This window comes from Streptococcus sp. HMSC073A12 (assembly GCF_001812815.1).
In the GTDB taxonomy this organism is placed as follows: Bacteria; Bacillota; Bacilli; order Lactobacillales; family Streptococcaceae; genus Streptococcus; species Streptococcus vaginalis.
The window spans coordinates 130,672-188,342 of the sequence record NZ_KV810539.1 but is presented as its reverse complement, the minus strand read 5'-3'; the positions used below and the strand labels follow the sequence as shown (position 1 = coordinate 188,342).

The 57,671-nt window shown below is 38.6% G+C and carries 55 protein-coding genes, 1 tRNA gene, 9 pseudogenes and 1 riboswitch (1 of these 66 running past the window's edge); of the genes and pseudogenes, 7 read left to right on the top strand and 58 right to left on the bottom strand.

What is annotated here, in order from left to right:
- The 3 genes in view from HMPREF2876_RS06265 to HMPREF2876_RS06255 are tightly spaced (at most 55 nt apart) and all read right to left on the bottom strand, a layout consistent with a single transcriptional unit that may run on beyond the window.
- Positions 1 to 254, bottom strand: the 5' end (the start) of a protein-coding gene (locus tag HMPREF2876_RS06265; protein WP_070241669.1) for an MmcQ/YjbR family DNA-binding protein. 418 nt of this gene lie to the left of the window's left edge; only the first 254 of its 672 coding nucleotides appear in the window; it begins with the start codon at positions 252 to 254; its stop codon lies beyond the left edge, outside the window.
- Between the two features lie 12 nt (positions 255 to 266).
- Positions 267 to 899 carry a copper homeostasis protein CutC gene (locus HMPREF2876_RS06260; protein WP_024051573.1) on the bottom strand — a complete coding sequence of 211 codons (633 nt, stop codon included), beginning with the start codon at positions 897 to 899 and terminating at the stop codon, positions 267 to 269.
- A gap of 55 nt (positions 900 to 954) precedes the next feature.
- Positions 955 to 1,818 (bottom strand): GNAT family N-acetyltransferase, encoded by an 864-nt coding sequence (locus HMPREF2876_RS06255; protein ID WP_024051574.1) that lies wholly within the window; start codon positions 1,816 to 1,818, stop codon positions 955 to 957.
- Between the two features lie 143 nt (positions 1,819 to 1,961).
- Here HMPREF2876_RS06255 and HMPREF2876_RS06250 point away from each other — a divergent pair, with 143 nt between their 5' ends.
- From HMPREF2876_RS06250 to HMPREF2876_RS10490, 3 genes and pseudogenes are all read left to right on the top strand, one after another.
- The gene (locus tag HMPREF2876_RS06250; protein WP_024051575.1) at positions 1,962 to 2,486 is read left to right on the top strand and encodes an ECF transporter S component; all 525 of its coding nucleotides are present in this window, start codon (positions 1,962 to 1,964) and stop codon (positions 2,484 to 2,486) included.
- Between the two features lie 38 nt (positions 2,487 to 2,524).
- The gene (locus tag HMPREF2876_RS06245; protein ID WP_024051576.1) at positions 2,525 to 3,034 is read left to right on the top strand and encodes a transcription repressor NadR; all 510 of its coding nucleotides are present in this window, start codon (positions 2,525 to 2,527) and stop codon (positions 3,032 to 3,034) included.
- Positions 3,035 to 3,133: 99 nt separating this feature from the next.
- Positions 3,134 to 4,446: pseudogene (locus HMPREF2876_RS10490) on the top strand (IS3 family transposase).
- Between the two features lie 44 nt (positions 4,447 to 4,490).
- Here HMPREF2876_RS10490 and kphA read toward each other — a convergent pair.
- The 5 genes from kphA to ligA form a co-directional block, all read right to left on the bottom strand.
- Positions 4,491 to 4,730: an RNA-binding protein KphA gene (gene kphA, locus HMPREF2876_RS06230; protein WP_003001620.1), complete on the bottom strand. Its 240-nt coding sequence runs from the start codon at positions 4,728 to 4,730 to the stop codon at positions 4,491 to 4,493.
- Positions 4,731 to 4,748: 18 nt separating this feature from the next.
- A complete protein-coding gene (rpsP, locus tag HMPREF2876_RS06225) occupies positions 4,749 to 5,021 on the bottom strand; it encodes a 30S ribosomal protein S16 (protein WP_003024685.1) in 273 nt (90 codons plus the stop codon).
- 118 nt (positions 5,022 to 5,139) lie between these two features.
- Positions 5,140 to 7,440: a type I pullulanase gene (gene pulA, locus HMPREF2876_RS06220; RefSeq protein ID WP_024051580.1), complete on the bottom strand. Its 2,301-nt coding sequence runs from the start codon at positions 7,438 to 7,440 to the stop codon at positions 5,140 to 5,142.
- Between the two features lie 13 nt (positions 7,441 to 7,453).
- Positions 7,454 to 8,413 (bottom strand): diacylglycerol kinase family lipid kinase, encoded by a 960-nt coding sequence (locus HMPREF2876_RS06215; protein WP_024051581.1) that lies wholly within the window; start codon positions 8,411 to 8,413, stop codon positions 7,454 to 7,456.
- Positions 8,414 to 8,421: 8 nt separating this feature from the next.
- Positions 8,422 to 10,380 carry an NAD-dependent DNA ligase LigA gene (gene ligA / locus HMPREF2876_RS06210; RefSeq protein ID WP_024051582.1) on the bottom strand — a complete coding sequence of 653 codons (1,959 nt, stop codon included), beginning with the start codon at positions 10,378 to 10,380 and terminating at the stop codon, positions 8,422 to 8,424.
- Positions 10,381 to 10,577: 197 nt separating this feature from the next.
- Between ligA and HMPREF2876_RS06205 the strand changes: the two genes are divergently transcribed.
- Complete coding sequence (locus tag HMPREF2876_RS06205; RefSeq protein WP_024051583.1) at positions 10,578 to 11,525, top strand: 2-dehydropantoate 2-reductase; 948 nt, start codon at positions 10,578 to 10,580, stop codon at positions 11,523 to 11,525.
- 135 nt (positions 11,526 to 11,660) lie between these two features.
- Here the strand turns inward: HMPREF2876_RS06205 and HMPREF2876_RS06200 are convergent, their stop codons facing one another.
- Positions 11,661 to 12,170, bottom strand: a complete 510-nt coding sequence (locus HMPREF2876_RS06200; RefSeq protein ID WP_024051584.1) for a QueT transporter family protein — start codon at positions 12,168 to 12,170, stop codon at positions 11,661 to 11,663.
- Positions 12,168 to 12,276: riboswitch (PreQ1 riboswitch) on the bottom strand. Its footprint overlaps the gene before it by 3 nt.
- Positions 12,277 to 12,304: 28 nt before the next feature.
- Here HMPREF2876_RS06200 and HMPREF2876_RS06195 point away from each other — a divergent pair.
- Positions 12,305 to 12,748 carry a GtrA family protein gene (locus HMPREF2876_RS06195; protein ID WP_024051585.1) on the top strand — a complete coding sequence of 148 codons (444 nt, stop codon included), beginning with the start codon at positions 12,305 to 12,307 and terminating at the stop codon, positions 12,746 to 12,748.
- A gap of 65 nt (positions 12,749 to 12,813) precedes the next feature.
- Here HMPREF2876_RS06195 and HMPREF2876_RS06190 read toward each other — a convergent pair whose 3' ends face one another.
- The 35 genes and pseudogenes from HMPREF2876_RS06190 to HMPREF2876_RS06015 all read right to left on the bottom strand — a co-directional run bounded on the left by HMPREF2876_RS06190 (position 12,814) and on the right by HMPREF2876_RS06015 (position 45,383).
- Entirely contained in the window at positions 12,814 to 13,521 is a 708-nt protein-coding gene (locus tag HMPREF2876_RS06190) for a B3/B4 domain-containing protein (RefSeq protein ID WP_024051586.1), read from the bottom strand.
- Positions 13,522 to 13,531: 10 nt separating this feature from the next.
- A complete protein-coding gene (locus HMPREF2876_RS06185) occupies positions 13,532 to 13,981 on the bottom strand; it encodes a MarR family winged helix-turn-helix transcriptional regulator (protein ID WP_024051587.1) in 450 nt (149 codons plus the stop codon).
- Positions 13,982 to 14,051: 70 nt separating this feature from the next.
- Positions 14,052 to 14,960, bottom strand: coding sequence for a YihY/virulence factor BrkB family protein (locus HMPREF2876_RS06180; RefSeq protein ID WP_024051588.1), 909 nt, complete (start codon positions 14,958 to 14,960; stop codon positions 14,052 to 14,054).
- Positions 14,961 to 15,010: 50 nt separating this feature from the next.
- The gene (locus HMPREF2876_RS06175; protein ID WP_024051589.1) at positions 15,011 to 15,868 is read right to left on the bottom strand and encodes a methionyl aminopeptidase; all 858 of its coding nucleotides are present in this window, start codon (positions 15,866 to 15,868) and stop codon (positions 15,011 to 15,013) included.
- Between the two features lie 24 nt (positions 15,869 to 15,892).
- On the bottom strand, positions 15,893 to 17,170 hold the full coding sequence (gene spxR / locus HMPREF2876_RS06170) for a CBS-HotDog domain-containing transcription factor SpxR (RefSeq protein ID WP_070241666.1): 1,278 nt from the start codon (positions 17,168 to 17,170) through the stop codon (positions 15,893 to 15,895).
- Positions 17,163 to 17,714 carry a GNAT family N-acetyltransferase gene (locus HMPREF2876_RS06165; RefSeq protein WP_024051591.1) on the bottom strand — a complete coding sequence of 184 codons (552 nt, stop codon included), beginning with the start codon at positions 17,712 to 17,714 and terminating at the stop codon, positions 17,163 to 17,165. The genes spxR and HMPREF2876_RS06165 overlap by 8 nt, the downstream gene beginning before the upstream one ends.
- Before the next feature lie 78 nt (positions 17,715 to 17,792).
- A complete protein-coding gene (locus tag HMPREF2876_RS06160) occupies positions 17,793 to 19,052 on the bottom strand; it encodes a UDP-N-acetylglucosamine 1-carboxyvinyltransferase (RefSeq protein WP_024051592.1) in 1,260 nt (419 codons plus the stop codon).
- A 359-nt stretch (positions 19,053 to 19,411) separates the two neighbouring features.
- The gene (gene metK / locus HMPREF2876_RS06155; RefSeq protein WP_024051593.1) at positions 19,412 to 20,605 is read right to left on the bottom strand and encodes a methionine adenosyltransferase; all 1,194 of its coding nucleotides are present in this window, start codon (positions 20,603 to 20,605) and stop codon (positions 19,412 to 19,414) included.
- 265 nt (positions 20,606 to 20,870) lie between these two features.
- Complete coding sequence (locus HMPREF2876_RS06150; protein ID WP_024051594.1) at positions 20,871 to 22,148, bottom strand: dihydroorotase; 1,278 nt, start codon at positions 22,146 to 22,148, stop codon at positions 20,871 to 20,873.
- Between the two features lie 12 nt (positions 22,149 to 22,160).
- Positions 22,161 to 22,631, bottom strand: a complete 471-nt coding sequence (locus HMPREF2876_RS06145) for an NUDIX hydrolase (RefSeq protein ID WP_024051595.1) — start codon at positions 22,629 to 22,631, stop codon at positions 22,161 to 22,163.
- A gap of 36 nt (positions 22,632 to 22,667) precedes the next feature.
- The gene (locus tag HMPREF2876_RS06140) at positions 22,668 to 23,321 is read right to left on the bottom strand and encodes a uracil-DNA glycosylase (RefSeq protein ID WP_024051596.1); all 654 of its coding nucleotides are present in this window, start codon (positions 23,319 to 23,321) and stop codon (positions 22,668 to 22,670) included.
- A gap of 23 nt (positions 23,322 to 23,344) precedes the next feature.
- Positions 23,345 to 24,331 carry a Gfo/Idh/MocA family protein gene (locus tag HMPREF2876_RS06135; protein ID WP_024051597.1) on the bottom strand — a complete coding sequence of 329 codons (987 nt, stop codon included), beginning with the start codon at positions 24,329 to 24,331 and terminating at the stop codon, positions 23,345 to 23,347.
- Positions 24,332 to 24,960: 629 nt separating this feature from the next.
- Entirely contained in the window at positions 24,961 to 25,521 is a 561-nt protein-coding gene (locus HMPREF2876_RS06130; RefSeq protein WP_224783657.1) for a DUF805 domain-containing protein, read from the bottom strand.
- Between the two features lie 81 nt (positions 25,522 to 25,602).
- On the bottom strand, positions 25,603 to 27,831 hold the full coding sequence (locus HMPREF2876_RS06125; RefSeq protein WP_024051600.1) for a DNA internalization-related competence protein ComEC/Rec2: 2,229 nt from the start codon (positions 27,829 to 27,831) through the stop codon (positions 25,603 to 25,605).
- The gene (locus tag HMPREF2876_RS06120) at positions 27,815 to 28,519 is read right to left on the bottom strand and encodes a helix-hairpin-helix domain-containing protein (protein ID WP_024051601.1); all 705 of its coding nucleotides are present in this window, start codon (positions 28,517 to 28,519) and stop codon (positions 27,815 to 27,817) included. The genes HMPREF2876_RS06125 and HMPREF2876_RS06120 overlap by 17 nt, the downstream gene beginning before the upstream one ends.
- Positions 28,520 to 28,701: 182 nt before the next feature.
- Entirely contained in the window at positions 28,702 to 29,169 is a 468-nt protein-coding gene (gene smpB, locus HMPREF2876_RS06115) for an SsrA-binding protein SmpB (RefSeq protein ID WP_024051602.1), read from the bottom strand.
- Complete coding sequence (gene rnr, locus HMPREF2876_RS06110) at positions 29,132 to 31,471, bottom strand: ribonuclease R (protein WP_024051603.1); 2,340 nt, start codon at positions 31,469 to 31,471, stop codon at positions 29,132 to 29,134. Before rnr ends, smpB begins: the two co-directional genes overlap by 38 nt.
- Before the next feature lie 91 nt (positions 31,472 to 31,562).
- Positions 31,563 to 31,796 (bottom strand): preprotein translocase subunit SecG, encoded by a 234-nt coding sequence (secG, locus tag HMPREF2876_RS06105; protein WP_003024744.1) that lies wholly within the window; start codon positions 31,794 to 31,796, stop codon positions 31,563 to 31,565.
- A 39-nt stretch (positions 31,797 to 31,835) separates the two neighbouring features.
- A complete protein-coding gene (rpmG, locus tag HMPREF2876_RS10220; RefSeq protein ID WP_003024746.1) occupies positions 31,836 to 31,985 on the bottom strand; it encodes a 50S ribosomal protein L33 in 150 nt (49 codons plus the stop codon).
- Positions 31,969 to 33,174, bottom strand: a complete 1,206-nt coding sequence (locus tag HMPREF2876_RS06100) for a multidrug efflux MFS transporter (protein ID WP_180363719.1) — start codon at positions 33,172 to 33,174, stop codon at positions 31,969 to 31,971. Before HMPREF2876_RS06100 ends, rpmG begins: the two co-directional genes overlap by 17 nt.
- Before the next feature lie 260 nt (positions 33,175 to 33,434).
- Positions 33,435 to 34,400 (bottom strand): NAD(P)-dependent alcohol dehydrogenase, encoded by a 966-nt coding sequence (locus HMPREF2876_RS06095; RefSeq protein ID WP_024051605.1) that lies wholly within the window; start codon positions 34,398 to 34,400, stop codon positions 33,435 to 33,437.
- Positions 34,378 to 34,989: a dephospho-CoA kinase gene (gene coaE / locus HMPREF2876_RS06090; RefSeq protein ID WP_024051606.1), complete on the bottom strand. Its 612-nt coding sequence runs from the start codon at positions 34,987 to 34,989 to the stop codon at positions 34,378 to 34,380. The genes HMPREF2876_RS06095 and coaE overlap by 23 nt, the downstream gene beginning before the upstream one ends.
- A gap of 3 nt (positions 34,990 to 34,992) precedes the next feature.
- A complete protein-coding gene (gene mutM / locus HMPREF2876_RS06085; RefSeq protein ID WP_070241661.1) occupies positions 34,993 to 35,817 on the bottom strand; it encodes a DNA-formamidopyrimidine glycosylase in 825 nt (274 codons plus the stop codon).
- Between the two features lie 7 nt (positions 35,818 to 35,824).
- Positions 35,825 to 36,268, bottom strand: a complete 444-nt coding sequence (locus tag HMPREF2876_RS06080; RefSeq protein WP_042753932.1) for a GNAT family N-acetyltransferase — start codon at positions 36,266 to 36,268, stop codon at positions 35,825 to 35,827.
- Between the two features lie 8 nt (positions 36,269 to 36,276).
- A pseudogene (locus HMPREF2876_RS06075) lies at positions 36,277 to 36,801 on the bottom strand (hypothetical protein).
- A gap of 53 nt (positions 36,802 to 36,854) precedes the next feature.
- Positions 36,855 to 37,325: an NUDIX hydrolase gene (locus tag HMPREF2876_RS06070; RefSeq protein WP_024051611.1), complete on the bottom strand. Its 471-nt coding sequence runs from the start codon at positions 37,323 to 37,325 to the stop codon at positions 36,855 to 36,857.
- A 2-nt stretch (positions 37,326 to 37,327) separates the two neighbouring features.
- A pseudogene (locus HMPREF2876_RS10925) lies at positions 37,328 to 38,104 on the bottom strand (alpha/beta fold hydrolase).
- Between the two features lie 12 nt (positions 38,105 to 38,116).
- Positions 38,117 to 39,016 carry a GTPase Era gene (gene era / locus HMPREF2876_RS06055; protein WP_070241659.1) on the bottom strand — a complete coding sequence of 300 codons (900 nt, stop codon included), beginning with the start codon at positions 39,014 to 39,016 and terminating at the stop codon, positions 38,117 to 38,119.
- A gap of 67 nt (positions 39,017 to 39,083) precedes the next feature.
- Complete coding sequence (locus HMPREF2876_RS06050; protein WP_024051615.1) at positions 39,084 to 39,488, bottom strand: diacylglycerol kinase family protein; 405 nt, start codon at positions 39,486 to 39,488, stop codon at positions 39,084 to 39,086.
- A complete protein-coding gene (gene ybeY, locus HMPREF2876_RS06045) occupies positions 39,469 to 39,966 on the bottom strand; it encodes an rRNA maturation RNase YbeY (protein WP_003024775.1) in 498 nt (165 codons plus the stop codon). The genes HMPREF2876_RS06050 and ybeY overlap by 20 nt, the downstream gene beginning before the upstream one ends.
- 117 nt (positions 39,967 to 40,083) lie before the next feature.
- Positions 40,084 to 41,820 carry an ABC transporter ATP-binding protein gene (locus HMPREF2876_RS06040; protein WP_024051616.1) on the bottom strand — a complete coding sequence of 579 codons (1,737 nt, stop codon included), beginning with the start codon at positions 41,818 to 41,820 and terminating at the stop codon, positions 40,084 to 40,086.
- Positions 41,817 to 43,546 (bottom strand): annotated as a pseudogene (locus HMPREF2876_RS06035) (ABC transporter ATP-binding protein). The gene HMPREF2876_RS06040 and the pseudogene HMPREF2876_RS06035 overlap by 4 nt, the downstream one beginning before the upstream one ends.
- Positions 43,547 to 43,832: 286 nt before the next feature.
- Positions 43,833 to 44,558 (bottom strand): annotated as a pseudogene (locus HMPREF2876_RS06030) (FAD-binding protein); the annotation flags it as partial.
- Between the two features lie 41 nt (positions 44,559 to 44,599).
- Positions 44,600 to 44,672: transfer RNA gene (locus HMPREF2876_RS06020), tRNA-Thr, on the bottom strand.
- Between the two features lie 141 nt (positions 44,673 to 44,813).
- Complete coding sequence (locus HMPREF2876_RS06015) at positions 44,814 to 45,383, bottom strand: GNAT family N-acetyltransferase (protein WP_024051621.1); 570 nt, start codon at positions 45,381 to 45,383, stop codon at positions 44,814 to 44,816.
- Positions 45,384 to 45,514: 131 nt separating this feature from the next.
- Between HMPREF2876_RS06015 and ald the strand changes: the two are divergent.
- Positions 45,515 to 46,625: pseudogene (ald, locus tag HMPREF2876_RS06010) on the top strand (alanine dehydrogenase).
- A 291-nt stretch (positions 46,626 to 46,916) separates the two neighbouring features.
- Here the strand turns inward: ald and HMPREF2876_RS06005 are convergent.
- The 11 genes and pseudogenes from HMPREF2876_RS06005 to HMPREF2876_RS05960 form a co-directional block, all read right to left on the bottom strand.
- Positions 46,917 to 47,243, bottom strand: coding sequence for a TfoX/Sxy family protein (locus HMPREF2876_RS06005; protein ID WP_024051624.1), 327 nt, complete (start codon positions 47,241 to 47,243; stop codon positions 46,917 to 46,919).
- A gap of 2 nt (positions 47,244 to 47,245) precedes the next feature.
- Positions 47,246 to 47,620, bottom strand: a pseudogene (locus HMPREF2876_RS10215) (GNAT family N-acetyltransferase).
- A gap of 127 nt (positions 47,621 to 47,747) precedes the next feature.
- A complete protein-coding gene (locus tag HMPREF2876_RS06000; RefSeq protein ID WP_024051625.1) occupies positions 47,748 to 48,812 on the bottom strand; it encodes a PhoH family protein in 1,065 nt (354 codons plus the stop codon).
- Between the two features lie 76 nt (positions 48,813 to 48,888).
- Positions 48,889 to 49,104, bottom strand: a complete 216-nt coding sequence (locus tag HMPREF2876_RS05995) for a YozE family protein (protein WP_024051626.1) — start codon at positions 49,102 to 49,104, stop codon at positions 48,889 to 48,891.
- Positions 49,101 to 50,629 (bottom strand): annotated as a pseudogene (locus tag HMPREF2876_RS05990) (hypothetical protein). Before HMPREF2876_RS05990 ends, HMPREF2876_RS05995 begins: the two are co-directional and overlap by 4 nt.
- 161 nt (positions 50,630 to 50,790) lie before the next feature.
- Entirely contained in the window at positions 50,791 to 51,162 is a 372-nt protein-coding gene (locus HMPREF2876_RS05985; RefSeq protein ID WP_224783659.1) for an ASCH domain-containing protein, read from the bottom strand.
- Positions 51,163 to 51,167: 5 nt separating this feature from the next.
- A complete protein-coding gene (pyrE, locus tag HMPREF2876_RS05980) occupies positions 51,168 to 51,797 on the bottom strand; it encodes an orotate phosphoribosyltransferase (protein WP_024051629.1) in 630 nt (209 codons plus the stop codon).
- 10 nt (positions 51,798 to 51,807) lie between these two features.
- Positions 51,808 to 52,134 carry an inorganic pyrophosphatase gene (locus HMPREF2876_RS05975; RefSeq protein WP_024051630.1) on the bottom strand — a complete coding sequence of 109 codons (327 nt, stop codon included), beginning with the start codon at positions 52,132 to 52,134 and terminating at the stop codon, positions 51,808 to 51,810.
- The gene (pyrF, locus tag HMPREF2876_RS05970; protein ID WP_003035645.1) at positions 52,127 to 52,822 is read right to left on the bottom strand and encodes an orotidine-5'-phosphate decarboxylase; all 696 of its coding nucleotides are present in this window, start codon (positions 52,820 to 52,822) and stop codon (positions 52,127 to 52,129) included. Before pyrF ends, HMPREF2876_RS05975 begins: the two co-directional genes overlap by 8 nt.
- Positions 52,823 to 53,136: 314 nt before the next feature.
- Positions 53,137 to 54,075, bottom strand: coding sequence for a dihydroorotate dehydrogenase (locus tag HMPREF2876_RS05965; protein ID WP_024051632.1), 939 nt, complete (start codon positions 54,073 to 54,075; stop codon positions 53,137 to 53,139).
- Between the two features lie 9 nt (positions 54,076 to 54,084).
- Complete coding sequence (locus HMPREF2876_RS05960; protein WP_024051633.1) at positions 54,085 to 54,891, bottom strand: dihydroorotate dehydrogenase electron transfer subunit; 807 nt, start codon at positions 54,889 to 54,891, stop codon at positions 54,085 to 54,087.
- A gap of 194 nt (positions 54,892 to 55,085) precedes the next feature.
- On the opposite strand from HMPREF2876_RS05960, the gene HMPREF2876_RS05955 reads away from it, so the two are divergent.
- On the top strand, positions 55,086 to 55,994 hold the full coding sequence (locus tag HMPREF2876_RS05955; RefSeq protein ID WP_004224921.1) for a LysR family transcriptional regulator: 909 nt from the start codon (positions 55,086 to 55,088) through the stop codon (positions 55,992 to 55,994).
- A gap of 235 nt (positions 55,995 to 56,229) precedes the next feature.
- On the opposite strand, the gene HMPREF2876_RS05950 is transcribed toward HMPREF2876_RS05955, so the two are convergent.
- From HMPREF2876_RS05950 to HMPREF2876_RS10630, 3 genes and pseudogenes are all read right to left on the bottom strand, one after another.
- Positions 56,230 to 56,715, bottom strand: coding sequence for an NAD(P)H-binding protein (locus HMPREF2876_RS05950; RefSeq protein WP_070584475.1), 486 nt, complete (start codon positions 56,713 to 56,715; stop codon positions 56,230 to 56,232).
- A gap of 15 nt (positions 56,716 to 56,730) precedes the next feature.
- Positions 56,731 to 56,937 (bottom strand): annotated as a pseudogene (locus HMPREF2876_RS05945) (cupin domain-containing protein); the annotation flags it as partial.
- Positions 56,938 to 57,320: 383 nt separating this feature from the next.
- The coding region (locus HMPREF2876_RS10630) for a Cna B-type domain-containing protein (protein WP_142351038.1) at positions 57,321 to 57,671 on the bottom strand (351 nt) is incomplete at its 5' end.

Sequence of the window (57,671 nt, the reverse complement as noted above, 5' to 3'; positions counted from 1 at the left end):
ATCTCCTGACAAGCTTCACGGACTTGACCGACAAATTCACCTGTCATAGTCTTCATTTTGACTTGCACGTATTCATCACCAGCCTCTTGGTCAAACACTTGGTAGTCCAGCTTCTCACCCTGAAGTTTTAGCTGTAACAGAAAATCACCATTCATTATTTCCTGAGAATAAACAAACTCTTCTCCTCTTTTTTCAAAACCAAATACCTGTAATTTTTCTGGATTTGCTTGATATTTCTCAAATAAGTCTAACATGATCTTCACTTTCTAAAATACAATTTTGGTACCATGAAGTTGATTGACGCCGAGCTTTGCAACAATTTCATCACGATTATCAACCGTAATACCGCCTCCTGGTAAAATATCAATCCTACCAGCTGCATGATTTATCAATTCATATAACCAAGAAAAATGCTCTTGAATCGGCTCTTCTGCCAGTCCACCGTGAGTTAGAATCCGTTTCACGCTATGTTCCATTAGCCAGTCCATTTCACTAAATTGATGTTCTCTTGGAGTAGCGTCAAAAGCCATGTGAAAGACGACTTCCAGCCCTTGCGAGGCTTTTAATAATTTTGCCATTTTTGGATAATCAATTTTATTAGCAGTTGTCAAAACACCAAAAACAAGTCCGTGTGTCCCAGCGCTGCGCGCCATTTGAATGTCTTCTAGCATGATTTCCAATTCCAAGTCATTGTATACAAAGTCTCCCCCGCGTGGACGAATCATCGTCATAACGGTCACATTGTAAGGTTTTGCTAGCTCAACAGCCGCTTTTATGACACCGTAACTAGGCGTTGTTCCGCCAACTGCTAGATTATCACAAAGTTCAATTCGTCGAGCACCAGCCTGCATGGCTTTTTCCAAATTAGTCACATTTTCTGCACAAAATTCATAAATCATTTTCGACCTCTTCTATGTGAAAGCATTTTCTTGTTTATTATAACATAATTACTATTTATTCTTCAAAATCTTTCGCGACTCGCTGGCACCAATCCAACCATTTTTTCCTATGATCCGACTCAGACAAGATACGATTTTCTAAATCTTTTATCGTAAAAATTCCTTTTTCTTCACAAGTTTGAAGGCAATAGTAATAGAAATCCCAATTCAAATTGTCCTCTTCTGCATAAACTGGAATCTCTTCAAAACCAGCTTGATAGGCTATAAATGCTCTGCTGTGGCCATCAGTTAAAAAGATTTTACCTTTCAATCGCTTAATTGGTAAAGGATTTAAGGCGTTTATGTCCTTTGTATCGAACCATATCTGTACCTGCTCTAATTTCTTCTCAGAAAGATAAAATTGACTTGGTTGAATAGCTGACAAAGGAAGCATCAAATCCAAAGCATAGCGATGCCCATTTCCAGTCTTTTCCAAAGGATAAAACCCTACTGACTCAAACATCTTCTTAGAAGCTTCATTATAATCATAGATTTCTTGAACATACAAGCGCTTATAACCCAACTTACGTCCGCGTTCAATCAATACCTGAACAACTGTCCTCCCGATTCCCTGACCACGATAAGCTGAATTGCCAATAACAATCGGCATATCCTCTTGCCAAAAACTCACATCACAAATCGGCTGCCACCCTGCATTTGTCAAAACTTCAATAAAATACACTTCTCCCTGCTGAGTAAGATAATCATACATTTTCTTGATTCGTTGAAGTGTGTAAGGCGCTCTACTACCATCAGTCAAACGGATTACCTCAAGGTCTTGATACCAAGAAAAAGCGAGGTGAGCTTGTCCATCATACTTTCGCAAACGTAAGGAAGAATCAATGGAAATATACTCTGGTTGTTTCTTTACATCTATCATAATATTCTCCTCTTACTGACATTCTAACAGAAATGACACAGATTGTTTAGGAATTCTGTCCTATTCTATCAAAATTTTCTCTTGACATTACCTGAAAAAACAGTATACTATACTTGTGTATATACAGTAAAAAGGAGAAAATTATGAAACCTAAAACAAAAAATCAATTTATAACTCTTACAGCTCTTCTGACCGCACTAGCTATTGTTATTCCCATGGTTATGCCTGCAAAGATTATTATTCCGCCTGCATCCTACACTTTGGCAAGCCATGTTCCCATCTTTTTAGCCATGTTTATCTCGCCGTTAATGGCTTTGATCGTTATTCTAGGATCTACTTTTGGTTTTTTAGTAGCTGGTTATCCCATTGTTATCGTTCTTCGTGCCCTGTCGCACCTATGCTTCGGCTTGGTAGGCGCTCTTTATCTAAAAAAATATCCTAAAACTTTAGATAAACCAATCCAGACTTGGATTCTTAATATTGTCCTTGCTTTTATTCATGCAATTGCTGAAGTCCTTGCTTGCCTCATCTTTTACGCCTCAACTTCTTTTCCAGCAAATATGTTTTATCTGCTTTTCATCCTTGTAGGAGTTGGAACTATCATTCATAGTATCGTTGATTTTATCATTGCACAATTTATCTATAAAGCTCTACAAAAAATCCGCTAAATCTTGAATATTTAACAGATTTATTCTACAATGAATTTATGATAAAACAAAGAAGAACAGATTTATTACAGCTTTTAAAAACTGCGGAAACTCCCTTAAATGGACAAATTTTAGCAGAGAAATTCCATGTTACTCGACAAATCATTGTACAAGACATTGCCGTTTTACGAGCAGATGGCGCTCCTATTATTAGCACAAATCGAGGCTATATTTACAAAACGAATGATACTGCTAAATATTATCACCAGCTTTTTAAAGTTAAGCATACGATTGAAGATATTGAAGCGGAATTACTGGCAATTGTAGATAATGGTGGACGAGTTCAAAATATTATGGTAGAGCATCCCGTTTATGGGGAAATTCAAACCTATCTGAAATTAACTTGCCGCAGAGATGTTCAGCATTTCATTCAACAAATTCACGAGACCAATTTCCGCGGTTTATCTGAATTGACAGACGGTGTCCATTATCATCTAGTAGAAGCTGATTCGCAACAAGATTTAGACTATGTCGAAAAAGCACTAGAAAAATTGGGATTTTTATTATAAAATTCAAACATGATTTCTACATAGATTTCAAAAAAATAGAGCCTGAATGATCTGCACCCCAAAAATTAGACAGAAAAAATCTAACTTTTGGGGTATTTTATTACGAAATTGAGTTATGAAGATAAAGTGCGAATCTATGAACTAAAAAAACAAGGAATCAGCTTAAAGCAACTCTCAAATAAATTTGGAGTACGTATTTCTACACTGACATACATGTTTAGTTTGATTGCTCGTTACGGGATAGAAATAGTCAAGAAAGGAAAGAATCGTTATTATTTTCCAGAATTAAAACAAGAAATGATTGATAAAGTTCTTCTTGAAGGTCGTTCGCAAAGAAGTGTTAGTCTTGATTATGCCCTCCCAAACCAAGGAATGTTTCCAAATTGGCTGGCGCAATACAAGAAAAACGGGTATACTCTTGTTGAGAAAACAAAAGGGAGACCAGCTAAAATGGGACGTAAACGGAAGAAAACTTGGGAAGAAATGACAGAACTAGAGCGACTTCAGGAGGAGAATGAACGGTTACGTACTGAGGTGGCCTACCTAAAAAGTTAGAGGAAAGGGACGAAGCCTTAGAGCGAGAAAGGCAGAGACAGTTAGAGAAATGGTTTCAGGAGGATTTCGATTATATTTACTTCTTGAAACAGCATGTTTAGCTCGCTCAACTTACTATTATCAATTGAAACAGCTGGATCAACCAGATAAGGATAAAGATCTAAAGGATGAAATACAAGCCATTTATAATGAACATACAGGCAACTATGGCTATCGTCGAATCCATTTAGAATTAAGGAATCGCGGATTTGTGATTAATCATAGGCTCGAATTCGTCGCAAACGGAAGTATTCTTCCTACCAAGGAGAGATTGGCAAGAAAGCAGAGTATCTCATTCAACGCCAGTTTGAAGCATCGAGGCCAATGGAAAAGTGCTATACGGATGTGACAGAGTTTTCTATTCCGAATGGCACGCAGAAACTCTATTTATCACCTGTTTTAGATGGTTTCAACAGTGAAATCATCGCTTATAATCTTTCTACTTCACCGAACTTGGAACAAGTGAAGAGCATGTTAAAACAGGCCTTCACAGAGAAACACTATGAGAATACGATTCTCCATAGCAACCAGGGCTGGCAATACCAACACGATTCTTATCATCATTTCCTAGAGAGTAAGGGAATTCAAGCATCTATGTCGCGCAAGGGTAATAGCCCAGACAATGGTATGATGGAATCTTTCTTTGGCATTTTGAAATCCGAAATGTTTTATGGCTATGAGAATCACTTTAGGTCTTTAGAAGACAAGACCTTGAACAAGCTATTGTGAACTACATTGATTATTACAACAACAAACGAATTAAGGTCAAACTAAAAGGACTTAGCCCTGTGCAATACAGAACTAAATCCTTTCAATAATTATTTGTCCAACTTTTGGGGGTCAGTACAGAATGGCTCCATTTTTATTTCTCATCAATAACAATTCTGACTTTTTTATCTTCGGTTGGGACAGAATAAACAATCGTTCTTATCGCAGAGATCGTGCGACCTTTACGACCGATTACACGTCCAACATCACTAGGGTCAAGATCTAAATGATATTCCAAAAATTCTGGTGTATCTTCAATCTTGATAGTTAAAGCATCTGGTTGTGAAATCAAAGGTTTCACTATCGCAATAATAAGATTTTCAATCGTGTCCATAGTCAACCTGCACTTCTATTATTTAGAGTATTTAGAATCGTGGAATTTCTTCATAACGCCAGCTTTTGAAAGAATGTTACGAACAGTATCAGAAGGTTGAGCACCTTTTGACAACCAGTCAAGAATACGATCTTCTTTTAAAGTTACTTGGTTTTCAGCAACAAGTGGATTGTAAGTTCCAACTGTTTCGATAAAACGTCCGTCACGTGGTGAACGTGAGTCTGCTACATTGATACGGTAGAAAGGTTTTTTCTTAGAACCCATACGAGTTAAACGAATTTTAACTGCCATTTTAAAAATTTCTCTTTTCTCTTTTTTATTTTTAGGAATAGCAGAACTATTCCCAACACACTCTATCTTATCACAAGAAAGAAAAGGTGTCAAGAAAAAATCTTGACATCTTTTGATATTACCATTCTACGACTTCAAAGACTGTAGCTGTCAGATCTTCAACAAAAGAATCGCTAACTTGACGACTATTTCCAGCTACAAGTTTCAAATTTCCAATATCTTCAATATTGTATCTCTCACCACTTGCATTAAAAATTACGAGGTAATAATTATCATCTTTTACTTCAAAAATGACAATTCCACTTCCGGAATACGCCGAATGTACAAAGGCATGCTGGTAAATGTCATCATAATGCTGGTAAGAAAATTCTTTTGTTGTCGTTTTTAAATGGATCATCTGTTTGATATAGTTGATACTTTCTTGGTGATCAGCTATCAAATCCCAATTTACCTGATTAACAGTATCAGGAGCATTATAACTATTCATAGCACGTTCATAATCTTCCTGAATAGTTTGACCATTTTCTCCAGTTGCTACTAGCTTGCTACGTAAAAATTCCTGTCCCAACTCCATAAAACTCATGCCTTGCAAGAGGAGATTCATCGCAGTTGCTAATTCAATCCGCTTAGTACGAGTCAATTCATCATCATCTGGGTGCAGTTCAGCTAACAAATCGTGCAAATTGTAATTATCATGCGCTTCTACATAATTAACAACTTGTTTTGGCTCCAGATAGGTTCCTAGTTCACTACTTCCTAGAATTGCCTTGGCAACAATTGATTCTGTCGCTTGACCACTTACAAAGCCAGCTTTCAAACCACCATAAACCTCTGCGCCTTTGATAGCATCACGTTCAGTATCGTTGAAAAATCCGATATTAGGTAATTCAAAGGCATTATCTTTTTTGGCTTTGTCAAGCGGAAGCAATCCTGTCCCCATATCCCAACCTTCACCGTATGTGAGAATTCTCGGGTCAATTTTATCTAACGCTTCCCGAATTTGACGCATCGTTTCAATATCATGAATGCCCATTAAATCAAAACGAAAACCATCAATATTATACTCTTTTACCCAATAAAGGATAGAATCAATCATATATTTACGAAACATTTCATGCTCGCTGGCTGTCTCGCTCCCCACACCTGTTCCATTTTGGAAAGATCCGTCTGGATTCATTCGATAGTAATAATCAGGCACTGCTTGTTGAAACGGTGAATCATGAGTCGAATAAATATGGTTATACACGACATCTATCACTACGGAAATGCCCGCATCATGATAGGCTTGAATCATCGTTTTTAAATCCCGCATTCCTTGAGATGGGTTTGCTGGATCAGTTGAAAAACTTGTTTCTGGAGCATTGTAATTTTGTGGATCATACCCCCAATTGTAGGTCACATTTCCATGCCAATCATACTCTTTATGTCGATCAGAGATGGGCTGCAATTGTACAACATTGATACCTAAAGATTGGATATAATCAAATCCCGTCGCCTGGCCAGATCGATTTTTGGTTCCTTTTTGACAAGCCCCTAAAAAGGTTCCTCGGTGTTTTTTAGACACGCCAGAACTGCTAGACTTCGTCAAATCTCGTACATGCATCTCATAAATAACAGCTTGACAAGGATTCTTTAGACGCCAAATTGCCTGTTGCCCTTGTTTCACTTGGAAATGTTTTGGATTTCGCTCCGCAGGCGATAAAATGACAGAACGCTTTCCATCTTCCGTTACGGCTTCCGCATACGGATCGCGTGTTACTGTTTTGTGATGTTCAAACTCTAGCTGGTACTGATAGGCTTTATTTGCCAAGTCATCTGAAATCACTCGAGACCAAATTCCGATTGTATTTTTAGCATGATCTTTGGAAAAATCTTCTCCTCTTTGTAAGTCGTAGACCTTCCAGATTTTCGCTTTGTTAGTGCTATTCTTGTAGACTACTAGCTGAACTTTTTTTGCAGTCGGTGCCCAGAGTTTGAATTCTGCTTGTTCACCATTATACCGACACCCTAACCAACCTTGATACCCCCAATGCTGATCAAAATGTTTGCTGTCTAATGCCATATCAAAAGCATGAGGATCTTGCTTTGCATGATACGGACTAGTCATAGCAGCCTGCCTAGAATAATAAACTTGACTGTCTCCTTCTATAATCCAAACCTCAGTCACTAAATGAGATGGTAACAACTGAATGGAATAGTCAACCGACTGATGAGACCAATCGGTTGTTTTTACAATGACATGGACATTACTCAAAGCTTGTTCGCTTTTATAGGACAAGGTTCCTTGAATCCCGAAATCATCATACTGGGAAAAAGTACTCTCTTCTCCCCATTTATTCATTTGCCATTTCCACATATTATAGGCTGCATAATTTCCTAATTGATTATGGTAATGGATTAAGACACGATAGTCTAACATCACATTCTCCTGATTATTCTTTATTCTCCAATGACAAAGCACTATCGCTAATCTCATCAATATTTGCAAAAAATTCTAAATGGTTATGAAGAACTTCCAATTCAACAGGAGTATCTCCACCATATTCGCCATCCAGATTTAACATGAATGGGGCTTTTTTGTCTAAAACTTCTAACTTTAACTTACTTGTTTTTAAATATTCTACATTCACATCTGTCACATGTTGACCACCATTGATTGCTTGAATCATCAACGCCAACATATCAAACAACCGAGCAGTTTTCACCAAAATCAAGGTAAAATTACCATCATCTAGCACTGTATCTGGCGCTAATTTTTCAAAACCACCGATTGAATTTGTCAAGGCAACAAAAATCAAAGAGACCTTACCTTCAAACACACCGTGGTCGTGCTCAATGTGTACCTTGCGTAATTTAGATTTTGGCAGCATTTCTGCTCCTTTTGCGACATAGGCAAGGTAGCCTAGACGTGACTTGACTTCACTTGGAACACTATAGGTCAATTCTGTCAAAGTTCCCGCTGCAGCAATGTTAATAAAATATTTTTTCCCATAAGCCTGACCAATATCCATTTTTATAGTTTGATTTTTTTCAATGATACGAGCTGCTGCCACCGGATCCCCCATTGGAATCTTGAGGGCGCGTGCATAATCATTGGTCGTACCAGTTGGAATAAACGCCAACTTTGGACGATTTTTCAACGGTGCTACCCCATTGACCACTTCATTGATTGTCCCATCGCCACCAGCTGCAACAATTAAATCAAATCCCGCTTTGGCTGCTCTCTCTGCTTCATTTTGAGCTGATAAAGGAGCTGGCGTCGTCTGATAAGCACTTGTTTCATAGCCTACATCTTCTAAAACGTCTAAAACTTCTGCGATATTTTTTTTAATAATTTCCTGACCAGAGGTCGGATTATAAATCAATCGTGCTCTTTTTCTAGCTGTTTCCATACAAACCTCTATAAACTCTCAAGCCAAGCTTCATCACGAATGGTTATGCCCAACTCTTGAGCTTTTGTTAATTTACTTCCTGCATCTGCTCCGGCAACGACTAGACTTGTTTTCTTAGATACCGAGCTCGTCACCTTTGCACCTAAACTTTCTAATTTCGCTTTTGCTTCTGAACGATTGAGACGTTCCAATTTTCCTGTTAAAACAACGGTCAATCCAGAAAGCGCTGCATCTGCTGCCACTTTTTCGCCAAGGTAGGTGAAATTTAATCCCGCTTCTTTTAATTCCGACAATAAAATATGAGTTCCTTCTTGTGCGAAATAGCTGGAAAGACTCTCAGAAATCACCATTCCTAGACTATCCAGCGCAGCAATTTCTTCTCTTTTTGCTTTTGCTAATTGCTCCAAATCATGAAAATGCTCCAACAAAATCTGACTGGCTTTACTTCCAACATGGCGAATGCCCAAGCCAAATAATAATTTCTCAGCAGAATTTTCCTTGGAAGCCTGAATAGCAGTATACAACTTATTAGCTGATTTTTCCTTAAAATTTTCCAATTGCAGCAAATCTTCGACAGTCAAGCGATAAATGCCAGCCACATCATTTACCAACTGCTGATCAAATAACTTTTCTACAACAGCAGGACCAAGACCAGTGATATTCATGGCATCGCGACTAGCAAAATGAATCAAGCCTTCTTTGATTTGTGCAGGACAACGTGGATTGATACAGCGCAAAGCAACCTCATCTTCAAAGTGAATCAACTCGCTGTTGCAACTTGGACAATTCTTTGGAATCTCCAATTTCTCTTTTGATTGGCGCTTGCTTTCAACCACTCGCAAAACAGCCGGAATAATGTCGCCCGCCTTATAAACGATAACTGTATCGTCTTTGCGAATATCTTTTTCAGCAATGTAATCTACATTGTGCAAAGTGGCTCGGCTGACCGTTGTCCCTGCTAATTGCACAGGCGTCAAGTTAGCGGTCGGCGTAACAACTCCAGTCCGCCCAACCGTCCAGTCAACTGATAAAAGCTGCGCTTCTTTTTCCTCGGCTGGAAATTTGTAAGCAATCGCCCATTTAGGTGCTTTTACGGTAAAACCAAGCTCTTCTTGTACCGCCAAATCATTTACCTTGATTACAACACCGTCAATATCATACGGTAACTGGTCGCGTTCTTGAGCGATTTGTCCAATAAACCGCCACACTTCATCCATCGAATGTGCCAAAATATGCCACTCATTCACACTGAATCCATTTTTAGATAACTGATTTAAAACAGCTTCTTGGCTCGTCGCACTTGTCGGACTGGCCTCTTGATAGAGAAAGGTTGCAAGATTTCGCTTGGCAACAATCGCCGTATCCAACTGACGCAATGTTCCTGCCGCTGCATTTCTCGGATTAGCAAATTCTGGTTCTCCGTTTTCCTGACGTAGCTGATTCACCGCATCAAAAGAGCTACGTGGCATATAACATTCACCACGGACAGTCATATCAACTTCGCTTGGCAACTTTAAAGGAATATCTTTCACTCTTTTCAGATTTTCTGTGATATTTTCACCAACAGAACCGTCTCCGCGAGTCGCTCCTGCAACTAAAATCCCCTTTTCATACATGAGAGAAACAGAGAGGCCGTCAATTTTTAGTTCACATAGATAGCTAACATCTGGAAAATCTTTCCGAATCCGTGCATCAAATACATCTAACTCTTCACGTGAAAAAGCATCCTGCAAACTATAGAGCGGATACTGGTGTTGGTATTTTTCAAAACCTTCTAAAACCTTACCTCCCACACGATGAGTTGGGCTATCAGGCTGAACGAACTCTGGATACTGCTTTTCTAAATCTAATAATTCATGATACAGCTTATCATATTCACTGTCCGATACGCTTGGATTATCAGTCGTATAATATTCATGAGCATACTGATTGAGCAACTTCACCAGTTCTAACATTCTGTCTTTCATATTTCTATTTTATCATAATTCATGTGTTTCTACAGCATTCTTACCTATATTCTTTACAAAAAATTAGACAAAAATGTAAAATAGCAGAAAAATAATCATCGTCACATCAAATATGATAAATTTCCAAAATTTAATTGATTAAAATACATAAAAGAAGTAAAATATACTATAAATAAAAAGCTAGGAGAATTGTTAGTATGAATATTACAATTGCAGGTGTCGGTGCCATGGGTAGCCGCTTTGCTCTGATGTTGCATCGAGCAGGGCATAAAGTGACTTTAGTAGATGGTTGGAAAGAACATGTCACAGCTATCCAAAAAGATGGCTTACAAGCTAACTTAAACGGCGAAGAAGTTGTTGCCAAGTTGCCCATCTATTTGCAAAGTGAAGTAGATCCAACCTTATCTAATGACTTAATTATTCTGTTTACAAAAGCCATGCAGCTAGAAGCGATGTTAGCAGATATTCAACCTTTGATACATGATAATACTGCTGTTCTCTGTCTATTAAATGGGATTGGTCACGAAGAAGTCATTGAAAAATATGTCCCAAGAAATCAAATTATGATTGGAAATACCATGTGGACTGCTGGTATGGAAGAACCTGAACGTGCAAAATTATTCGGAAACGGCTCAATCGCTTTGAAGAATTTAGTCGCAGATCCAAAAGCCGAACAAGCAGCTTATAAAGTCATTGAAACCTTGAATTCTGCCGGATTAAATGCGCAATACACAGAAAATATCTTATATGCCATTTATAAAAAAGCTTGTGTCAACGGAACGATGAATAGTCTGTGTACCCTTTTGCTTGCTAATATGGCAGACTTTGGAGACACTACTCCTGCACATAATATTGTTGTGAAAATTGTTAGCGAGTTTGCAGAAGTTGCAAAACACGAAAATGTAGACTTGAATGTCACAGAAACCGTGGACTACATTGAAAAGAATTGTTATAATCGCGATACAATTGGCTTACATTATCCGTCAATGTATCAAGATTTGAACGAGTACAATCGTTTGACAGAAATTGATTATATCAACGGAGCTATTGCACGAAAGGGACAACAATATGGTGTAGACACGCCATACTGTGCCCTTATAACCGAACTCGTCCATTGTAAAGAACAATTATTAGGTGCAAAATAAACTTAGCTAGAAAATTCATTGTTTTTACAAAAATCATAAAACGATATGGTCTTATATTTTTTAATTTCTAGATAAACAAAAATATGCCGAAGAATTTTTGGGCATATTTTTTATTGAATCTAATATTAACAAAAATTATTTTCCTAAATCAATCCGCTTATTTAGCTTGTCCATTAAAATTCCACCAATGATGAGTGAAGCAAACTCACCTACTGCTGTCGTAAACCAAGTCAAAAAGAACGGTGCTTTAGCGACAAGATACAATTCAGCTGCAATGGTAACCATAGAAAGTGAAAAGAAAATCGCAAAATAAAAGAAAGCTTTATTGATCAGTCCATTAAACAAGTATTCATGCATGTATTTTCTAAAGAAATACACACCTAAGATCAAAAAGACCAAAGTTGAGCCACCACCGACAAAGACATCGATGATTCCAAAACTAAATAAATTTGCAATCATACACCCCAACGTGACTCCGATGATGTACTTTGGTTTATAAAAAGCCATAAAGTTCATCATTTCAGAAATCCGAAATTGGTAGGCACCATAGCTAATAGCATTCAAGGGCGGTGTCATTGTTAGTGCGACATAAATCGCAGCAACAAGAGCAATCTGAGCCATATCACGAACAGTAATTTTTTCCATGTTTTCTCCTTTAGCGGCTAAACCGCGTGTAATATGCTTGACGAAAGGGAACTAAGCGCCAAGGGCTGTATTGACAAAACGAATACAGCCTTTCAAGTATAGCACATTTTTTGCAAATATGATAGACTAAATCTATGAAAAAATATGTTAAACACTTTTTTGACAACGAAATTTTATCTTATTTATTTTTTGGTGTTGCTACAACTGTTGTTGCAGTTCTTACACGTATGCTTTGTTATGCTTTCACGAGTAATGAATTGCTTTCTACAGCGATAGGTAATATTGCTGGAATTCTTTTTTCTTTTGCGACAAATGACACAATTGTTTTTAAGCAACAAAGAAGGGGCTGGGGCGCTCGTTTTGTCAAATTTGCTCTTGCGCGACTTTCCACTTTTCTGCTGGACATGGGGCTCACATTCATTTTTGTTACAACATTTCCTAGCATTATTGGTCAATTTGTCCACAATGATATCAAAGCGGTTAATACCATTGAAACTTTATTTGCTCAAATCGTTATTATTGTGCTCAATTATGTTTTTAGTAAAGTCTTTGTATTTAAAAATAAATCAACTAATTAAAAAGACAAACCTACCTCAAATGGTGGTTTCTCTGCAATCTAAAAGAGCTTTGAGGCTCTTTTTTCTTAAATATCTACACTTGGATTGTCAATTGTTAGATGAGTGATTTCTCCTTTGACTCCAAAATAATCTTCAACTAAACTTTGCAATTCCTGCATAGCTGCTTGCGCGCGTTTAGCTTGGTCTTCATTGATTGCTTCGATGACTAATACTGCATCCTTTGTGCCTTCAGTCAGCATTGTCCGTTGCGCTTCCCTCCAGTTAAAACAACGACAAACAGCTCCTTCATCATCATAATAAATAATTTCCTCTGGAAGAGCTGGTGCGTCTGTCTCTGCACCAAGTGGAAAGAAAGGTTCGCCTCCTTGCGCTTTTCCAAGATGCAAGCCTCCTTGAATCTTAGCAATATCTTCACCACCACAAGGAACAGCATAGGAAAGTGATACACTATTATAAATATCCACCAATGGATTGATTGGATTGAACTCACGACCTTGACTTACCCTTTTTAAAAGAGCTTCAATAGAAGAACGCGCACCTTTTTTAGTTTTAAACTTACTGAAAGCACCGCGCCATTCTTGAATCACGTCATTTTGCGTAAAGGTTTCATCTACGATAAAATCTTCTGCTCGCTTGCTTCCCTTGTCCAACAAAGATTTAAAATAAGGGTCTTTGCTTTCGTCAACGCTATTATCCAAGCCTTTAACAACCATAATGCTAATTTGTGCTTGAGGGAATAATTCCCAAAATTCGTTTTCAACTGTGACTTTCATTTTACACCTCTCAATAATTTCTTTTTTGACCTTTTTTAACCAATTCCCAATCATCAGTAATATTCTGTCGCACCTTTACTAACATGTCTTCTAACAATTGAGCGTCTTCTTTGGGAAATCCTGTCAAAGCCTGCTGCTCAGAATAAGTGTGCTCTGATAAGATAAACGGATAAAGTTTTTTTCCTGTATCTGTCGCAAAAAGCTCTTTATTTTTTAAATTTCCAGCTACACTTCTTCTTTCAATCAAACCTTTACTCTCTAATTTTTTGACGGAGCGAGCAACAGTTGAACGATCAACTTTCAGCAAATCTGAAAGCTCTTCTTGAATAATACCGGGATTTTCTACGATACGAACCAAATAAAGATACTGCCCTTTGGCCAAATCAACATGGCGAAATTCAATATTCGCCATTGAATCCAACGCTCGGGCGATGATACCAATCTCTCGCAAAATCGTCATATTGCCTCCTTGAGCAATATTATACCACATTTTATTGCAAATGCAATAAAATAACTGCAAAAAAGAAGTTTCATTTAAACTTCTCTTTATTTTTTATAAGTCTCGTTGTCAGTTGTTTGTGCCTCGTTTCAAATTCTTTTTCGTGACAACCTTGATAACTTGCATTTAAGATTGCCCCAATAATCATAATTTGGGCAATGAGGGTAAACCAAATCATGACGAAGACAACAAAAATGGAACTAAAAAATCGGACATCCATTAAGTGATTTACATAAGTGTCCAAATAAACGGAAAATAAATTTAACAATACCCCAATCGTAAAAACTACAAAAATCGTTCCTGGCAGAACATAGCGGATTTTCCTGATTTTTACATTGGGTAAAAAGTAATAAAGCATCAGTAAAGAAAGAAACAGCAAGGTGTAAATAGTCGGCTGGGTCATTCTTTGCAAACTGGCATATAGTTGATCATCAAACTCCCAAAAGCTATGAAGCAAGCGAAGCGACATTCTCCCAAACATTGTCAGTAAAAGAGACAAGGCAAAGAGAAATTGCAACCCCAAGCTAATGACTAAACTAAATAATCTATGTGATATCAGACCTCTATCTTTTGCAACACCATAAGCTTTATTAAATGCTTTTTGCAAAAATGACATTGATTGTGAAAATGCCCATAGAGCCGAAAGGATAGAAAAACTCAATAAGCCAGAAGAAGGCTGAGTTATCAAATTTCGGGTAACCTTTGCAACGACTTCATACAGCGATTCAGGCAGAACATCTTCCATTGCTTCCAAAAATTCTGCTATCGGAATTTGAAAATAAGGCAATATATTCACAACAATCAATAACAACGGAAAAATCGAAATCAGCAAATAATATGCCACCGCAATGCTTGTTAAATCAATCTCTGATGCTTGATAAAATTTAAAAAAGGATTGTAAAAACGGATTCTGTCCAATCTTAGAAACAAACTTTTTCATCTCGTCTCCTACTAGAATACTGAGCAAAAAGCCCCTTTCTATTCTTATTTTTAATAAGTTCCTTCTTCTCCTTGGCTAGTTAAGATAACAGGTCCATTTTTGGTAATCACAAATTGATGTTCGTATTGACAAGAAAGTCCACCGTCCAGCGTTTTATGAGCCCACCCCGTCTCAAAATCTGTGTCAATCTCCCAAGTACCTGTTGAAATCATCGGCTCAATTGTCAAGACCATGCCTTCACGAAGACGTAATCCGCGTCCAGCACGTCCGTAATGAGGCACCATTGGCTCTTCGTGCATAGTTGGTCCAACACCATGTCCTACTAAGTCACGAACAACACCATAACCATGACTTTCCGCATATTCTTGAATCGCTGCACCAATGTCACCAATCCTATTGCCAACTTGAGCAGCTTCAATTCCACGATAAAGGCATTCTTTTGTAACCTCCATCAATTGTTGTACTTCTTCACTCACTTGACCAACTGCATAAGCCCAGCAAGAATCCGCCACACCTCCACGGAAATTTTCCGTATAGTATTTCATTTGTTCCACATTATTGAAATCGAGTTTAGAAACATCTAACTCAGCTTTATCAACCAAGCCAACAACCATATCGACTTTAATTAAGTCGCCCTCAACCAATTTTTGGTGGCGTGGAAAAGCATGTGCCACTTCGTCATTCAATGAGCAGCAAGTGGCATAAGGGTAGTCCATGATGCTCCCTTCTACACCAATTTGAAGCGGAAGAGCATTATCTTCCTTACAACGTCTGCGGACGTATTCTTCAATTTCCCACATGTCAATACCTGGCTTAATCAAATCCCTTAAACCAATATGAATACTGGCGAGAAATGCACCGCTTTTTTCCATTAAATCAATTTCACGTTGTGATTTTAAAGTTATCATTCTTTCTCCTTAATATCTGAGGTATTAATTTATTTTTACTGTAATTGTTACTTTTGCAACCAGTTGAAGTTTGAGGTAAATATCGTAATCCAAAATAGCAGAGTGCCTTGTTTGTCGGACAATTCTTGGTCGAAGTGTCAAACTTTCATCAATCTGAACAGCTTGCAAGAAATAAATTGTCATTTGCTCAATGACAATATTCTTCTTGCCAGAGGTCACATACTGATGCGTTGCTGTCGTTAAAATTTCTGTCAAAATACCATTAGATAAGACACCGTTATTTTCTAACATAAAGGGTTCTACAACAAAAGTAAATTCATCATTAATGTGACGCAGTTTTTGAGAGACTTGATCGCTGAAAGTGGGCAGGCTGGAGACTTGGTCGCGACTCATTTTTTCCATGACATCACGACGCGTAATGACTCCAAGAAGAGTTTGATTGCTCCGAATGACTGGTACCATTTCAAAGTCTTCTGTAATCATACGCTGGCTAACATTGGCAATACTGGTGTTTAAAGTGACGGCATAGATATTTTTTGTCATGACTTTATCTAAAATCGTGTGAGGAGACTTGTCACCAGTATCACGCATGGTCACCACGCCAACTACCATATGGTGCTGATTAACGACAGGAAAACGACTGTTGCGATTTTTCCGGACCAAATCCATAAAATCACGAACGGTATCAGTATCTTTCAAGAATCCATATTCATGACTCCCCCGATACACTTGCTCCACTGTTAAAATATCTGTTTTAATCTGCATATTAGACAATGCACGATTGATGATTGTCGCAACTGTAAAGGTATCATGTTGTGATCTTAGAACAGGAATGCTTAAGCGATTCGCTAATTTTAAAACATCAGGACTCACTTCTAAGCCACCTGTCACTAAAACAGCATTTTCATGCTTCAAAGCCAATAACTGAATACGGGTGCGGTCTCCAATAATCAAGAGACCTCCTTCCGTTAAGTAACGCAAAAGATTCTTCTCGGTCATTGCCCCGATTGAGAATTTACTGAATTCCTTTTCAAGTCCGTCTTGACCAGCTAAGACTTCTGATCTCGTAATTTCAGCAATTTCTTTAAATGTTAAGTGCTCCAGCTCTACTTTGGGAGATTTTACGCGAATCGTGCCGCTACGAGGACGTGTTTCTACCAATCCACGATTTTCAGCTTCTTTAATCGCACGATAAGCAGTCCCCTCGCTTACTCCTAAATAATTGGAAATACTGCGTACACTAACACGCTTTCCTACTGGTAATTCTTCCAAATAAGCGATAATTTCTTGATGTTTACTCATGAAAGTCTCCTTTTTCATAGCAAAACTCTAAATAATCCCGCATTTTACGTGTATAACGGTCGCTCCCCTTGAACTGCCGCCTACAAGAAAATCCTGTCTTCTCGGCAACTATTTGGCTGGCTTTGTTTTCCAGATGAGTTATAATATAAAGTCGCTTCAAATCAAACTGTGTAAATGCCAAATAAACAATATTTTTGACGCACTCAGTCATCAGACCATGTCCCCAATAATCATGCCGAAGAAAATAACCAAGCTCTGCTTCGCCCTTGATTTCGTCTATCTTTTCAAATTTGATAGATCCGATCATTTTCTCAGAAGCTTTATCACAAATCGCCCAAATTCCAAGAGGATGTTTCATAAAATAATTAGCCAATACATGTTGGCTTTCTTGTAAATTAGCCTGCACAGGAAAAATGAAGCGTAGATTTTCAGGATTGGAGGCAATTTTATAAAAATCTTCACTATCCATAAAGGAAAATGGACGTAATACTAAATGTTCTGTTTCTATAAAGGCGAATTCCGCCAATTTTGTCCACAAATTCATATCTTACCTCTAAAGATAAGACCCAGTTGGTACGCCAACTGGGCTATTTCACCTCATCATGTCAACGCTGTTTCGAATCTATTCTTCGACAAGTTGAATGTCTGCTCCTAAACTCGTCAACTTTTCAATAATATTTGAATAACCTCGTAAAATAAATTCTACATTTGTAATTTCGGTTTTTCCATGAGCTAGCAAGCCTGCAATTACAAGTGCTGCTCCTGCCCGCAAATCAGTTGCTTTGACCGCTGCACCTTGCAATTGATTAGGGCCTTCATAAGCAATATGATTGGCACTCGTTGAAATCTTTCCTGCCATTTTTACTAACTCAGGGACATGATTTACTCGCTTTTCATAAATCGTATCAATAATTAAGCCACGTCCTTTAGCAGTTAACAAAAGTGGCGTAATAGGCTGTTGCAAGTCTGTAGCAAAGCCTGGATAAGGAGCCGTCTTAATATTAATTGCTTTCAAATCATGTTGCTTTTCGACATACACACTATCTTCAGAAACGGTCATGCGAACTCCCATTTCTTCTAATTTCGCAATAAAGCCTTCTAAGTGTTCATAAAGGACATTGTTGATTTGCACACCTTCACCAATTGCAGCAGCCATTGAGATATAAGTTCCTGCTTCAATTCGATCTGGAATGACTTGATGACGAGTACCATGAAGTTTGTTAACACCTTCAATGACAATAATATCCGTACCAGCTCCTCGAATGTGTGCTCCCATATTATTCAAAAGTGTCGCTACATCAATGATTTCAGGCTCACGAGCTGCATTTTCAATAACGGTGCGCCCTTTTGCTTTTACTGCCGCAAGCATGGTGTTAATGGTCGCCCCAACACTAACTGTATCCATATAAATACTAGCTCCGTGAAGCCGCTTGCCTCTTGTCGAAAGGTTCATGGAATTCCCCTCGTAAGCCATGGTAGCTCCCATGGCTTCAAATGCTTTCAAATGCAAATCAATAGGGCGCGGACCTAAATCACAGCCACCAGGCAAACCAACTGTTGCTTCGCCATAGCGACCCAGCAAGCTACCATAAAAGTAATAAGAAGCACGCAAACTATTGATTTTACCATAAGGCATGGGCATATTTTTTATCCCGCGAGGATCAATTTTCAGCGTATCGTCTTGACGCTCAACGGTTGCTCCCATAGCTTCCATGATGTCAATCAAACTGACAACATCGGAAATATCTGGCACACAATCCAATGTCACGATTTCATCAGATAAAATTGTCGCCGGAATTAAAGCGACTACACTATTTTTGGCACCACTAATAGTCACCTCTCCCTTTAAGGGGCGACCACCATTAATTACAATTTTTTTCATTTTTAGCTCTTTCAAGGAATTTATAATCAAATATACTGCACTTTATTATAACACAGTTTCTGTGAAAATCCTATCCTTTTAAAGAAATCTCTTTTAACTTGTCATTCTTGTTATATAACGATTACAGAACTATTTTACTTTTGTGTCATTCTAAAAAGGGAGCGGGACAAAAATCAATTTTGTCCCGCTCCTCAAAATGATAACTAGATCCGACAATCTAGGGAACTGCTGGAGTTTGCAGATAACACTAATATAATCGGCACAAATAAATACGTTTTAAGTCAGATTGCAACTGCGGCTGATTGTAAAATGCCACATAAAAAATTTATAAACAAGAGACTTGTATCCTAACTTCTTCTTTATTTTGCAACAACTGCTTTTAAAGCATCTACTTTATCAAGTTTTTCCCACGGCAGGTCAATATCCGTACGTCCCATGTGCCCATAGGCAGCAGTCTGACGGTAAATTGGTCGTTTCAAATCAAGCATTTGAATAATACCCGCTGGACGAAGATCAAAAATTTGTCGAACTGCTTCTTGAAGCTTGCTTTCTGAAACTGCACCTGTACCAAAAGTATCAATGCGGACTGATACTGGATGTGCAACTCCGATAGCATAGGCTAGCTGAACTTCTACTTTCTTAGCTAATCCTGCTGCAACAATATTTTTAGCAATATAACGCGCTGCATAAGAAGCAGAGCGATCGACTTTTGTGGCATCTTTTCCTGAGAAAGCCCCACCTCCATGGCGTGCATAACCGCCGTATGTATCAACGATAATCTTACGTCCAGTTAAACCAGAATCTCCTTGAGGTCCGCCAATAACAAAGCGGCCGGTTGGATTGATGAAAAACTTACTTTTTTCATCCAAATACTCTGCTGGAACTACTTCTTTAATGACCTTTTCAATCACATCTTGATGAATCTGCTCATTGCTTACTTCTGGGTCATGTTGTGTAGAAATAACGACAGCATCCACGCGCACTGGTTGGTCATTTTCATCGTATTCAACCGTTACTTGAGATTTTGCATCCGGACGAAGATAGGAAATTTCTCCAGACTTGCGAAGCTCTGCTAAACGACGGACTAATTTGTGACTGAGAGAAATAGGCAACGGCATTAGTTCAGGTGTTTCATCTACAGCAAAACCAAACATCAGCCCCTGATCACCGGCACCAATCAAATCAAGCGGATCTTGTTCAGCATTTCCACGAATTTCAAGGGCTTCATTCACCCCTTGAGCGATATCTGGTGATTGCTCAACAAGCGACGGATGCACCCCCACCGTTTCTGCTGAAAAACCATATTCAGCTTTTGTATAACCAATCTCTGCAATTGTATCGCGAACTATGCGGTTAATATCCACATAAGCATTTGTGGATATTTCCCCAAAAACATGGACAGAGCCTGTATAGACAGCTGTCTCAGCAGCCACATGAGCTTCTGGATCCTGCTCCAAGATAGCATCTAAAATAGCATCTGAAATTTGATCTGCAATCTTATCTGGATGTCCTTCAGATACAGATTCAGACGTGAAAAGTTTACGTTCTGACATATTCATGTCCCCCTTTTAATGAAATATTCCCTCCTAAAAATTCTATTATTGCTAGGAAGTTACTTGAAAATCTGTAAACAGACTTACGTTAAAAAGTTACAAAGCACTAGTCTCTATGGTTAATATTTAACCTTTGACTACCTTTTCGGGACTATTTAACTTCTCTATTGTATCATTTTTTATCCTAATAAACAGAAAATATTCTAAAAATTATAAGAAATTTAAAATACAATAAAGTTGAAAAACACTTCCAACCTTATGCTTGTTATGATGATTTGCCTCCATAAACAATTTGTCCATCACAAATCGTATAGTGAACAACACCTTTTAATTTTTCACCGATAAATGGTGAATTAGCTGCTTTTGAGGCAAAATCTTCTGTTATCATGCGTTCAGCATTTGTATCGAAAATCGTGAGATCTGCTGGTCCATTCTCAGCAAGGTAGCCCGCTTCAAAATTATAGAGTTGCGCTGGGTTAATTGTCATTTTTTCCAGCAACTGCATGAGTGTCAAATGACCTGCTTCCACCAAATAAGTCAAACCAAGCGAAAGTGACGTTTCTAGACCTGTCATACCAGACGGTGCTTTGGTGATGTCTTTTGCATTCTTTTCATCAGAGTGATGAGGTGCATGGTCTGTCGCAATGACTGAAATAACTCCAGACTTAAGCCCTTCAATGACAGCTAAACGATCTGATTCCAAACGAAGTGGCGGGTTCATTTTAGCATTGCTACCTTTTAACAACAATAGCTCTTCTGTCTTAGAAAAATGCTGGGGCGCTGCTTCTGCTGTTACGTGAGTGCCCAATCGCTGAGCGAATTCCACGACTTTCACACTTTCTGCTTTTGATAAATGCTGGATATGAATATGAGTATTGGTTGCATGAGCAATCATCACGTCACGCGCAATCATACTATATTCAGCGACCCCAGTCGCACCACAAAATCCAAAATGTTCTTTGGCAATCTGCTCATTAAACCCAAGGATACCATTGAGTTCTGGGTCCTCTTCGTGAAGGCAGATAAATGTACCATTTTTGTCAGCTTCTTCCAAAGCTTCGCGTACTATTTTTGTACTTTTTAATGGAATCCCGTCATCTGAAAAACCAATAGCTCCCGCTGCTAAAAGCGCTTTGAAATCTGTCAAATGCTGTCCATCAAAATTCTTTGTAATAGTTGCAACAGACTTAATATGAATATTTTCACGATTGGCAGATGCTAATACTTCCTTTAGTGTCTCTACTGTTGAAATCGTTGGAGTGGTATTTGCCATCATCACAACCGTTGTAAATCCACCCGCTACCGCTGCTAAAGCACCTGTATGAATATCTTCTTTATGCGTCTGACCAGGTTCACGAAAATGAACATGAATATCAATCAGCCCTGGCGCCACCACCAATCCAGTCGCATCAATCACCTGAGCGTTTTCTGCTTTCAAATCCTGACCAATTTTAAGAATTTTTTTATCCTTAACCAAAACATCGCAAATCTGATCTAAACCAGACTTAGGGTTCATGACACGACCATTTTTAATTAACAACATGTACTTTTCTCCTTATTCTCCATAATAATCAACATGACTCTCCACCAACTTCTCTCCTTTGTAAGAAAATTTAGCCGAGAAGAATGGTTTATCTTCTAAAATCCAAGATAGAAACGTATGATCTCCCTCCCAAGTCGGTTTGGACAAAATTTCTTCATAGGAAACCCATTCCAAAGTACCTTCATCGCAGTCAATCAAGTCTCCCTCAAATTCTGTCACTTTAAATACGTACGTGTACCAGTCATTATCAGGTGTAAAATCTGGAAACGTGATAATACCTTTTAATACGGGCTTATTGACTCGCAAACCCGTTTCTTCCAAGATTTCTCGCACCGCACATTCCTGCGGTGTTTCACCTTTCTCTAATTTTCCGCCAACACCAATCCATTTGCCAGCATGAACATCATTAGGCTTTTTATTTCGATGCAACAACAGAAATTCTTTTCCATTGTCCACATAGCAAATTGTTGCTAATTTAACCATTTTTCTCCTTTCAACAGCTAAAATATATCAAACCACTTATAACAACCAATTTATCGGTTCCATTCCTTGAGATGTCAGAAAGGTATTTGTTTTAGAAAATGGTTTGCTTCCAAAAAAACCTCGATGAGCTGAAAGAGGACTCGGATGAGGAGATTCTAAAATGAGATGTTTAGGATTGGTGATCAAGGCTTTTTTCTTGCGTGCATAAGAGCCCCAGAGAATAAAAACAACAGGTGTATCTTTTTCATTGACAACCTTAATCACAGCATCCGTAAACGGTTCCCAGATTTGACCGGCATGTCCATTTGCTTGCCCAGCAGGAACGGTCAAACTGGCGTTCAGCAGTAGCACTCCTTGAAGTGCCCAAGATGTCAAATCGTGAGATTCTTTCATTCCAACGTCATCTGCCAATTCTTTCAAAATATTTTGAAGAGAAGGCGGTGCTGGAATATCATCTGGTACTGAAAAGCTCAGCCCCTGCGCTTGCTGCGGACCATGATAAGGATCCTGTCCCAGAATCACCACTTTTACATCTGCCAAATCTGTTGTTTGAATCGCATTAAAAACTTTTTCACGCGGTGGATAGATTGTGCCTGATGAATAAACTTGATTTAAAAAATAATTGATTTTACTAAAATAGCCGTCAGGCAATTGTTGCTTAATAAAACTATGCCAAGCTGAGTGTTCCATTGTTTCTCCTCTTTCATACTCGATTACTTTTCTTCCTCAGGATAGGTCATTCCCCATTCTTTTCGCAAATCCGTCATCATTTTCATGACATCACGGCTGTAATCCAAATGAATCTCATTTTTGTCGCCAGCTACTGCCGCTTCCATATCAAGAACCTCATACATTAAAGCTTCGCTCGTCTTTCCAGCTTCAATGACTTCTTGATGCCCATCTTCAGTATAAGTAATGACCGCCTTTTGCCCTCTAGGATATTCATACATTTCAATGTAGCCCTTATCATAAGCAATTGTTCCACGCTTGGGCTGTTTAGCATGGAGGCTCAAGGTCAAAGTCGCCATTTCTCCTTCGGCATTCGTCAGAAGAATCCCTGCTTGCTCATCGACACCCGTTGGTGCAAATTTCACTTGCGAAAGGACTTGATGAGGGCTAGATGTCATAAACCACCGAACAAATGACAAGGCATACACACCAATATCTAACAGTGCACCGCCTGCAAGATGACGATTAAAGAAACGATTGGTCATATCATATTCTTTGTAACTGCCAAAGTTCATTTGAATCATTTTTAAATCACCCAATTGACCACTGGAAATGATGTTGTTCAATTGTCGATAGATTGGCATATGGTAAATCGTCATCGCTTCTGCCAAAACGACATGTTCTTGCTCGGCTAATAAAACTGCTTCTTCCAATTCTTCTGAATTTAACGTAATGGACTTCTCACATAAAACGTGTTTCCCGTTCTTTAATGCTTTTCGCAAAAAATCAATATGCGTATTATGTGGTGTGGAAATATAGATAATATCCACATTTTCGTCCTTAAATACGTCATCAATCTGATCATAAACTTTTTCAATACCATATTTTTGTGCAAACTCCAAGCCTTTTTGATGTGTTCGATTAGCAACAGAATAGAGCTTCCCGCCTAACTGCTGCAAGGCCTGTGCCAATTCATTAGCAATCACACCCGTACCTAAAGTTGCCCAATTATAGCGTATCTTATTTTCCATAGTCCTTCTCCTAGCTACATGATTACTTTTATCATACCAAATTTTCCTTCATTTAGCCGACTTTTTATGTAGAGACATCCCTTTTGACAAAATCCTATGAAATCAAACTATGCTTTTCTATCTAAACAATCGAATAAAATCAAGGATTACAATTATTCAGAATATTCCTTTATGTTATAATAAATTGAGAAGGGAGCAATTTTATGTGGTCTTGGTTTATTGTATTTTTACTTTTGGTTATTGCTTTATTTTACTTTTCAAATATCATAATAAAGACTATTATCGGATTTGGATTATTTATTTTTGCGATTGCTATCCTTTGCCTTATTATTGATTATCACAACGATCCAAATAAAGAATAAAAATTGGCTTAAATAGGTCATTTTTCTAATGGGGTAAATGAGATATAAGATTGGCTTATTCAGGAATAAATTCCTAAAAATGATATTAAAAAAATCGTCATTTCTAAAAACACCCCAATGCATTATTGGAGCATTTCTAGTTTAGTTATCTTCAGAGATAGCTGAGTCCAACTCTTTCTCATCTGATTGAACAACTTGTTCTGGAGTTTCAGTGGTAATCACAGATTCTTGTTGAGGTTGAGTTGGTGTTGTTGCAGGTTCAACTGCTTATTCTTGTGGTTGAGTAAATTGTTGTGTTTGAACAGGTTGTTGCTGAGATTGTGCTTGTTGTGTCGTAAGTTGTCCTTGGTAAACCATAGGTTGTACTTTAGTTGGCTTACAAAGTAGGACAATTAGAGCGATAGAACATGGTAACATAGCTAAAGCACCCAAGATATTTAAAAATGGAACCCACATCAAAAACGCAGGAGCTACATATAAAAAGATGAATGCCCAATGATAGCCAGCATCACGCAAATGATGCACAATAATCGCCAAATTTGGGACTAAAGTTGCTATCCCAAAAATACTCAATAAAATGATGATAAAAAATACGAAACCTAAACTACTTATAAAAATACTTAAATCAAATCCTCCTTCATAATCATAATAAGTCGCTTGTTGTACAACATTGAAGATTGCAACCAAAATTGACCCAAAAGCCATAATACCAAATGGAAGTGTAATCAAAACATTGTACAAAACAGACCACCAATAGTCAGATCTAGTTGATTTTCCTTCAAAATCAGCATAGTGAGTCCAAAACTTTTTATAAGCTGTAAACATCATAAATCTCCTAACATTTTAATTTCTAATAGAAATATCATACTTTTCCTAATAAATCAACGGAAATTAATTTTTAGAGAACAATTACTTGACCATCTCTAATCGCCAGTTTGTCCACCCTGAAAATTTAACTGCCCCTTGTTCATCTGTCCGATAGACTTTAGCAGGCAATTGTGCAAATCGCTCTATTGTATCTTGACTAGGTTGCTTAGATTGATTATTTTTCTCAACAGAAATGAGCGCAACCGTTGGTTCTATTTGTTGCAAAAATTTTGAACTTGATGAGTCCTTGGCTTCATGCTGTCCGACTTTCAAAACATCTGTTTTCAACTTTGGATAATGCTGCATTAACTTTGCTTCGCCCTCTTCTTTCAAGTCGCTTGCAAATAAAAATCTTGTACGGAAAAACTGACCATATAAAACGATCGAATGGTCGTTCTTGCTAACACCCGAAAGAACTTGCAAATGATGATCAAAAATAGGAAGTTTGTCGCCTTGTTTTACAACATGAATGAATGTGTTTAGTTTCCTTAATTTCTCTAGAAAATCTGCATTGCTTAGACTACTTCTGGAAATATAAATTTTTTTTATTGCAAACTTTTTAGCAACTCCTAATACATCTCCTGCATAATCTGGATTAGGATTTGTTAAGACTAAAGTATCAATCGTATCTACACCACGACTTTTTAGATAAGGAATCAAAGTTTTTTCTGCATTTGAGCTAATTGCTCGTTTTTGCCAAGCTTCTTTTGTTCTAATTTCCTCACGTCCGCCAACATCAATCAATACATTTTTTCCTTTCCAGTCTCTCAGAAAAATACTATCTCCTTGCCCGACATCCACCATTGTGATCTCGTTTTGCAAAGGAAATTTATTTATGAAAAAGAGTAATGAAAGAAACAGACTAAGAAATATTACCCATTTTTTATTTTTTCTAACATCATACAAAATAGCCAGTACAAGCAGCATAACAATCAGCAAAAGCGGACTGGGCTGCCCAAAAACGATTGGTTTACCAAAGACACTTGCTATCCAACGAATACTATTTTCTAAACCTTCAAATAGAAAATTGACTTGAGTCAACTTTATCAAAGGCGAAAAAAGAAAAATTAACGTCAAGCCTGGCAACATCATTGCATCAAAAATCAGTGAAAAAACAAATGTCAACAAAATAGACCAAGGTTGAAATTCGCCAAAGTAAAAGATTAGAATCGGTAAAATACCAAGTGAAATAACGCTACTCTCTACAACAACTTTTCGCCAAGAAGCCAGACCTTCAAAATCTATCACACTAATGACAAAAGCATAGACACAGGAGAGAACTCCTCCTGCCGACAAAAGAAAGGACGGCATAATCAAGGACAATATCATCATCGTTAAAGCAAAATTATCTAACTTAGTGATACCATGTTGCGATAATAATTTCTGAACTAAGCTCCGTACAACGGATACTGAAAATCCAGTCATTCCCGCATAAAAGAAAGAAAATGGATATTGGCATTTACGAACCATTTCTTGTGTGAACCCCAGCCTTAACAGTAACTTGCGAAATCCCTCCATAAAAAAGCCAACTTGCATGCCAGACAGCGCAAATAAATGAATAATTCCCAAGCTAGAATAAAGATTGCTCATTTCGTCAAAGTCTGTATCCAAGGCGCCAAATAAGAGCCCCGTCATATAATTACTCATCGGATTTGGAAAATGGTTCTTGATAAATACCAGTGCCTTTCTTCGCCAGCTAGAGAGCCACTCCAAAGGGTGCAAGCTGATTCTATCTTGGCTCGATAAAATGGTATCTACTTTTAAAATTCGATAAATCCCTTGCGTTTTTAAATAAGATTGGTAATCAAAACCAGCAAAATTACGCTTCTTCTCAGGAATTTCAAAATCTCCTTCAACGGTCAACGCAACCAAACTAGAGAGATTTTGAAAAGCCAACTGCTCTTCCTTTGATTTCAATTTGTGGTAAACTTGATAAGTCTGCCTATTAGCTTTACCACGAAAAGAAAGCGAATCTCCATTTACCTTAATCGTGTCAGGTAGAACTGCCACTTGTTTTATGGGAGAAGGTTCTGCTTTTGTTTGCTGCTCTGCTATTTCCCTACGAATAAAGAAAAAACTAGCAAAACAAGAGAGGATCATGAAGGTCATGAAACATTCTTTCGGTGAATAAAAGCGAAAAAGACGAATTACCAGAAAGATAAAACCCAACCAGCCTAACCAGCTACTTGGATAGATTGCAAAATATAACCAGACAAGTAAGAAAGCAATGTAAATCGGCTTAATCGGAAATTTTTTAATCCACTGTGACATATTCTTTCAATTTTTCTAGTGTTTTAGCGCCTACTCCTGATACATTTTTCAAGTCATCAACGGAATTAAATTTCCCGTTTGCCTCACGATAATCTAAAATATCTTGCGCACGTTTTTGACCAATACCAGAAATGGTCTGCAGCTCAGATAAATCAGCTGTATTTAGATTGACCTTATTTCCTTTTTGCGATGCGACTTCACTAGTTCCTGACGTTGAAGATTGTCCTGTATTACTTGAAACACTCGCCGCATTCTCACCCATAGTTGCCACATAAACAACAGCTTCATCCGTTAGTTTCTGCGCCAAATTGATAGACTTGCTGTCAGCGTCTGTCGTTAAACCACCTGCTTTTTGAATCGCATCATTGATACGGCTAGTCTTTTTCAGTTGATAAATACCTGGATTTTTGACTGCACCCTTGACATCTACGGTTAAAAATTCTGATTCTTCACTTGAACTCGTTTGAGGCTCTGCTTTTTCTTTCTGTGAGTTTTTCTTCGTTCCAGTTGAAATTTCTTCTGATTCTGCCCCCGAACTCGTAACTGTTTCCTGTGCGAGCTCTGCTACATTTGATTGTCTACTAGATTGAACATTTATCATAAAAAATCCTGCTATTATCAAACCAATCAAACTTAAACCAATCAAAATTTTATACTCTTTCATCTTTTCAATGATTGTCTCTAACATCTTTCCTCCTAAGTTGAATGAAAATTTGCTTTATCTATTTATTCGTAAAACAAATAAAAAAGCTGAAAAAAATTTCTCAGCTTTTGCCATGTTAGAAAAGGGTTTTTGATAAAGATTGACCAATCAACTACCTCGAACTACTAAAAAATCGGAAACAACTTCCGATTTTGACATCTTGTATATTATCTCACATTATAAGCCTTCATTGTCCGAGCAATGTCTCTATTTTGCTCACGAAGTTTAATGGATTCACGCTTGTCATAGTCGTGTTTCCCTTTAGCCAATCCTAAAAGTAACTTGGCATAACCGTCCTTAAGATAAACTTTGAGGGGAACCAAAGTCATTCCAGTTCCTTTGGTTTCCTGCTCTAATTTCTGGATTTGCTTTTTATGCAATAGCAATTTTCTCCTACGTTCGGGATCTTGATTCCAAATATTTCCTTCTTCATAAGGAGCTATATGGACATTACTGAGCCAGACTTCTCCATTTTTGATTTGAGCAAAGCCGTCTTTTAGGTTAATTCGTGCAGTGCGTACGCTTTTAATTTCAGTTCCAGTTAAAACCATGCCCGCTTCAATCGTATCAACAATCGTATAGTCGTGACGCGCTTTCTTATTTTGAGCGACGACCTTTCCTTCTCCCTTTGCCATTCTTGCTTCCTTTCTTAGCCATTTCTTTATAAAACGGTTTCTTACTCTTATTTTTCTTTGATTTCTTATCCTTAGAAATGATTCCTTTTGAAGATTTGCTCTTTCGCTCTCCGTCACCGCGATAAGACTGTTGACGTCCGTCTTGCTTGAACTTGGAGTGTTTTTTCTTTTCAATTACATCATATTCACTAGGTAGGTATTCAAAGTCAATCTCTCCCGTAGCCTTATCAGCCCGAACTAGCTTAATGTGAATCTGTTGACCGACACGGAAAACAACACCTGACTTTTCACCCTGTAAAGTTAGATTGCGTTCATTGTAGTGGAAAAATTCTGGCAGGTTGGTTACATGAATCAAACCTTCAACTGTGTTTGTAAGTTCAACAAAAAGACCGAATTTAACAACGCTTGACACAATACCATCAAATTCTTCTCCCACAAATTCTTCCATAAACTCAGCCTTTTTCATAGCTTCTACTTCTCGCTCTGCTTCAATAGCTCGCCGTTCCCTGCTGGAAGACTGACTGGCAATATCTGGAATGACTTGTTCAAAATGCTCTGCTATTTCTTTAGAATGCCCATAATCGCGCACCATACGGTGAACCAAAAGGTCTGGATAACGGCGAATCGGACTAGTAAAGTGAGTATAAAACTCGGCTGCCAAACCATAATGACCGCGGTTGTGCTCTGAGTAACGAGCCTGCTGCATGGAGCGCAAAAGCATCATAGACAGCACTTCCTCATAAGGCTGACTGTGGACTGCTTTCATAATATCCTGAAGGGCAGATTGGCTCATAGAATTAGCAGTTCCGTAAACCCGAACGCCAAAAGTAGAAGCATAGTCAATAAACTTCTGTACTTTTTCAGCCTTAGGTTCTTCGTGGATTCGATAAATAAAGGGCAGGTTTAACGTAGCAAAATGCTCCGCCACTGTTTCATTGGCGACTAGCATAAAGGACTCAATCATACGCTCCGCAAGTCCACGCTGGCGCAAAACAATATCTACTGGACGCCCGGTCTTATTGACCAAAATTTTAGCTTCTTTCGTATCAAAATTAAGAGCTCCACGTTTGTATCGCATCCGATCAAGAATTGTATGAAGTTCCACCATTACTTCAACACTCGGTAAAATCGCTTTAAAAGCTGCTCGTTTTTCCTCATCTCCTGCAATCATGTCATTCACATCGCTATAGGTCATACGAAAAGTAGTTTTAATGATTGTTTGAGTAATAGTATGCTTGATAACTTGACCTTTTTGGTCAATCTCCATGATAGCCGATTGCGTCAGCCGATCTACATTAGGATTAAGCGAGCAGATGCCATTGGACAGGCGCTCAGGTAGCATCGGTATTACACGGTCAGTCACATAAACCGATGTCGCTCGGTTGAGGGCTTCCTTGTCCAACTCAGATCCTTCTTTGACATAGTAAGAAACATCTGCAATGTGAACTCCTAGTTCAAAATGCCCGTTTTCCAGCTTCTTGATATGAACTGCATCATCCAAATCTTTCGCATCCGCCCCGTCAATGGTAAAGGTAATTTCATTACGCAGATCTAAACGTCCTTCAAAATCTTTTTCAGACAGCGCCTCTGGAATCGCTGATGCTTCCTTCAAAACTCTTTCTGGAAACTCAGACACAATATCCATGGACTCCAAAACTTCCAGAACATCAATTCCTGGATCATCCTTATGACCGACCACATCTAAAACATTAGCTACAAAAAAGTCATGCTTTTTAGTTGGATATTTATCAATCTCTACTTTTAAAATCTCTGTTCCATCCAAAATCAAAGCAGGCTTCTTAATATAAATAGGTTGACTGATTTTCTGATTTTTTGACCGAATATAGCCAGCATACTTAGGCTTCTCTTCGTCTAAGATAAGCTGACCCACTGCTGTTTTCAAGCTGTGTTCCAAAACATCAATAACCTTGGCTTCAGCAGATGTTCCCTTGCTGCGATCTGCAACCTTAGTGATTGCAACTTCTACCGTATCACCATCAATCGCATAGTTGACATCATTGCGACCAATAAAAAGATCATCCTCTTCTTCATTTAAGGTAACAAAACCAAAGCCATTTTTATGGGCGTGAAAGATTCCTTTCAAGGTAAGCATTTGCTTTTCTTTGCGAAGCTGGATTTTCCCTGCATCGCTAAAGGCCAGCTGACGTTTTCGCTCCATTTCAGAAATCGTTTTGACTAGGTTTCTAAAGTCTTTCGCCTTTTCTTTCCCTAATCCCTGCGCCAGTTCATCCATACTAGCTTCTTTTTTTTCTCTTAAATAGCTTAAAATTTCTTCTTTCATTCTTTCCTTTTTTCTTATGTTTTCTAAACTTTAAGTCGCCTTTACTCATCTACTACAGAAAAAATAGGCAAAGACAAAGTCAGAGCCCATTTTATTTACTAGATAAGATTGTCAGCATTAATGCAATCAACAACCAAAAGAAAACCATCACTCCCGTCAAACGCTGCATAACTGCTTCAAATCCTCTGGCTTTTGGTCGTTCAAACAAATCACCCGCACTTGCGTCAAATACATTACTTGATTGATTTTTGGTTGGTTGCATAAAAATTGCAATTAAAATAAATACTGATAAAATCAATAAAATGGTTAATAATAAATTATACATATCAAACTCCTTAAAATCTCATCTATTCTACCATAAAATTTATTTTGATTCAAGATGTAAGGTCACTTTTCTTTCTTTGGGACAGTATTTTAATACCTCAACCTTTTCTGGATGTGTTTTCATATTTTTACTCGTTAAATAATTCTGACTGCCGCAAGAAGAACACTTTAAATTAATTTTTACTCGCACTGATTTCCTTTGCTCCTAAATATTTTCTAAAACTAAACAATAAAAAGAAGAAGTTCAATAAAGCTAAACCTGCTGTGCTATAGAAAACCCAATGATAGCCAAAATGAACAGAAATAGCTGACCCCATTAACGGTCCAATAACGCCACCAATATAAAAGAAGGTTTGATTGTAACTGAAAATCCGTGAAATACCTTCTTGGGGAGTAATTTTATTGAGCAGAGAGCTAACTCCAGGCAAAAGCGCACCCGTCCCCAGACCAAACAGAAAACGATAAATTCCCAATTCAAGTGGCGTACCAGCCCTCGCACAGAAAATATAAATTACAAAACTATACAAAAGAGCCAGCAGAAGCAAACGGTGATTTCCCATTTTATCTCCTAATTTTCCCAGCCAACTAGATGAAAATATGCTTGAAATGCCCATTGCTGAAACGATTGCACCAGATACCAATAACAAATTTTCTTTTTGTCCTAAAGAGCGGATATAAAGTGTCAAAATAGGGGAAATGGACTGTCCAATCATCTGAATCACCATGCTAGTAATGAACAAACCAAAAAGGATTGATTTTTGAGGAATTCGCTGAAATAGTTGCTTGGTCGAAACTTCTTTTCCTTTAGAGACAGGATGAAAATCTTCTTTTATCCCAAAAATGGTCCACAAAGTAACAACAAACAAGAAAAATCCAACCAAAAGGAAAACATTTCTCATTCCCAAACTTTGAGCTACCATTCCTCCTAAGAGTGGTCCCATCAGAGTCCCCGCTACGACACCTGTTGACAATGTTCCCAAGGCATATCCAGAATGTTTTTTGGGTGATTGGCTGGCAATCAAAGCCGTGCTATTCGGTACATAACCAGAAAACACTCCATTTAACAGTCTCAATACAATGAGCCAAAATACATTCGGTACAAAAGCCAAGCCTCCCATCGTAAAGGTCATTGCAAAAGCTGCCCGAATCATCATTGGTTTGCGACCGTACCTATCAGCTAAACTTCCCCAGACAGGCGACAAAAGTGCGGCTGTCAAAGCTGTACTCGAAACCGCCAAGCCTGAATAAAATTCAACCATAGAGCCTCTGGCGCCTAATTCTTCCACGTACAAAGACATAAAGGGAACAACTAGTGACAGGCTAGCACCTATAAAAAAGTTCCCCAGCCAAGCAATCCATAAATTCCGTTTCCAATTCACTTGATTCTTAATAAAATCATCTTCTTTCCAACTTGTTTATAACACAGAATAATAAAAACATCACTCTGCCTTTTTAATTCTTCTGAAGATCCTAGTTGTGCATTTTTAATAATGATTTTCCCAGCCAGTCTTTAAAAATTTTTTATAATCAATGTTCAATTGACACAATTCTTATCCTTTGTCATTAACCAATAATCAATCTATTAAACTACTTTGAGCATCATCTGAATGATAGCCTATCTAATATAGGGTTGTCTATACTAAAAATGCATTCTTAAAGCAATCTTTCCTTGGGGGTGTTCGTTCATCACATATTGGATGGATTGTGAAACCTGAGTAATGGGATAGACCTTATCAATGAAAGGTTTGATTTCTTTCTTCATCACTAACATCTGCATTTCATTATAATAAGCTGCTCTTGGTTTTAGAAAGTAACTAAAATAGCGAACCCTTTTTGAAAAGAAAGATTGCAAGAATGAAGCAGGCAGATAGCTCGCTCCTACACCTACTAGAATACCATCTTTTTTCAAATGTGCCTTTAGTATCTTCAAATCAACATGTCCATTAACGGCTAAAATGAGATCATCCTTTCCTGCTGCTTTCTCAAAGTCATCATGTTGATAATCAATGACTCTATCACATCCCAAATCAGTTGCCATCTTCAAATTGCGCTGGCCGCATACACCGATTATAGATGCTCCTAAAGCTTTGGCGTAACACACTAAAAGGTGCCCTACACCGCCCGAAGCACCATAAATTAAGACACTCTGACCAGACTGCAATTGCCCTGTACATAAAGCGCCTATGGCTGTCTTAGAGGCACTAGCTAAAACAGCTGCTTCTTCATATGAGAGGTAGCTTGGTTTAAGTACAGTCTGCTTTTCTTCCAGTAAAGCATATTCAGCCCAAGCTCCGAAAGCCATGAAACCTAATGTTTGACCAAAGACCTCATCTCCTTTTTTAAAGTTTTGAACTTGTTCTCCAACTGCTTCGACCTGCCCTGAAACTTCACCTCCCAAAATTTTTCCTTTACCTCCAAAAAGAAGGGTTGTTCGAGCAAACAAAGACAGTTTTTTCCCTTTAAAGCGCTCATAGTCAACATTATTTAGAGAAGAATAGTTTACTTTCACTAGAATCTGGTGTTCCTTAGGAATGGGGCGTTTTATCTCTTTTACTTCAAAAGCATTCCCCAAATCGCCTCCTCTATAAACCATTGCTTTCATCATTTCTTAATCTCCTAAGCTTCTTATCAATCTGTTCTATCAGCTCTTCTAAATTGCCATCATTCTTGATTACAAAATCTGCATAAGGAACTTTATCCTCCAGCTTCATCTGACTGGCAAGGCGTTGCTGCGCTTCTTCTTGTGAATAGCCATTTCGTGCCTTCAGCCGCTTGATTTGTGTCTCTGGATTCACGTAAACCAGCCAAACCTCATCAAACCAGTCTGCATAATCCTGCTCAAATAAGAGCGGAATATCCATAAAGAAAGTCTCCTCAGTCTTAGCCAGTTGGTCGCGTCGATTGGCTAACTCTTGCCGAATGATATCATTTTGTAGCTGGGAAGATTTCGCTAAATTTTCTTGGCTAGAAAAAATGAGCTGAGATAGTTTAGGACGCTCAAGCTCACCTGCTTCGTTCAAGATAGCAGACCCTAGCCAGCTGACCAATGCTTGATAGAGTTTACCGCCTTTCGCCTGTAATTCATGAACCACCTGATCCGCATCAATGACCTGATAGCCCTTTTGCCTGAGATAATTTGTGACTGTCGATTTGCCAGAAGCAATACCGCCTGTAATTCCGATTATTTTTGCCATGTCCTACCTCATTTTTTGACAATATGGACAAAGGTGAGTTCCACGACCAGCTAGTTTGATTTTTTCAATTTCGTGACCGCATCTAGTACAAGGTTGGCCTGTTTTTCCATAGACTTGCAGGAAATCCTGCATGGTTCCGTCTTCTCCCAAAGCATTGCGGTAGGTGCGAATGGTTGAACCGCCTTTTTCAATACCTAGCTGCAAGACTGCAATAATCTGCTTGCGTAATTCCTCTGCTTCTCCAGCAGTCAAACTTTTAGCTGCTCTTGCCGGATGAATCTGCGCCCGCCATAATACTTCATCTACATAGATATTGCCAAGACCAGCTACTAAAGTTTGATCCAACAGGTAAGGTTTAATCAATTTCTTAGATTTTTTCAGAGCGGTTTCAAATGGCAGTAAATGAAAATCTGATTCAGTCGGTTCTGGTCCTAGCTTTCGCTCAGTAAAATAGGATGTTATTTGTTCTTTTCTCAACAACTCCATCGTGCCAAATTTCCGAACATCCTGATAAACGAGGCTGCTGCCATCTGTAAAATGAAAAATTACATGAGAATGCTTCGTCAACTGGACCTCTTCAGGATAGAAAAGATACTTTCCTTCCATGCGCAAATGCGAAATCAGCACCCAATTCTTCAAATAAAAAATCAGATACTTGCCCCGACGCCCAACAGCATCAATGCTTTGCCCCGGTAATTCTAAGACAAAAGGATCTGCCCCCGTTCCAATCATCTTGGCATAACGGACATCTACCTTTTCAATCTCTTTTCCTTTAACCAGCCGCTCTAAACCACGGCGTACCGTTTCTACTTCTGGTAATTCGGGCATAAAATCTTTATCCTTTCTTATCCAAATGTAACATATAATGAACAGTTCGACTTATTTCTTCAAATTCCGCACTCTTGTGAAAAGCTTGACTGACTGCATTGTCCATATCACAATCTGAAGCTAGCTGGTACACTCCTTTTTCTTTCGCCCACGACTGTGCAAACTCTAGAAGTTGATGAGCGATGCCATTTCTTTGAAAAGCAGGTGCTACCGCTATGCCTTCAATATATGCGATAGGAAGTTGCTCTGCTCCTTCCACATACTCCGAACGCATAGATAAGCTGATCCAAGCAACGGCTTCTCCCTCTAAGTAGTATAAAAATTCATTAGGAAATTTGCCTTCAGAAAATGCTGCTAGTAATTTCTTTTTCTCTATCTTCCAAGCTAAATGAGCAAAGTAAGCCCAGTCAGCTAGTTGAGATTTTTCGACCGCTCGAATTTCCCCTACCATTATCTTTTTCACTCTTCTCTTCCTAGCAGGCGGTGAGCATAGATTGCCTGACCTGAATACATAGCAGCATCGTCAATGATCGATACTAAACGATTCCCACGTTTAATAGCTGGAGTCCAATTCTCATCAACAACATCGTCCAAACTGTCTTCATTCACCTCTGATAAATAAGCAATTGTTGCCGCAACCGCAACAGACAGATAGTCTTTGAGCAACTCAATATCTGTCACCACAACTTTATGCGCTTCTTGAGGAGTATGGTGCCAATCTTCCGTATCATCTGGCAAATCCAAGGCAAACTTTTTCTTCCAACCTTTAGAGAACCAGACTGGATCGGTCTTAGCTAAATCAGCAATCTGAAAATCCAGCTCCCGCGCCGTATACCAAGTCAACTAAGTCACAGACTTAATGGACGGAACTGTATCCGCAACCGGAAAAGCATTCGCTTCTTCCACAGATAAATTAGCCAGAACCGATAAAAAACGCTCCTCGGCTCGTTCCACATTTTCCACTAAAAGATTTACAAATTCCATTGCCCTACCTCCTTAAAAAATAAATTAATCACGGATTATATGTCAATCTCAACTCAATGTCCCATCGCAAAGTTGTCATCAAAATACTCAGCTAACATCAGGCGATGCTTACTACTCACAGATTCTAAATTCTCAATTTCTTCCTTAGAAAAGAAACGCAGGCGTAGAGTTTCTTCATTGTGAAAATCTGCAATATTCACTGATGAAATCGCCGCCAGCTCATAGATGAAGACAACCGTCTGCACCGCATCACCATTCGGATAAACTTCCTCGAAATTACTGTAAACATTGAGAAAACGAGTAGCTTCTACTTCAATGCCAGTTTCTTCAAAAAATTCACGCTTAGCAGTATCAAGAGTGGATTCGCCAAGCTCCATTGCACCGCCTGGAATAGACCATGTTTTCTTATCCCCGCGTAGTTGCAACAGCACGCGTCCCTCGTCATCTGCTAAAATACCGCCAGCAAAGGTCAGAATAACCTTGTCATGCCCAACCTTTGAGCGAATGTAGGAAATGTAGTCCATATTTAGAAACCTTTTAATTTATCTGGAAATGCTCCGTCTTGAAAAAAGTAGCGGAGTAATTGTATATGCGTGTCAATATCACTAAACAGCCACGCATGCCCTTTATTTGGATAATAGGCACGATCACTCAATCTGTTTTTTCTTACCAATTCTTTATGAGATTCATGAATTGACTTCGATTCTTTACCGCCCGAAACAAAGAAAACAGGATTGTCGAAATTTGCAGTAATCCTCAGCAGATTTGCCTGTAACATTGCTCGGCGAAAAGACTTAGCAGAAGCCCTTTGCAAATCCATTATGAACTAACGATAGCTCTCTTCAGGTACACCATCTTTCTGCATCATTTTTGCCATAAGGTTGCCCATTAGCTTAGTGTTTTTTAATAACGACATGATGTAAACACCGGCAATGACTTTGCGGTAGCCTTTTATAGGGTGGTGACAGGCAACGTCAACAATCGCTCTATCAAATAAATCAGCATGTTTTTCCAACAATTTAAGAACGAGACCGCCTCCCAACGATAGTCCAACAAGGTGCGGCTTGCCGTGAACCCTGTTTTTGATAATATCAGCAATCATTTCTGTAACATCATTAAAATTTGTCCACTCAATGTCGCGGCTAGAAGCAGGTCCAGGCAAATCAACAGCTATACAGTGAAAATCATTTTTTAACTCAGCGATATGATGTGCCCACATCTGACTGCTAGAACCAGACGCATGCAAAAGGACAATACTTTTATCATTTTGGTGACCTTTTTCTGCGACAAATAACGACCTCATCTTCCTCAGCCTCTAATACTCCTTTTTGTTATATCCAAAATCTGCCAAGTCTAGCTTTTTGTCCCGCCAGTTTTTCTTGACTTTAACCCAAGTTTCAAGAAAGACTTTATCACCTAGCATGAGTTCAATGTCGCGGCGTGCCAAAGAGCCGATTTTCTTAAGCATAGAGCCGCCTTTACCGATGATAATGCCCTTTTGACTGTCTCTTTCCACCATAATGGTAGCGCGGATATGCACTTTGTCAGTCTCCTCATCCCGCTTCATACTGTCAATGACCACCGCCACCGAATGCGGAATTTCTTCACGTGTCAGCAATAAAACCTTTTCCCGAATCATCTCAGAAACCAAAAAACGCTCAGGGTGGTCGGTAATCTGGTCAGCTGGGAAATATTGGAAACCTTCCTCTAATTTTTCACTTAAAATATCAACTAGATGCGAAACATTATTGCCTTGAAGAGCAGAAATTGGCACAACTTCCTTAAAGTCCATCTGCTTGCGGTAATCATCAATCTGACTCAGCAGCTGATCCGGGTGTACTTTATCAATTTTATTGATAACCAGAATAACAGGAACTTTAGCCACTTTTAAACGCTCCATAATCATATCATCACCCTTACCGCGTTTTTCATCGGCAGAAACCATAAAAAGAACTGTATCCACTTCACGCAACGTGCTGTAAGCGGATTCCACCATAAAGTCGCCCAAGGCAGTCTTTGGCTTATGAATCCCTGGCGTATCAATAAAGACAATCTGCTCCTGATCTGTCGTGTAAATTCCCATAATCTTGTTACGAGTCGTCTGAGCCTTATCACTCATGATAGCAATCTTTTGCCCCATAACATGATTTAAAAAAGTAGACTTTCCAACATTTGGACGTCCTAAAATAGCAACAAATCCTGATTTAAAGGTCATTTTTCACCTCGTTTATTCCTTATTAGTCTAATATAAGAAAATCGGAAAGGATTCTCCGATTTTCATGTTAAAAAAGTAAATTCCAAATTTTCGGAACGAAAATAATCAATCCTGTTATAACCGCAAAACCCGAAACAACCAAAACAGCTCCTGCTGCCATATCCTTGGCATTTTTAGCTCGCATGGAAAAGTGATAATCACTAGCTAAATCTACCACATTTTCAATAGCAGAGTTCATAATCTCAAAAGAAATGACTAGAAAAATACTCAAAAAGAGAAAGAGCCACTCTATCGCAGATACCCGAAAAAACAATCCTGCAAGCACGACCGCAACTGCTGAAACAGCATGATTGCGCATATTGCGCTCTTCTTTGATTGCTGTAAAAATCCCTGTCAGAGCAAATTCTAAACTCGAAATCACATCTCGATTTTTCCATTTGCGTTTATTTGTATTATTGTCTTGTAAGTCCATAAGCAGTCAAAATTTCTTCCTGTAAACCAAACATTTCCGCCTCTTCTTCCGGCGTATAGTGATCGTATCCATTGATATGCAGAAAACCATGTACTGCAAGAAAACCCATTTCCCGCTCAAAGCTGTGACCATATTCTTCTGCTTGTTCACGCGCCTTATCTATGGAAATAAAGAGCTCTCCGATATAGGCATCAAAATCCTCTAACATTTCCGCCAGCTCAGGATTTTCTAGTAAATCCTCCTCGTCAATAGCAATGTCCAGCTCGGGCTTGTACTCCAAGCTGATAACATCTGTCGGACGATCTGTATTTCGATATTCCAAATTCAGCTCATGGCTGCGCTCGTTGGTAACAAATGTCACTGCCATTTCTTTTTCTTCTTTGCCAATCTTTTTAGCAGCAAATTCCAGTATATCATGTGTTTGCTTGATGATTTCTTCTGAAACTTGCCCTGTCTCGTCGACCATTTCTATATACATATTACACCCACTTTATTAGTATCACTTCATTATACCATATTTCAGATAGGGATGCTTGATTTATAAATCATTTACTATTTCGTTCTGCTCTTTATTTCATATTTTTTCTTTCAAAACTTATACTTGTTGCTGGAGGCGGCTCATTTGCGCATAGATGCCATTTTGTTTTACCAATGTATCATGTTGCCCTCGCTCCACAATCTTTCCTTCAGAAATAACCAAAATTTGGTCTGCCTCTTGAATGGTGGATAAACGGTGAGCGATGATAAAAGTTGTTCTCCCCTCTTTTACAACAGCCATTGCGTTTTGAATCATTTCTTCGGTTTCTGTATCAATATGGGAAGTTGCCTCATCCAATATTAAAATTTTGGGATTAGCGTAGAGAGTTCGTGCAAATGAAATCAATTGCCGTTCACCGCTCGAAAATGCTGCCCCTTTATCCCTTACAGGTTCATCAATTCCTTTTTTACAACGAGCCAGCAAGTCCCCTGCACCGATCTTTTCTAAAGCTTCCAGGACTTTTTCACGATTTATGCCTGAATGAGTCATAGCTACATTGCTTGCTAGCGTTCCCGTGAATAGATAAGGATCTTGCAAAACAATTCCCATGTGACTACGAAGACTTTCCCGAGAATATTGTTGGATGTCTTGTTGATCAATATATATTTTCCCTTTTTGGGGATCATAGAAACGATAAAGTAGGTTCATGATAGAAGATTTTCCAGAGCCGGTATGTCCCACCAAAGCAATTGTCTCTCCTTGATTTGCCTTAAAGCTAATATCGTGCAGGACAGTTTTTTCTTTCTCATACGCAAAGCTCACATGTTCAAACACAACCTCACCTTTATTGACTACTAGCTGGGCTTTCTCATCCGCTTCTTGAGGTTGATCTAGCAATTCTAAAACTCGTTTTCCTGTTTCCAATGATCGTTGTACATACGGGAAGAGTCGAACCAGAAAACCCATCATATCAAATAAATCAATAATATAATTGAGATAGACAAACAGTACACCTGCGGTAATAACGCTATGACCGCCTAAAAATTGCTGACCAACTATTGTCAAAATAACAGCAAGCACTGTATTTTTTAAAAATTCCGTTAGTGGCCAAGACGAAAGAGCACTTACCCATACAATTTGTTTATCAGCTTGGCTCATTTTTCGGGCAGTAGCATCAAATTCTGAAAGAACTATTTTTTCCTGATGATATAACTGTATCAGACTAGCTCCATACATCAATTCATTCACCTGATTATTGATATCACTCCGTGAATCATAAAAGTCTTTCATCGGCTTGTCCGTTAGTTTTTTATAAAATACCTGAATTCCATAAAAAGCAGGAAGCAACATCAAAAGTATCGAGGCAGCAAGCGGACTAAGGTAAAACAATAGAGCGTAGGTAAAAACAATCCGAAGAACTTGAATCAAAACACTAACCAAACTAGCATAAAATTGTCTTCGTAAGGTTTCCGTATCATTTACAATTCTGGTTGCAATCTTACCTGCTGGTTTATCATCAAAGTGAGAAATCGGCAAATTTTGCATAACCCAATAAGCTTCATTCCTCAGATGTTCTGCTACTTTGTTTCCACAATGCGCTAAAAGGCGATCACCTAAGTAAGTCAGTATGCTCCCCAAAACTACAACAATTATATATAATCCAGCTAATTGCAAAAGCTGAACCTGACGATCTTTTCCGCTTCCAATCTGTGTAAGCGGTCCGTCTATCATATTTCTCAAAAAGAGAGGGGACAGTTGGATAGTCACCGTTGCTAAAACAGCAATTCCAACCGCAAAAAAGAATGCAGTTCGAACAATTCTTAGTTCTTTTAATAAACGACTAATGATACTCATTTGCTCCCTCCTTTCTGATGTTGCTGCCGCTGATATTGTTCGGCATACCAGCCTCCTTTATTTAGCAACTGGTTCGGTGTCCCTTCTTCAACAATTTTTCCATCTTCTAAGACAAGAACCCAGTCTGCCTGCTGGATAGCTGACAAACGGTGTGTCACAATGATCGTTGTCTGATTAGCTCGCATATCCTGAAGATTTTTGATAATTCGACGCTCTGTTTGAGCGTCAACTGCCGACAAAGAATCATCCAAAACAAGGACTTCTGGATGTCTAATAAAAGCGCGTGCCAAAGAAATTCTTTGTTTTTGACCGCCAGATATTGACACTCCCTCTCACCAATAAGCGTTTCCAGTCCGTCTGGCATTCGTTTTAAATCTTCTGAAAATGCCGCTGTTTCAATAACCTGCTCAATATCACTTAATGTCGCATTTCTCTTACCAAAGGCAATATTGTCTTTGACGGATTTTGAAAACAAAATATGCTCCTGAGGGACATAGCCAATCATTGCTTCAATTGATGGACGTGAATAGTGACTGACGGATTTTCCATTTATCTGAAATGTACCTCGTCCAACAGGATATTGCTGAAGAAGCTGACGAACTAAGGTTGTTTTACCAGATCCTGTTTTTCCAACAATACCATACGTCTTTCCTGCTTCAATTTGCCAAGCTATGTTACGCAAGCTAGGTCTTTTTGTTTGTGGATAAGTGAAATGATATTTCTGAAAACGAATAGAGATAAGATGTTTTAACTCCTCTTTGCCACTCATTTTCATATCATCTGTCGTTTCAATCAATTCTGTGACCTTTTTAAAAGACGTCTTCCCCGTTTGATAGACCAAGATAAAATCCGACAACATCCAAAAAGGTTCAATTAGGCTAATCATATACAATTGAAGAGCAATCACTTGCCCAATTGTCAACTGTCCCGTTTTTATAAAAATAGCCCCAATAAGAAGCACAATAATCGTTGATAAAGCGATAAAGACCGAGGAGAGCGGTGCGTAAAGATATTGAATACCGGCAATTTGATCACCAACCTTAGATAAAGCTTTCGTGCGCAATTGGAACTGTTCTTTCTGAGTTGTTTTCTTGCTATAAGCACGCGCAACCCGAACTCCCTCTATCGTTTCCAGTACCTCATCATTCAAAGATGCGACTGCTTCACGATTATTTTCGACTAGTTTATCTTGTTTTTTTCCAAGAAAATAAATCCAGATCATCAATATCATAAGCGGAAGCATAGCCAACAAGCTAATTTCCTATGAGATAAAAAACATGGTCGGAATGACAAAGGCAATCATACCTCCAGCATATAAGAGAATGACAATCCCATAACCAGCCTTCTCCATCATCCCCTCAACATCTGTGGAAAAGTGCGTTAAAATATCGCCAGAACGAAACTTTTCGTAGAAAGGCGTTCTCATAGCTACCAATTTCTCAAAAGCTCTTCTTTGCATGAGAAACTTATAGTCAATCGACGACTGAAATATTTTTAAATGCCAATAGTAAGCCGACAGATAGTTGCAAATTGTCACCAAAGCTAACAAACCAACATCTCTAATTAAATTCTGCTGTGTCAAAGTATGATGCGACAGATGATCTATCAAACGCTGAATCACCTGTGTTGGAATCAACATGGTAAAATCATACAATAGTAAAACCAGAGCAATGGATAAATATAACCATTTATGCTCTTTTATATATCCAAATAAACTTTTAATCATCCTAATCCTTCCCGAAACGCACAAAAAAGCCCAAGACAGAATAAACCTGTCCTGAGCTTACTTGTTTTTATTTATTTTTTCATCAAAAATAAACTACAATGGTTTGCTAGAAAGGAGTTCTGTCATACGATATACCTGAGTGTTATTTTGTTTTACATTGTTCATAATACCGTTCTCCTTTCTGTTCTTATTAGTTAATACTTTAACATTAAAAGAAATGCTTGTCAAGAATATTTGCAAAAGAACCCTCCCAAAACTGAATGAATTTTCTGCCTTAAAATCAAGATTAACAATTCTTTGTAATAGCAATTTCGGCTGCAATACGTCCAAAAGTAAAAATATCAGTAAGGAAATTACCACCCAAACGGTTTCCAACATGCAATCCGCCAGCTACTTCTCCAGCTGCATAGAGACCTTGGATAACTTGTCCTTGTTTATTGATAACATGTATTTCCGTATCAATCTTAAGCCCACCCATAGTATGGTGCACGGCTGGTTTTCGAGGAGTGGCATAAAACGGTGCTTTTTCAACCTTGAGGTCGAAAGCTCCCTTTTCAAATTCAGGATCATAGCCCGCATCAACATAAGAATTGTAATCCTTAATAGTTTGAACAAAGACTGCTGGATCCACACCAACTTGCTCTGCCAATTCTTCCAAACCATCTGCTCGGTAGAGTGTTCCATTCGCTACCTGCGCATCAATCTTTTTCTTGACTGGTATTATAAGCTGTTTCTTTGATATTTTCATCTGCATCTGCAATCAGATAGAAAAAAACCACCATTGTCAATTGCTGCCTGAACTCATTTATACCGACTACCGTACTCATCTACAAAACGTTTTCCTTAAGTATTGACCATGATGAAGTTAGCCGGAGGCGCCTGTAATCGGGGCAGATACCAGCATTATTTGATAGAAGTCCAAACCGACTAGGTCTGTACCAACGCTTTGACCTAAGAGAATACCATCACATATAATAGCTGGTGAATTTGATGTCTTAATATCGTCACCAATGCAAAAAAGCCCATTAAAATTGGGCTTTTTCCTGTTCCTCATGCTAATTGCCGGGATTGAACCGGCGACCTCATCCTTACCATGGATGCGCTCTGCCAACTGAGCTAAATCAGCAGTCCCTATCTACTATATCATGCAGAGAGGTACTTGTCAATAGATTTGAAAAATGTTTTCATTAAAAGAAAAAAATTTTGCTAGAACGTTCCAAAAAGAACCTAGTCACCATTGAAATTTCCTATAAATCTAACATTCACATCAGTATTTTTCAAAATAATCTTTCTTTGTCAAACGATAATAAGCTCTCTGAGAAATTCGGCCTTCCTCGTGCTCATCGAGTGCTGCGTATGGGTCAATATGGGAAAACTTCATACCAGCCTTTTCCATAACTCGTCCTGAAGCTGGATTTTCCACATCATGGAGAGCCACCAACATATTCATATTCAAACTTTCAAAAACCAACTGGATTATTTCTTTCAAAGCTTCCGTTGCCAAGCCCTGATTCCAGTAATTCTTATGAATCACATAGCCGATAGCCGCCTTTTTGAGGACCGGATCTAGCTTGTGTAGGTCAATGCTGCCAATCAGTTTTTCATTTTCTTTTAACTCAATTCCCCAATTTCCAAGTGGTCTCCCCATAAATAAACGAGCAATAATATTTTTAGTTTCTTCCAAATCTTTATTAGGTAAAAAAGTGTAGCGAGTATTTTCTTCATCAGAGGAATATTCAAACATATCCTCAGCATCATCTAAGGTCACAGGCCGCAAGAGCAGGCGCTCTGTTTCCAAAGTTCGGTTTTCAGCTAGCTTTAGATAAATACTTTCCATCTTGAATGAACCTCCTTTTTTGTCTCATACCATAACATAAATATTCACCGAAATCAATGTTTTTTGATTTCGCTTTGATTTTTAAAGCGTTTTCATATACAATAAAAACATCTCAAAAAAGGAGTAAATCTATGTTAATCGGTATTCCAAAAGAAATTAAAAACAATGAGAATCGTGTTGCTTTAACACCAGCTGGCGTTCATAGTCTTGTCCAAAAAGGTCATCAGGTTTTAGTTGAAACCAAAGCCGGCCTTGGTTCTGGATTTACAGATGCCGACTATAAAGCACAGGGAGCGACAGTTGTTGCAACTGCAGCCGAAGCTTGGGCGGCTAATCTAGTTGTCAAAGTCAAAGAGCCCTTAGCTACTGAATACGGCTTCTTACGTGATGACCTCTTGCTTTTAACTTATCTGCACATGGCTGCTGCACCTGAATTATCCGATGCGATGATTGTGGGCAAAACAACAGGGATTGCTTACGAAACCGTTCGTGACCAAGAAAAAAACTCCCTCTGCTCGTTCCTATGAGTGAGGTCGCAGGGAGAATGGCTGTGCAGATTGGAGCTCACTTTTTAACCAAACAAGGAGGTGGTTCTGGTGTACTACTGGGCGGTGTTCCAGGTGTTCCTAAAGGAAAAGTCACTATCATTGGAGGGGGCGTTGTTGGAACACACGCAGCTCGCATCGCTTTAGGACTGGGAGCGCATGTCACTATTCTTGATATCAGCGCTAAACGACTGTCAGAACTAGAAGACCTTTTTGGTCATCAAATCCAGACCCTTATGTCTAATTCTTTCAATATTGCTGAAAGTGTCAAAGAGGCCGATGTAGTGATTGGAGCAGTATTAATCCCTGGTGCCAAAGCTCCCAAGCTCGTTACTGATGAAATGGTCAGTAAAATGCGATCTGGATCTGTTATTGTAGATGTAGCTGTTGACCAAGGTGGAGTTGTTGCAACTGCTGATCGTGTAACCACTCACGATGAACCTGTCTATGAAAAACATGGTGTACTTCACTATGCCGTTGCAACATCCCAGGTGCTGTTGCCCGTACATCAACTCTTGCCCTTACAAATGTAACACTTCCTTACATTGAAGCTTTGGCTGACAAAGGTTTTGAACAAGCTATAGCAGATGATTTGGGGCTACAACAAGGAGTGACTACTTATAAAGGTTATCTCACTAGCCGACCCGTCGCAGAATGGCTTAATCGTGACTACACCGATATCAATGATTTAGTATAAATTTTGAAAAGAAAAGGGTGACTTCGCAAGTCCTACCCACTATGCTTTGTGTCATCAGCTACTGCATCGTTGGTTTATTGTACTGTATACTTTGCAACTGGAGACTTTCATTCCAGACTCAATTGTTCATAAGAAACTCTAAATTGAATAAAGTCAACAGAGTTTCGCTCAACCACTGCGTCTTGTAATGACAACTATATAAACCAAAGGAAGCTGAGCTCTTTCGTCCCAGCTTCTTTTTATTTTGCCCGTGCAAAGACAGGGCCTTAGCAGGCTTCTTTTTTGCTTCGTTTACCTTTGCTTTTTCTTTTTAGGTTTGGGTGTTGGCAGTTGATCATACATAGCTAAAATCAGGTCTTCTAGAAACATCTTATTATCAAGGTCTTCCACTAAAATCATTTCTTTGGCACCTTCGTATGGAAACTCAAAAGAAGGTTGGTCAATCTTATCTAAGACTGCTTGCACGGGTTTAACTAAAAAGCGATTGTCATAAATGCCGCCAATAATCTTGCCACGGAAGTAAAGAATATACTCCCCCATCATGGAACGGTAAGTCACATCATCTAATCCTGATAATTGCTCCAAAATAAATTCCAAATAGTTCTTACTTGATGCCATTTCTAATCTCCTAAGCTCTGTTCAACGATAACAACCGTATAGAGTTCTTGCTTAACCTCGCATCCAATTGGTTTAAAGCCCTACTTTTCCCAAAAATGCTGAGATTAAAGATTTCCCTTAACATAAGCTAAACGTGCTTTTCGAAAGTTCTTAACAAAATAAGCTAGTGCTTCTGTCACAATCTGACTGCCAATCCTTTCCTCTGATAGGCTTGTTCAACCATAAACAAACCAATAAAAACAGTCTCCTCATCAGGATATGCCTGGTGGACAATGCTGAAAATACAGAGGATTGCTTTCATATAAAGATAAAATACTTGGGATATCCTTTTCGGTTAGTATCCTACATCTGTAATGCTTAGATAGTTGGTCAATTATTTTTTAATTCTTACTTTCTGTGTCCTGTGATCATGACATAGGAAGATGCATTGATAGTCATCAGTCACGTAGCAGATTCTTTTGCAAGCGTACTTCCTCAAAATCAGTCGTGTGAAACTTGTCCAGATTAGCCAAGAGATATTCCTTCATCATCTTCCGACTCCTTGACTGGCTCGCTGACAATTTTGGAATTGGTCAAACTTGATTTTTCTTCTTTAGAAAAATGATGATGCGCCATTTCAGTAGAATGTTCATAAGCTTGGATAATCTCTGCAACCACAGGATGACGCACAACGTCCTTGGCTGATAAGTAAACGAAATCAATTTGCTTGATATTTTTCAATTTCTCTGTCGCATCAATGAGACCTGATTTATTATTCTTTGGCAAGTCAATCTGGCTAATATCCCCATTGACAATCATCTTGGAATTAAAACCAAGTCGTGTTAGAAACATCTTCATCTGCATAATGGTTGTATTTTGCGCTTCATCTAAGATGACAAAGGCGTCATCCAATGTTCGTCCACGCATATAAGCCAAAGGAGCTATCTCAATGATTTCTCGCTCCATAAGACGCGTTGTTTGATCCTTACCTAAAATCTGATACAATGCATCATAAACAGGCCGCAAATAAGGATCCACCTTTTCCTTTAAATCCCCTGGTAGAAATCCTAGGCTCTCGCCCGCTTCTACTGCCGGACGAGTCAAAATAATTCGCTTGACCTGACCGCGTTTGAGTGCTGTCACTGCCAAGGTCACCGCTAAGAAGGTTTTTCCTGTCCCTGCCGGTCCAATCCCAAAGACAACATCATGATTCTTAATGCTATCAACATAGATTTTTTGCCCTAAGGTCTTGACACGAATGGGCTTGCCATAAGAATCTTTGATAATTTCTTCCTCATACAGAGCCACAAACTTATCAATTTCACCATTTTTGACCATTGTAATAGCCGTCACTACATCTGGTGTCCCAATCGTCATCCCGCGATTCACCAAAACTAGCAGAGCTTGAATAACCTGACGAGTCTCCTCACAAGCTACTTCGCTACCGATAATCTGGACAATCTCCGTCCTTGCATGAATGGTTACCTGCAACTCCTGTTCCATTAAACGCAAGTGACGTTCATTGGAACCAAAAAGATGAAAAGCATCATCCGGATGCTGTAAGGTAATTTCTACTGAATGTTCTTGCAAATAAAGAACCTCTTTCTTCACATTATTTACTATTATTATAGCAAAGTAACTCGGAAAATTCTATCATTTCTCCGAACTAATGAGCCTGATAGTCTTCCCAAATCGCATCAAAATCGCTAAGATTAAAGCAAAAGTCAGCATGTTCTTCCAGATAACGACTAACTTCATCAAAATCATCCGTGTGCTTAGGGAAATTTGTTTCATGAAACACCAAGTCTGCTAAAATCGCCTTCGGTGCTTTGCTTTTGGGATTGCGCTCCGTCATCAACCAAGTGTAAAACGATTTTCTCATTTTATCTTTTCTCCTTTCTTACTTTTTAACCAATCCGGTAAATATTTAGTCAATCCTAATGCAGACAATATGATGATTTGCGGTAAAAATTGTATTAAATACCGCGTCTTTCCACCTTCAAAAATGAGCAAAACCAACAAACCACCAAAGACTGCAAGACTGAGCATATTGAGTTTATCATCTGCACGATATTTCCACAAGGCAAAAACAAGACCCAGACTCATCACAATCCAAATAACCTGCTTCACAATCTCATAATACCGATACTCATTCTTATCGACACTCAGAAAATAAGTTCTGATAAACTGCGCCACAGGATTCTTTTTTGTATAAGGATAAAGAGGAGAAATATAGGGCGTTTTTTCATATTCCACATCTCGATACAACCAGCCTAGAGTTCCTTCTAAAACAGTTAATGAATGCTTATAGTAAAGATGATTGAGAAATCCAAAAAACGAATACTCTTTTAAACGTCGTTTGATTTCTTTTTTTACATTTTCTTGCTTAAACATTCCATTATTATACTGTTCTCTCTGATCCACATCAATGTATTGAAGCAAACCCTCTTTCATGTCTTCTTGATCGTGTCCAATAAAAGTCAACCCTAAGTCAATAAAGAGCAGAGGACTTTTAGACAATCCTTTCTCTTGTATCAATGTCACTTCTGTTTGTGTCGCTTTCAGATAGTTTCCGCCGATAGAAGTTACGCCAAACGATAGGAGAAAGGTGAAAAAGATTAAGATAAATTTCTTCCATTCCTTTTTGAACAACAGCACCATAAAACCTGCCATAATAATAATCAACACAGTTGGTCGTATCAGCACTGCAAGCCCACTTATCAAACCTAATCCGATTGTCTTTATGAAGAGTACCCTCTTATCCTGCCATCGAAGCCCAAATAAATCAAAAAGTAAGAATATTTGTAAAGCAATGAGCGGAAGAGGCCATATATCCGTGTACATCGAATAAAAATAAGGTGAAAAGCCAACTAGCAAGACATACAAACTAAATGTCACATCAGCAGCAGACTCACTCACATATTTTTTCATTCCCTTGTACAAAATGAGTGCCGTTATATCGTCATAAAATATATTTAATCCCTGCAAAATCCATAAAGCTGAGCTTCCAAAGATATTATAAAAAAAGCGCTCAGACAAAAAGAGAAACAAGTTATTAGGATTGCGTGTCAAATAACTGGAAATAGAAGTCTCTTTTGAGTACTTGAAAGCACCATTGAAAACAACTGCTGCATCTCGCCGAATCAGCAACTGAGCAGACAAAAGCATTGCTAACTGAAATATAATTACCGCTATCATAATAGCAACTTTGTGCTTCATCAGGTAGTGGTAGCATTTTTTTACATTTTCTAGATAACGATATGCCAGAAACGCTAGTATCGCCACCCCAATCAAAGCCAGATTAGAAATTGTCCCTAGATGAATAATCACAGTAAAAAACCAGTGCAAACCAATCAATAACATAATTTTTGCAAAGCTGAAAAGAAAAAAGAATACATTTTTAGCATAGGGATATTATAACAAAATCTACAGTGTTTCGCTATTTAAAAAAACAACAATCGTCAGATTGCTGCTTAACGTCTAATTACTTGCTACGTCCGTTTTCTTCATTGTCTAAAAGATAATCTTCTAAGACAGTAAAAATTTCTGTAACAACCAAACCAGACTCTCAAAATTCTAATCCTTCTTCTGGCAAGGTTTTACGCCAATAATCACCAAAAATAGTCTGCCAATCTCTTAAACTGCGATTGCCTTCTCCTTCTAAAAAAGCTTCTTCTGCTGTCACTTGATGAAAGGGACGGACAAGAACTTCTTTAGTCACCATGACCAAGGCTCGACTAGGATTCTCCATTCTATCTAGCATGATGGAGACTTCTCCAACTTTAGGTAACGATTCCTTGTCTTTTTCATACTCTTCAAACCAAGAACTTGTCGCTTGCTTGACTCCTCTCAATGTTAAATCATATAAGTTTGGAAACTCATCTGGATGTGCCCAAACTTCTGCCCGAGGATACTTCCTACTTAGTTCTATTAGATTCATCTTTCTTATCCCTGCCAATTTTCTTGGTCATGTTTAAATTTCTCAAGTAGAGCCAATCCTTCTGCTGAAACATAACCTTCTTGTTCTGCCAGATTGATCAATTCAGTGTAGTTAGATAAGGTTACTAATTTCACACCTGCATCTGAAAAATTCTTTTCTGCTCTAGGTAATTCATAAGTGAAAATAGCCACCACTCCAATGACATCTGCACCTTCTCGCTTTGCTGCAGCAACGGCATCCAAAACAGAACCACCAGTTGAAATCAAATCCTCAACCACGACCATTTTTTGACCTGATTTTACCCGACCTTCAATCTGATTTCCAGCCCCATGATCTTTTGGTTTACTACGAATATAGGCAAAGGGCAAATTCATCTTGTCTGCAATAATAGCACCATGAGGAATACCCGCTGTCGCTGTTCCAGCAATCACTTCTACTTCTGGAAATTCAGCCTTGATTTTATCTACAAAACCACTTTCAATCAACGTTCGCGTTTCTGGATAGGCCAAGGTCACACGATTGTCTGTATAAATTGGAGACTTGATACCGCTTGCCCAAGTGAAAGGTTCTTCCGGTTTTAAGTAAACAGCCTCAATGTTCAGTAAGTCACGGGCAATATCTTTTGCTAAAGTCATGATTTCTCCTTTACAATAATTCAATAGTGGAAACAAAATATTGTTCCAAAAAATGTGTTTTTTCTTTAATGTCCTCTAAGGCCACATTCTCATTTGTAGAGGTCAGTACCCACTTATCCTCCACATCATTTTGTCGATGAATAACAGCAGTCAATTCTCCTTCAAAAGATTCCAAAGGTTCTCGTATTTTTTCCGAAATGATATAAACATCTTGTTCTTCGCTGTCTCCAGCAAATAAATCCGGAATATAACCATAGTTGATAGGATAACAATTGCCAAAGTTGTCTTTGTAACCTATTGGTCTGTCAATGATTGCTCGATACATTTTTCTAACCATTCACCCATTCCGCCTTTATAGCTCGGTAAGCAGCTACTGGATCAGTTGCTCGTGTGATTGGACGCCCAACCACAATGTAATCACTACCAATTTGATGAGCTTCTTGCGGCGTCATAACCCGTTTTTGATCCCCGATTTCAGAACCAGCTGGTCGAATACCTGGAGTGACGCACAGAAAATCTTCTGATGTTGCGGCTTTAATCAGCTTAACCTCCTGAGCCGAACAAACAACTCCGTCCAGTCCAGCTTCCTTAGCTTTGCAGGCATAGTTGACAACAGATTCTGAAACAGTTGTTTGGATATTTTGGCAATCCCTCATATCTTCCTCACTGGTAGAAGTCAGCTGGGTCACTGCTACCAGCTTTGCCTGATCACCTAAAACCTTCTTGGCTTCTCGCATCATTTCCACGCCACCTGCCGCATGAACCGTCACCATATCAATCCCAAAGGTTCTCAAAACTGACATGGCAGAGCGTACTGTATTTGGAATGTCGTGCAATTTCAAATCTAGGAAAATGCTGTGTCCCAAACCTTTCAGATAATGCACAATTTCCGGACCAATGGCATAGAAAAATTCCATACCGATTTTGACATATAACTTTTCGTCTTCTGGAAAATGCTCTAAAAACTCCTTGACATCATCAAATGACGGAAAATCAAGGGCAATAATAGGACGTTCTTCACGCATGGATTCTTCTCCTTTTTATAGGCTTTTCGCCATTTTTAACCTTTTGACAGAATCTCTAGCTCTGCCACCTTTCAATACTGACTATACTACATCAAACGGTGAAGTTGCTTAGTAGCACTAGCTAATCATCAATAGCTCTAAATTTGCTTTATTACGAGCTATAGAAAAACCTTGCCCGAGGCAAGGTTACACGAAAATTGGCAGTAACTGCCATTTTAACCGTATCTTCCTTAGTAGACTCTCTGGACTTCTTTAAAGGTTTTATTTCAATTATTTTATAATTTACTTTATCTCTTGTCAAGCAAAATATCAAACTAAAATAAATTTCCCTTGACTTCTGCTCGCAGACTTTCCAAACTTTCAATGCCATACTTATCCATAACTTTAGGTAGGTTATCAATGATATTAGGACAAGCATAAGGGTCAGTGAAATTTGCCGTGCCAACACCAATAGCTGATGCTCCCGCAATAAACATTTCAATGGCTGCTTCTGCTGAATCTACTCCACCCATACCAATGATTGGCAAACTGCTGGATTGGGCTACCTGACGAATTAACTTTAAGGCAACAGGAAAAACAGCAGGACCTGACATCCCACCCGTTCCATTTGCAATAATGGGTTTTCTGCTTTTTAAGTCAAACCGCATGCCAACCAAGGTGTTAATCATAGTAAAGCCCGTTGCTCCTGCAGCTTCAACTGCTATAGCTATCTGCGTAATATCTGCTACACTAGGTGTCAATTTCACATAGACCGGCACTTCCGATACATCTACTGCTGCCTTCGCAGCCTCGTATGCCAAATCCGGCACCTGCCCAATCAATAATCCTCCATTGCCATGATCCACATTAGGGCAAGAAATATTGAGTTCGATTGCTTTAACGTTTGGTGCTTGAGAAATTTTTCCCGCAACAAAAGCATATTCTTCATTAGAAAATCCAGCAACATTAGCAATAATCGGCAGATTAGGATAATGTTGAGCCAACCAAGGAAGCTTTTCTGCTAACACCACATCTACACCAGGATTTTGCAAACCAATAGCATTGAGCATACCAGCTTGTGTTTCCGCCACGCGCGGTGTCGGATTGCCAAAACGAGGATTCTGCGTGCTTGCTTTAATCATGATTGAGCCAAGCACATCTAGGTCATAATATTTGGCATATTCCTGACCAAAACCAAAACAGCCCGAAGCTGGAATGATTGGATTTTTCAGTTCCAATCCCGGAAGAGAAACTGCTAAACGATTTTTCGACATGTTCACCTCCTACATCAAGACTGTGCCAGTCGCAAAAACTGGACCGTCTTCACAGACACGCTTATTGACTGATTGATCCTCACCAGCCACATGAAGTACGCAAGCATAGCAAGCCCCCATTCCACAAGCCATTCGTGACTCCATAGAAATGTAAGCTCGCGGATGACTACGAAATGTTTCATCAACATATTTGAGCATACCAGGGGCACCGCAAGCATAAACCGCTGTAAAACTTTCTGGCAACTCATTCACAACAGAGGAAACATAGCCTTTGCGACCATAAGAACCGTCATCTGTTGTTACGATGACACGACCGTATTTTTTCATCTCTTCTTCCAAAATAACGGCGGCTTTTGTTGCAAATCCAAAAACCGAAGTGACCTTGACCCCTTTACTATGTAATTCTTTTGTTACTTGTAGTAAAGGCGGAACACCAATACCGCCTCCTATGATTAAGGCTGTATCTTCAATGTCCAAACCAGATAAATCAAACCCATTTCCTTGAGGACCCATGACATCCAACTGAAAACCCTTCTTCAATTTAGAAAAAATTTCTGTGCCTGCTCCTTCTATCCTGTAAATAATCCGACAGATTTTTCTCTCTTTATCAATCTCTGAAATTGAAATAGGTCGCCGTAGAAGCTTCGTATCATCTGGGACTCGAATATGTAGAAACTGCCCAGCCTTCATCTGGATAACCATTTCCCCTTTTAAATCCATAGCAAAAATTCGCGGAGCAATTTCCTCTTGATGCACAATGCTCATCTTCTCCAACATGATTTTTCCGAATCTTTTCTTACACGAACTACTTACCATTTCTACCTCATTTCTTTACCAAAAAAGACCTCGCATACACACGCAAGGCCTCACGAAAATAGAGAGCAGACTTGTTCCCACTCTTCCTTCACCTGAAACCTTGGAAGCCTCGCTGGACTTTCTTAAAGGTTAAATTTAACATATTTTACAACTTAACAAGTGTTTTGTCAATGCTAATGTGATAAAATAGGCTTATGAGAATTCAGCAATTACATTATATTATCAAAATCGTCGAAACGGGCAGTATGAACGAAGCTGCCAAACAATTATTCATCACCCAGCCAAGTCTGTCTAATGCTGTGCGTGATTTGGAAAATGAAATGGGTATTGAGATTTTCATCCGCAATCCCAAGGGCATTACCTTAACTAAGGACGGCATGGAATTTCTTTCCTATGCTCGTCAGGTAGTAGAGCAAACCCAGCTGCTGGAAGAACGTTATAAAAATCCCGTTGCTAACCGAGAACTTTTCAGCGTTTCCTCACAACACTACGCCTTTGTGGTCAATGCTTTCGTATCTCTGCTCAAAAAGAGTGACATGGAAAAGTACGAGCTCTTCCTGCGGGAAACCCGAACTTGGGAAATCATTGATGACGTCAAAAATTTCCGTAGTGAAATTGGTGTTCTATTTCTCAACAGCTACAACCGCGATGTCCTCTCCAAAATGCTAGATGACAATCACTTGATTGCCACTCATCTCTTTACCGCACAGCCCCATATCTTTGTCAGCAAGAGCAATCCTCTAGCAAAGAAAAAACTGGTGCAATTAGCTGATCTAGAAGATTTTCCTTATCTGAGCTATGACCAAGGCACCCACAATTCATTTTACTTTTCAGAAGAAATCCTATCCCAAGAACACCATAAAAAATCCATCGTTGTCAGTGACCGAGCAACCCTTTTCAATCTTTTAATCGGTCTTGACGGTTACACTATCGCAACTGGTATTCTCAACAGCAATCTCAACGGTGACAATATTGTTTCCATTCCGCTAGATATTGATGACCCTATTGAGCTAGTTTATATCAAACACGAAAAAGCTAGCTTGTCTAAAATGGGGGATAAATTCATTGAGTACCTGTTAGAAGAAGTTCAATTTGATAAGTAAATCATAATCATCTGTTCCACTCTTATATGTGATAAACAATGAAATTTTTATGCTATATTTTCTCCTGTCGCTTTACAATAGGCTTGAACACCTTTATTGTATCGCGTTGGGAGTTTTTCTAGCATTTTCATTTCTCTGTGTAGCGATAAACTGTTATCCTATCATTTAAAATGGAATAAAATCATGCAATTAAAAATAGCACAAACTTTCTTACCATAGGTTTATGCTATTTTCTTCAATACATAGGTCTATCGCCGTCTGTTCTTGGCTTTGAAATGCCTAGACTAGCATAACTGTGTAAAGACGGTTCTTTTATGATACGAACAATCAAATCCGCAATACTTACTCTTGAAATGATTGTTCCCTTGTAAAACTCCCCTTTTTCTGTTAATTCTCCCACCTTAGCAAAATCATTGTTAGACAAATAAATCAAACGAGAAACTTGATTTTCTTCCATTGCTTTAACAATATTTGCTGCCATAGGCTCAAACTTTCCACCGAGATTGGCATAGACAATATCTTGACCTTTCATAGCTTTTGTCAAGGCTGCAAAATCATTGACATCCCCTTCAAGAACATCCACTCGTTCACCTGCAAGTGACTGTAAACGAGCACTTTTTCGCAAATAAAGCGTCAAATGTACATCTGTTTCCTGTAATAATCTTGAAATCACCAAACGAGCAATTTGCCCATTGGCTCCTAAAATAAGAACTTTCTTCATGCTATTAGTAACTTTCTAATCTTTTAATTGATGATATTCCTCGTCTGAGACGGCTTCACACCATTCATTTGATAAATCTTCCCCAGGAACACCAAGCGCTATATGACTGAACCAAAAATCTTTTTTCGCACCATGCCAATGTTTTACATTAGCTGGAATAACAACCACAGAGCCTTCAGATAAACTAACGGCTTCTTTTCCTTCTTCTTGGTACCAACCTTCATTCGGACTATGAAATGGATACAATTACACAATACAAATAAAAATGCACCCACCTTTAAGGTAATAAAAAAGAGACTTGACTAAAGTCTCTTAAAATATTTATTAATTATTAAGAGAGTATGATAAAAAGTCTGTAAATAAGTATTAATAAAAACCACTAGTTGAACTAGTGGTTTTTATTTTACATATAGTCGCCCCTCAGATTGTCCCCTAATTAATTTTGGATAATTTTAGGTCAGCCCCTCATTGTTGTTGGGAAAACCCTCAAAAATTTTGGATACCCCGTAAAAAGTCCTCCGACAACAATAATAAAATCTATATTTATTGTGTGTTTTATTTAATTTTAAAGTATGTTTATTTAATAGTTATTATCATTTCTTCTGCTACTTTATATATTTTTTGCGTATATATCCAATAAGTAACAGCAAAGAACCTGATATTAACACAAGCCACCCATATAAAGATAAATTCATTCCATCTCCTGTTTTTGGTAATTCTTTATTTGGTTTTTCAGGCGGTACATTTGGTGTTCTAACATTAGTTACTACATAACCGTCTTGAGCTGTTCCTGTAACAACACTTGTATAACCATTTCCTACAGCTTCTTCCTTGACTGTGTATTCAATCTTTTTGCCTGCCTTGTATTCATCAAGGTCTGTGAAAGTTCCTGTCCAGTTGTTTGCCTTTGTTAAAGTTAATATCTTTCCACTTACTTCTTTTCCATCGGCTAGTAA

Excerpts from the sequence above, each read along its gene's own strand:
- HMPREF2876_RS06040 (WP_024051616.1), bottom strand. The coding sequence starts at position 41,820 with ATGAGTATCATTAGTCGTTTATTAAAAGAACTAAGAATTGTTCGAACT.
- spxR (WP_070241666.1), bottom strand. The coding sequence starts at position 17,170 with ATGAGTAAACATCAAGAAATTATCGCTTATTTGGAAGAATTACCAGTA.
- HMPREF2876_RS06195 (WP_024051585.1), top strand. The coding sequence starts at position 12,305 with ATGAAAAAATATGTTAAACACTTTTTTGACAACGAAATTTTATCTTAT.
- mutM (WP_070241661.1), bottom strand. The coding sequence starts at position 35,817 with ATGCCCGAATTACCAGAAGTAGAAACGGTACGCCGTGGTTTAGAGCGG.
- HMPREF2876_RS06260 (WP_024051573.1), bottom strand. The coding sequence starts at position 899 with ATGATTTATGAATTTTGTGCAGAAAATGTGACTAATTTGGAAAAAGCC.
- HMPREF2876_RS05960 (WP_024051633.1), bottom strand. The coding sequence starts at position 54,891 with ATGGTAAGTAGTTCGTGTAAGAAAAGATTCGGAAAAATCATGTTGGAG.
- HMPREF2876_RS06125 (WP_024051600.1), bottom strand. The coding sequence starts at position 27,831 with ATGTCACAGTGGATTAAAAAATTTCCGATTAAGCCGATTTACATTGCT.
- HMPREF2876_RS06015 (WP_024051621.1), bottom strand. The coding sequence starts at position 45,383 with ATGGAAAGTATTTATCTAAAGCTAGCTGAAAACCGAACTTTGGAAACA.
- HMPREF2876_RS05985 (WP_224783659.1), bottom strand. The coding sequence starts at position 51,162 with ATGAATCTAATAGAACTAAGTAGGAAGTATCCTCGGGCAGAAGTTTGG.
- kphA (WP_003001620.1), bottom strand. The coding sequence starts at position 4,730 with ATGGACACGATTGAAAATCTTATTATTGCGATAGTGAAACCTTTGATT.
- HMPREF2876_RS06165 (WP_024051591.1), bottom strand. The coding sequence starts at position 17,714 with ATGAATTTGTGGACAAAATTGGCGGAATTCGCCTTTATAGAAACAGAA.
- HMPREF2876_RS06095 (WP_024051605.1), bottom strand. The coding sequence starts at position 34,400 with ATGATGAAAGCAATGGTTTATAGAGGAGGCGATTTGGGGAATGCTTTT.
- HMPREF2876_RS06205 (WP_024051583.1), top strand. The coding sequence starts at position 10,578 with ATGAATATTACAATTGCAGGTGTCGGTGCCATGGGTAGCCGCTTTGCT.
- HMPREF2876_RS06185 (WP_024051587.1), bottom strand. The coding sequence starts at position 13,981 with ATGACGATTTTGCGAGAGATTGGTATCATCGCCCGAGCGTTGGATTCA.
- HMPREF2876_RS05995 (WP_024051626.1), bottom strand. The coding sequence starts at position 49,104 with ATGAGAAAATCGTTTTACACTTGGTTGATGACGGAGCGCAATCCCAAA.
- HMPREF2876_RS06190 (WP_024051586.1), bottom strand. The coding sequence starts at position 13,521 with ATGAAAGTCACAGTTGAAAACGAATTTTGGGAATTATTCCCTCAAGCA.
- HMPREF2876_RS06140 (WP_024051596.1), bottom strand. The coding sequence starts at position 23,321 with ATGGAACACTCAGCTTGGCATAGTTTTATTAAGCAACAATTGCCTGAC.
- HMPREF2876_RS06160 (WP_024051592.1), bottom strand. The coding sequence starts at position 19,052 with ATGAAAAAAATTGTAATTAATGGTGGTCGCCCCTTAAAGGGAGAGGTG.
- HMPREF2876_RS06080 (WP_042753932.1), bottom strand. The coding sequence starts at position 36,268 with ATGGTAGGGGAAATTCGAGCGGTCGAAAAATCTCAACTAGCTGACTGG.
- pulA (WP_024051580.1), bottom strand. The coding sequence starts at position 7,440 with ATGTTAGACTATCGTGTCTTAATCCATTACCATAATCAATTAGGAAAT.
- HMPREF2876_RS06175 (WP_024051589.1), bottom strand. The coding sequence starts at position 15,868 with ATGATAACTTTAAAATCACAACGTGAAATTGATTTAATGGAAAAAAGC.
- HMPREF2876_RS05965 (WP_024051632.1), bottom strand. The coding sequence starts at position 54,075 with ATGTCGAAAAATCGTTTAGCAGTTTCTCTTCCGGGATTGGAACTGAAA.
- HMPREF2876_RS06200 (WP_024051584.1), bottom strand. The coding sequence starts at position 12,170 with ATGGAAAAAATTACTGTTCGTGATATGGCTCAGATTGCTCTTGTTGCT.
- metK (WP_024051593.1), bottom strand. The coding sequence starts at position 20,605 with ATGTCAGAACGTAAACTTTTCACGTCTGAATCTGTATCTGAAGGACAT.
- HMPREF2876_RS06050 (WP_024051615.1), bottom strand. The coding sequence starts at position 39,488 with ATGGACTTACAAGACAATAATACAAATAAACGCAAATGGAAAAATCGA.
- pyrF (WP_003035645.1), bottom strand. The coding sequence starts at position 52,822 with ATGCGTGAAGAACGTCCTATTATTGCCCTTGATTTTCCGTCATTTGAT.
- HMPREF2876_RS06120 (WP_024051601.1), bottom strand. The coding sequence starts at position 28,519 with ATGTTAGAGACAATCATTGAAAAGATGAAAGAGTATAAAATTTTGATT.
- HMPREF2876_RS05975 (WP_024051630.1), bottom strand. The coding sequence starts at position 52,134 with ATGGTTAGAAAAATGTATCGAGCAATCATTGACAGACCAATAGGTTAC.
- HMPREF2876_RS05955 (WP_004224921.1), top strand. The coding sequence starts at position 55,086 with ATGAGAATTCAGCAATTACATTATATTATCAAAATCGTCGAAACGGGC.
- HMPREF2876_RS06180 (WP_024051588.1), bottom strand. The coding sequence starts at position 14,960 with ATGAAAAAGTTTGTTTCTAAGATTGGACAGAATCCGTTTTTACAATCC.
- era (WP_070241659.1), bottom strand. The coding sequence starts at position 39,016 with ATGACCTTTAAATCAGGATTTGTTGCTATTTTAGGACGTCCAAATGTT.
- secG (WP_003024744.1), bottom strand. The coding sequence starts at position 31,796 with ATGTATAATTTATTATTAACCATTTTATTGATTTTATCAGTATTTATT.
- coaE (WP_024051606.1), bottom strand. The coding sequence starts at position 34,989 with ATGGCAAAAATAATCGGAATTACAGGCGGTATTGCTTCTGGCAAATCG.
- HMPREF2876_RS06130 (WP_224783657.1), bottom strand. The coding sequence starts at position 25,521 with ATGATGTTTACAGCTTATAAAAAGTTTTGGACTCACTATGCTGATTTT.
- HMPREF2876_RS06070 (WP_024051611.1), bottom strand. The coding sequence starts at position 37,325 with ATGGACTACATTTCCTACATTCGCTCAAAGGTTGGGCATGACAAGGTT.
- rpsP (WP_003024685.1), bottom strand. The coding sequence starts at position 5,021 with ATGGCAGTTAAAATTCGTTTAACTCGTATGGGTTCTAAGAAAAAACCT.
- HMPREF2876_RS06250 (WP_024051575.1), top strand. The coding sequence starts at position 1,962 with ATGAAACCTAAAACAAAAAATCAATTTATAACTCTTACAGCTCTTCTG.
- HMPREF2876_RS06005 (WP_024051624.1), bottom strand. The coding sequence starts at position 47,243 with ATGGCATCAAGTAAGAACTATTTGGAATTTATTTTGGAGCAATTATCA.
- HMPREF2876_RS06150 (WP_024051594.1), bottom strand. The coding sequence starts at position 22,148 with ATGTTGTTAATTAAAAATGGTCGTGTCATGAACCCTAAGTCTGGTTTA.
- HMPREF2876_RS05950 (WP_070584475.1), bottom strand. The coding sequence starts at position 56,715 with ATGAAGAAAGTTCTTATTTTAGGAGCCAATGGGCAAATTGCTCGTTTG.
- HMPREF2876_RS06145 (WP_024051595.1), bottom strand. The coding sequence starts at position 22,631 with ATGGTTAAATTAGCAACAATTTGCTATGTGGACAATGGAAAAGAATTT.
- ybeY (WP_003024775.1), bottom strand. The coding sequence starts at position 39,966 with ATGTATATAGAAATGGTCGACGAGACAGGGCAAGTTTCAGAAGAAATC.
- HMPREF2876_RS06215 (WP_024051581.1), bottom strand. The coding sequence starts at position 8,413 with ATGGAAACAGCTAGAAAAAGAGCACGATTGATTTATAATCCGACCTCT.
- smpB (WP_024051602.1), bottom strand. The coding sequence starts at position 29,169 with ATGGCAAAGGGAGAAGGAAAGGTCGTCGCTCAAAATAAGAAAGCGCGT.
- ligA (WP_024051582.1), bottom strand. The coding sequence starts at position 10,380 with ATGAAAGACAGAATGTTAGAACTGGTGAAGTTGCTCAATCAGTATGCT.
- HMPREF2876_RS06135 (WP_024051597.1), bottom strand. The coding sequence starts at position 24,331 with ATGGAAAATAAGATACGCTATAATTGGGCAACTTTAGGTACGGGTGTG.
- pyrE (WP_024051629.1), bottom strand. The coding sequence starts at position 51,797 with ATGACTTTAGCAAAAGATATTGCCCGTGACTTACTGAACATTGAGGCT.
- HMPREF2876_RS06255 (WP_024051574.1), bottom strand. The coding sequence starts at position 1,818 with ATGATAGATGTAAAGAAACAACCAGAGTATATTTCCATTGATTCTTCC.
- rnr (WP_024051603.1), bottom strand. The coding sequence starts at position 31,471 with ATGAAAGAAGAAATTTTAAGCTATTTAAGAGAAAAAAAAGAAGCTAGT.
- HMPREF2876_RS06245 (WP_024051576.1), top strand. The coding sequence starts at position 2,525 with ATGATAAAACAAAGAAGAACAGATTTATTACAGCTTTTAAAAACTGCG.